Genomic DNA, 55493 nt, shown 5'->3' on the forward strand with positions numbered 1-55493 from the left:
TACATGCAGATCCTGATCATCCTCACGACGCTCGTTCTGATGGCCGGGTTCACCGCGCTGATCACGCGCACCCCGCTCGGCCGGCAGCAGCGCGCCTGCGAGCAGGACGCCAAGATGGCCTCGCTTCTCGGCGTCAACGTGGACCGCACGATCTCGCTGACCTTCGTCATGGGCGCTTCGCTGGCCGCCGTCGCGGGCACGATGTATCTTCTCTATTACGGCGTCATCGACTTCTACATCGGCTTCCTGGCCGGCGTGAAAGCCTTCACCGCAGCCGTTCTGGGCGGCATCGGCTCGCTGCCGGGCGCCATGCTCGGCGGCCTCGCGATCGGTCTCATCGAGACCTTCTGGTCCGGCTACTTCTCGGTCGAATACAAGGACGTCGCGGCCTTCTCGATCCTCGCGATCACGCTGATCTTCCTGCCCTCCGGCCTTCTCGGCCGCCCGGAAGTCGAGAAGGTCTGATCCCCATGGCATCGACACCCAACGTACCCTCCGCCTCGCCGGTCGGCGCCGAGCGCGAATTCGAAAACCAGCGGGACGCCGTCGCGGGCGAGCCGCCCTTCACGCCCGAGCCCGTGGTGCGGCTGTCCGTCGCACAAGCTTTGCGCGAGGCGGCCATCACGGCGGCCATCGTCGGTCTGCTGACGGTCTTCTTCGTCGCCGTTCGCAGCGACATCGCGCCGGGCGGCCTCGTCCTCTACACGCGCTGGGACCTCTGGCTGACCTTCGTCGCCATCGCCTTCGGTGTGCGCTTCGTCCTCAGCCTCGCCCTGTTCCAGCGCCGCACGGCGGGCGTGTCCGGCAAGAGCAAGACCGCCAAAAGCGTCAAGGCGGCCGGCGGCTTCTCGATCGGTAAGGCGCTCAGCATCGTCTTTCTCCTGATCGCGCTGGTGCTGCCCTTCCTGATCCAGGCGCTCTTCCCGTCCAGCGACCGCTATCTGATCGACCTCGCCATCCTGATCCTGACCTATGTCATGCTCGGCTGGGGGCTGAACATCGTGGTCGGCCTCGCTGGCCTTCTCGATCTTGGCTATGTCGCCTTCTATGCCGTGGGCGCCTATTCCTTCGCGCTTCTGGCGATCAATTTCGAGCTGGGCTTCTGGGTCTGCCTGCCCATGGCCGGCCTGTTCGCCGCCCTCTGGGGCATCGTGCTCGGCTTCCCCGTGCTGCGCCTACGCGGCGATTATCTCGCGATCGTGACGCTGGCTTTCGGCGAGATCATCCGCGTCGTGCTGCTCAACTGGGGCCAGTTCACCGGCGGCCCGAACGGGCTTCTGGGCATTCCGCGCCCGACCCTGTTCGGACTGGAGTTCGGACGCGGCGAAGGCTCGTTCTCGGACTATTTCGGCATTCCCTACAGCAGCATTCACCGCTTCATCTTCCTCTACTACATCATCCTGGCGCTCGCCCTTCTCACCAATTTCGTGACGCTGCGCCTGCGCAAGATGCCGGTCGGCCGCGCCTGGGAAGCCCTGCGGGAAGACGAGATCGCCTGCCGCGCGCTCGGCATCAACACGACCAATGTGAAGCTCACGGCCTTCGCCACGGGCGCGATGTTCGGCGGCTTTGCCGGCTCGTTCTTCGCCACGCGCCAGGGCTTCATCTCTCCGGAAAGCTTCACCTTCCTGGAATCGGCGATCATCCTCGCCATCGTGGTTCTGGGCGGCCTCGGCTCGCAGCTCGGTGTCGTCTTCGCCTCGCTGGTGATGATCGGCGGCATCGAGCTGATGCGAAACCTCACCTTCATCCAGGACATTCTGGGCAGCGACTTCGACCCCGGCCGTTATCGCATGGTGCTCTTCGGCGTCGCCATGGTCGCGATCATGGTCTGGAAGCCGCGCGGCCTCGTGTCGTCCCGCCAGCCCTCGGCTGTCTATAAGGAGCGCAAGGCCATCGGTGCCGACATGGTGGCGCAGGGCGAGGGACATTGACCATGAGCGATCATTCCATGACCCCTGCCCTCGCCTCGGGCGAGCCGCGCCGCTGGCTCGACGATCCCGTCCTCACCGTCGAGCATCTCACGATGCGGTTCGGCGGCCTGACGGCGATCAACGATCTCTCCTTCTCGGTCGGGCGCGGCGACATCACCGCCCTGATCGGCCCGAACGGCGCGGGCAAGACCACGGTCTTCAACTGCGTCACCGGCTTCTACAAGCCGACCGAGGGCCGCATCTCGCTTCGGCGCGGGCGCGGCATCACGGACGAGGCCGTGGCTGAGCTGACCCGTTCCGGCGCACAAAGCCGCAAGACCCCGCAGGGCGAAGTCTTCCTGCTGGAGCGCATGAGCGATTTTCGCATCACGCGCACGGCCGGCGTCGCCCGCACCTTCCAGAACATCCGCCTGTTCGGCGGCATGACGGTGTTCGAGAACCTCCTCGTCGCGCAGCACAACAAGCTGATGCGCGCGTCGGGCTTCACGATCGCCGGCCTGATCGGCCTGCCGGGCTACCGGCGCGCGCGCGAGGCCGCGCGTGACGTCGCGGTGGACTGGCTGAAGCGCACCGCGCTGATCCACCGGGCCGACGATCCGGCGGCCGATCTCTCCTATGGCGATCAGCGCCGCCTGGAGATCGCCCGCGCCATGTGCACGGACCCGTCCGTTCTCTGCCTGGACGAGCCCGCCGCCGGCCTGAATCCGCGCGAGTCGGCGGAGCTGAACGCGCTGCTGCGCTCGATCCGCACCGAATTCGGGACGTCGATCCTCCTGATCGAGCACGACATGGGCGTCGTCATGGAAATCTCCGACCACATCGTGGTGCTCGACTACGGCAAGAAGATTTCCGATGGCACCGCCTCGGAGGTCCGCAACGATCCCAAGGTGATCGCGGCCTATCTGGGCGTGGATGACGAGGAAGTGGAAGCGGTGGAGGAGAAGCTGGAACGGGGCGATGTCGATGGGGCTGTCCAAAGCGCGCACGTGAGCGGAGGAACGCCGGCATGAGCACGATCGCACCGCTGACGACGCCGACCCTTGAGGCCACCTCGCGCCCGCTTCTGAGCATTCGCGGCGTCGAGACCTTCTACGGCAAGATCCAGGCGCTCAAGGGCGTCGATCTCGATGTGCACGAGGGCGAGATCGTCACGCTGATCGGCGCCAACGGCGCCGGCAAGTCGACGCTCATGATGACGATCTGCGGCAATCCGCGGGCGCGCGCCGGGCAGATTCTCTATGACGGCGAGGACATCGCGCAGCTTCCGACCCACTCGATCATGTCGCGCCGCATCGCCCAGTCGCCGGAAGGCCGGCGTATCTTCGGGCGCATGACCGTTCTCGAAAACCTGCAGATGGGCACGACCCTCGTCGGCCAGGAGCATTTCGACAGCGACCTCAAGCGCATGTTCGAGATGTTCCCGCGCCTCAGCGAGCGCGCCTCGCAGCGCGCCGGCACCCTGTCGGGCGGCGAGCAGCAGATGCTGGCCATCGCCCGCGCGCTCATGGGCCGCCCTCGCCTTCTCCTTCTGGACGAGCCTTCGCTTGGCCTTGCGCCGATCATCGTGAAGCAGATTTTCGAGGTGATCCGCGAGTTGAACCGTACGGAAGGGCTGACGGTCTTCCTGGTGGAGCAGAACGCGTTCCACGCGCTGCGTCTGGCCCATCGCGGCTATGTCATGGTGAACGGGCGCATCACGATGAAGGGCACGGGCCGGGAGCTTCTCGCCCGCGAGGAAGTGCGCAGCGCCTATCTGGAAGGAGGGCATCACTGATGACACCCGAAATGGCGCTTCTCTGGGAAGTCTCGCTGGTGGAGTTCCTCGTCGTCACTCTGGTGATCGGCGGCGGCCTGGCCTTCGCGGTCGGCCGCTCGACGGCGCAAAGCTGGAGCGGCTGGGGCTTTCTCGTGTTCGGCATCGCGCTTCTGACGATCGCGATCCGCTTCCTCCATTTCAGCCTGTTCCACGGCACGTTCTTCCTGCCGCCCGCCACGTTCGGCACCGCCCTGCATTATGGTCTGGTGGACTTCGTGGTGCTTCTGCTCTTCGGGGCCGCCGGGCGCGCCACGATGCGCTCGGCGCAGATGGCGCGGCAGTACCGCTTTCTATCGGCCGAGCGACGCTAGGTTCGACCGGACTTTTCGCGCAAAAAAGCGTCGGGAAGGCGTTTTGCCTATTTTCGACGCCCGCACCTTGGTCTTTAATCGCCGGACCGCAACGAATTGAAAACGCTCATGAAGAGCGAATCGCTGCGGGTCAGGTTTCAATAGGGAAGTTCGACATGAAAAAAGCGTTCCTGGCCGGCGTGGCCTTCAATGTGCTGCTGTCGGGCGCTGCCTTCGCCGACATCACGATCGGCGTCGCGGGTCCGATGACAGGTCAGAACGCGGCCTTCGGCGAGCAGCTCCGCATCGGTGCCGAGCAGGCCATTGCCGACATCAACAAGGCTGGCGGTGTCAATGGCGAGCAGCTGAAGCTCTCGGTCGGCGACGACGCCTGCGACCCCAAGCAGGCCGTGGCCGTGGCCAACCAGTTCGCCTCGCAGGGCGTGCCCTTCGTGGCCGGCCATTTCTGCTCGGGCTCCTCGATCCCGGCCAGCCAGGTCTATGCCGAAGAAGGCATCATCGAAATCTCGCCGGCTTCGACCAACCCGGACTTCACCGACAAGCGCGCCGGCGACGGCATCTATCGCGTCTGCGGCCGTGACGACCAGCAGGGCGAAGTCGCCGGCAAGTACATCGCCGAAAACTACAAGGACGACGCGGTGGCCGTGCTCGACGACAAGTCGGCTTACGGCAAGGGTCTCGCCGACCAGACGATCAAGTTCATGGAAGCGGCCGGCAAGAAGCCCGCGATCGTGGAATCCTACACGGTCGGCGACAAGGACTTCTCCTCGCTCATCACCAAACTGAAGCAGGCGAACGTCAAGCTCATCTATATCGGCGGCTACCAGACCGAAGCGGGCCTGATCGCCCGTCAGGCCAAGGAGCAGGGCCTCGACACCAAGATCATGTCGGGCGACGCGATCGTGACCAACGAATACTGGGCGATCACCGGCAATGCCGGCGAAGGTACGCTCATGACCTTCTCGCCCGATCCGCGCCGCAACCCGCAGGCCGCGCCCATCGTCGCTGAGCTGGAAAAGCAGGGCAAGACGGCCGAGGGTTACGTGCTCTACACCTACGCCGCCATTCAGGCCTGGGCGGAAGCGGCCAAGAAAGCCGGCTCGACCGACTTCAAGAAGGTCACCGCCGTTCTGAATAAAGACACGCTGCCGACCGTCATCGGCGATCTGAAGTTCGACTCCAAGGGTGACGTGACCCTGCCCGGCTACGTGATCTATGAGTGGAAGGGCGGCAAGTACGACTACCTGTCGGCTTCCAAGTAAGCTCCATGGCCTTCCGGGCGCCGCTGCGGCGGCGCTCTTCGGCATCAAAAAACCCCGGCTGCGATGCGGCCGGGGTTTTTCGTTGGGGTGGATCGAGAAGGATGAAGGGGAGCCGAAGCTCCCTCCAGCTTAATGGCGGCGCGCAGCTTCTTTCAGCGTGGGATAGATCGCCTGATAGCGCTGATGCGCGGCAGCGAAGGATTCCACCAGGGAGGTCTCGGGCTCGAAGCGGGCCGAGATCGGCGGATCGACCATGACGCTGGCCGGATCGGCCCCGGTCGCGGCGCAGAGGCCAAGGCGGGCGGCACCGAAGGCTGCGCCGAAATCGCCGGCCGCCGGCAGCGCGATCGGCGTTTCCAGAACGCTTGCCATCATCTTCAGCCAAAGCTCCGAGCGCGAGCCCGCGCCGACCGCGATGAGCTGGCGCACCCATGAAGCGTTGGGGGCCGCATCGAGGCAATCGCGGATCGAGAAGGCGACGCCTTCCATCACGGCGCGCGTCATATCCTCGCGCGTCGTGTCAGCTTGCAGGCCGATGAACGCACCGCGCACGGCCGAGTCGTTGTGCGGCGTGCGCTCACCCGAGAGATAGGGCAGGAACAGAAGCCGGCCCGGCGCTTTCAGCTCGCTGCCGACGGCCGCCGTCAGATCACCGGGCTTCTCCTTCAAGACATGCGACAGCCATTCGATGGAGCCCGCGGCCGAGAGCGTGACGCCCATCTGGTGCCACAGGCCGGGAATGGCGTGGCAGAATGTGTGGAGCGCGGTATCGGGCACGGGATCGTAGCCCGCGCTCGCCGTGAACAGGACGCCCGACGTGCCGAGCGAGAGGAAGCCGGTGCCCGGCCGCGTGACGCCGACACCGCAGGCCGAGGCCGCGTTGTCGCCGCCGCCACCTGCCACCACGGTGCCCGCCTTCATGCCCCAGCGCGAAGCGAGTTCCGAGCGCAGCGTGCCGCTGACTTCCGTGCCTTCCACAAGGCGCGGCATCTGCTCGACCGTCAGCCCCGTGCGCTCCAACATCTCGGGCGACCAGTCGCGCGCACCGGTGTCGAGCCAGGACGTGCCAGCCGCATCCGACATCTCGGCCACGGCCTCGCCGGTCAGCCACAGGCGCAGATAATCCTTTGGCAGAAGAACGCGCCGCACCTTGGCGAAGATCGCGGGCTCATGCCGCGCGACCCAGAGAAGCTTGGGCGCTGTAAATCCGGGGAAGACGATATTGCCGGTGATGCCGCGCGATTCTTCGTCGTCCAGTTCGTCCGCCTCGACATGCGAACGCGTGTCGTTCCAGAGGATGCAGGGTCGCAGAACCTCGTCACCCTCGCCGATCAGCGTCGCGCCGTGCATATGACCGGACAGGCCGATACCGGTGACACCTGCGAGCAAGGAAGGATCCTTGGCGTTCAGTTCCGCGATCGCAGCCTCGCAGGCGGCGATCCAGGAGGCCGGGTCCTGCTCCGACCAGCCGAAATGCGGGCGTTCCACCGTCAGCGGCGCCGTAGCGCTCGCCAGCGGCTTCTGGTTCTCGTCGATCACCAGCGCCTTCAAGGAGGACGTGCCGAGATCGAGCCCGAGATAATGACCCATGTGAAAGCGAAGCCTCCGAAACCCCGCTCCCGAGCGGGCGAATGATCGTCCATGGGCTCGGGGAACAGCCAGCTGGCCGCATCGCGGCGCGGCGCCTCCCCTCGCCTCGCTTCATTCCATAAGGACTTTTCTTCCCCGATGCGACTCTTCGCGTTACAGGACGGGGTCGAAAACCATTGGTCTGATGTCGAGGAGTGCCCCCGTGAGCCGCATCGTCTATGTGAACGGCACCTATGTTCCCGAGGCCGAGGCCAAGCTGTCGGTCTTCGACCGGGGCCTGCTCTTCGCCGATGCGGTCTATGAGGTGACGGCCGTGATCGACGGCAAGCTGCTCGACTTTCCCGGCCATATGGCGCGCCTGCGCCGCTCGCTGGCCGAGCTGCGCCTGCCCTCGCCCGGCAGCGACCAGGAGATCCTCGCGATCCACCGCGAGCTTCTCGCGCGCAACGCCCTCACTCAGGGCCATATCTACCTCATGGTGACGCGCGGCGAAGCGGACCGTGATTTCGTCTGGCCGAAGGATGGCACGCCGCCGAGCTTCGTCCTGTTCACGCAGAAGCGGGATGCGATCGAAACGCGCGAAGCGGTCGAAGGTCTGCGCGTCATCACCGTACCGGATCTGCGCTGGGGCCGGCGCGACATCAAGACCGTGCAGCTTCTCTATCCCTCGCTTGCCAAGATGGAGGCCAAGAGCCGTGGCAAGGACGACGCCTGGATGGTAGAAGACGGCACGGTCACCGAAGGCACATCCAACAATGCCTATATCGTGACACAGGACGGCACGATCGTCACGCGTGCGCTGGGCCATGACATCCTGCACGGCATCACCCGCGCCGCCATCATGAAAGTCGCTGGGGAACTGGCGCTGCACGTGGAAGAACGCCCCTTCACGGTGGCCGAAGCGCAAGGCGCTCGCGAGGCCTTCATCACCTCGGCCGGCGCGTTCGTGACGCCGGTTGTCGAAATCGACGGGACGCCGATCGGCGACGGGCGTCCGGGCCCGATCACCCGTCGGCTGCGGGCGGCCTATCTGGAAGCGGCCCTCGCGCAAGCGATCTGACGAAGCCGTCTCGACGGCCGGTCAAGGGTTGCTTAAGAGGCTGTTCACCCTTTCCCGCGTCCCGTTTCGAGGAAGAAACGCATGAGCACTCGCGACATCGTCTTCATCGCCTTGTTCGCTGCCCTGATGGCGGTGCTCGGCACCTTTCCGGCGCTGCAGGTTCCCGTCATCAACGTGCCGATCACGGCGCAGTCGATGGGCGTCATGCTGGCGGGCGGCGTTCTGGGCGCGCGTCGCGGAACGCTCGCGGTGCTCCTATTCATGGTGATCGTGCTCGCCGGCCTGCCGCTTCTGTCGGGCGGGCGCGGCGGTCTGGCGGTCCTCGCCGGGCCGACGGTCGGCTTCTTCCTCGGCTGGCTCCCGGCCGCTTTCGTCACGGGTGCGCTGGTCGAACGCGCCAGCCCCAAGCTTCATTTCGTCTCGGCCTTCGTGGCGGCCACGGCGGGGGGTATCCTCGTTCTCTACGCCTGCGGCATCCCGGGCATCTCGCTGGTGACGGGCGCTCCGCTGCTGACGGCCGCCAAGGGCTCCCTGGCCTTCATTCCGGGTGACCTTGTTAAGGCGGGACTCGCTGCGGCGATCATGGTGACGGTGTCCAAAGCCTATCCGCTGATCGAGACGCGCGGCGTCCACCGCGCGGGATGATAGAGCTCATCAACGTCGCCCTCGATCGCAGGGGGCGGCGCGTTCTATCCGGCCTCGACCTGACATTGACCGAGCGCCGGATCGGAATTGTCGGGGCGAATGGGTCGGGCAAGTCGAGCTTCGCGCGCCTTCTCAATGGTTTGCTGAAGCCGAGCGAAGGCACCGTGCGGGTGTTCGGCACCGATACGGTCGCCGACCCCAAGGCGGCACGGCGGCATGTCGGCTTCCTGTTCCAGAACCCCGATCATCAGATCGTCTACCCTACCGTGGCCGAAGACCTCGCCTTCGGCCTCAAGAACCGCGAGCTGTCGAAAGGCGAGATCGCGCCGAGGGTGGAGGCTACCCTCACCCGCTTCGGCCTGAGTGGTTTCGGCGAGCGGCTGGTGCACGAGCTTTCGGGCGGCGAGCGGCAACTCGTGGCGCTGGCCGGCATCATGGTGTTGGAGCCGCGCCTTCTCGTGCTGGACGAGCCGACGACGCTGCTCGACCTGCGCAACACGCGCCGCGTGATGGAAGCCGTCGAGGCAGCAGAGCGGCCGGTGGTGATGGTGACGCACGACCTCTCGCTCCTGGAGCGCTTCGATCGGGTTCTCGTCTTCGAAGCGGGTCGGCTCGTCTGCGACGCCGCGCCGAGCGAAGCTCTCGCGACCTATCGCCGGATCGCGGCGCAATGATCGCCGATCTCTACCGGCCCGGTGGCTCGGTTCTGCACCGAATGCCAGCCGGGGCGAAGCTGCTGGCGCTGGCGGCGCTTGGCACCATGCTGTTCGTGCTGCCGAATATATGGCTTTCGCTGAGCGGTCTCGGCCTCGCCTTGGCGTCGATCGCACTCGCTCGGTTGGGCTGGGCCTTCGCCTTGCGATCGGTGAAAAGCATCCTGCCCGTCGTCATTCTCGTCGGTGGATTCCAAGTCTGGGCGGCGGGTTGGCACGAGGCGGCGGTGTTTTCCGCACGGCTGGCCGCTTTGCTGTTGATCGCCGGGACGGTCACGGCGACGACGCGCCCCTCCGATATGGCGGATACGATCACGACGCTCGTCACGCCGCTTCGGGTGTTCGGTGTCGATCCCGCCCGCGTCGGCCTCGCCTTCGGGCTCGCCATTCGCTTCGTGCCGGTGCTGGCGAGCGTCGCCGCCGACATCCGCGAAGCGCAGAGCGCACGGGGGCTTGATCGCTCGATCTTCGCGCTCGCGGTGCCACTGGTGGTTCGCACACTGAAAATGGCGGACGAAGTGGCGGAGGCGATCGACGCGCGAAGCTGACGCGGCGCAGCATTTTGGCCGAATGCGCCTTGACCCCAAAGCCGCCTCGGCCGACTTTCTCCTTATGACGACGATTCGATCTCTCTGTGTCTATTGCGGCTCGGCCTCCGGCCGCGATCCTTCCTATGTCAAAGCTGCCGAAGCGCTCGGCACGGCCATGGCGCATCGCGGCATCCGCCTCGTTTATGGCGGCGGCACACGCGGCATCATGGGCGCCGTGTCGGACGCCGTGATCGCCGCTGGCGGTCAGGTGACCGGCATCATCCCGCGCTTCCTCATCGATATGGAAGCCACCGAAAGCGAGCTGAAGCGGCTCGACGAACTGGTGATCACCGAGGACATGCATGAGCGCAAGCACATGATGTTCGAGCGCTCGGACGCCTTCGTCGCCCTGCCGGGCGGTATCGGTACGCTGGAAGAGCTGGTCGAGATCATGACCTGGAGCCAGCTCGGCCGGCATCGCAAGCCCATCGCCATCGCCAATGTGGACGGGTTCTGGGATCCGTTCTCGAAGCTCCTGGAGCATATGCGCGAGGCCGGCTTCATCCACACGGCCCATCAGGTCCGCCCCATCATCAAGGATCGGATCGAGGATCTGCTGCCCGCCATCGAGGCGGCGGCGCAGCCGGTCGAGCGCGGCGGCGTGGAAGCGGTGATCGAGCGTCTTTGATCGTCCTCCCCAGGTAATCCAACGCCAGGGCGGCCCATGCGCCGCCCTTTTTCGTCAGGTCATTCTGCAGCGCAGGCTTCGGTGGCTGGCCGGCGCGCCGATCGGCGGCCCGCGAACATCGACCACGTGTAAACGGCGAGAGCCGCCCAGATGAAGCCGAAGGCGACGCCCTGCCAGAGGCCGAAGGGCTCGCCGAAAACGAAGACCGCCGTCAGGGCGATGAAGGTTGGCGCAATATATTGAAGCAGGCCGACGGTGGTGAAGCGCAGGAGGCGCGCGGCGGCGGCATAGAGAATGAGCGGAATGGCCGTGACGGCTCCCGCACCGATCAGAAGCGCGGTTTCCCGCCCATTGGAGCCGAAATGGTTCTGGCCCGTCGAGGCGACCCAGACGGCGAGGCCGAGCGCGGGCAGGAAGAGAATGGCGATCTCCAGAAAGAAGCCTTCGCTGGCGCTGACCGGGACGGTCTTGCGCAGGAGGCCGTAGAGCCCGAAGGAGCCGGCGAGGATGAGCGAAATCCAGGGCAGACCACCGGCCTTCATGGTCAGGATCAACACACCGAAGGCGGCCAGCGCGATGGCGGCGGCCTGCGGGCGGTTCGGCCTCTCCCCCAAGAATACGGCAGCCAGGAGAACGTTGATCAGCGGGTTGATGTAATAGCCGAGCGCCGCCTCCACCCCATGTCCGGTGATGATGGCGACGACATAGGTGCCCCAGTTGATCGAGATCAGCGTCGCCGTCAGCGTCATCAGTCCGAGGATGCGCGGCGTGAACAGGCGTCCGACATCGCGCAGGAGCCCCGCCTTGGCCAGCACCAGCAGCGCGAAGGGCAAGGCCCAGAGAATGCGATGGGCGACGATCTCCATCGGCGAGACATGCGACAGGAGCTTCATATAGATCGGGAGCACCAGCCCCCAGATCAGATAGGCCGAAACCGCATAGACATATCCGCACGTGGACTCGGCGGGCTGGTCCGACATGGCGGCACCTCTGAGGACGGGTCGATAAGCCCGCCTTGTATCAGCCACACAGGCCCACGACACCCGTTTTCCCGTGATGGATCCATCAATGCGATGAATGGATCAGCCGGGTCGACGTTCTCAGGAGTAGAGGGAAACGAAAGGCGCAAGCGTTCGACCGCTCGCGCCTTTCGGAGCCATCACTGTCCGGCGAATTTGTCCGTCGCGCGGATCAGCCGATCCAGAATGCCGGGTTCGGAAAAGGCATGGCCGGCATCCTCGACCATATGAAACTCCGCTTTCGGCCAAGCTTCGTGCAGGTCGTAGGCGCTGACCGGCGGGGTCGCCATGTCGTAGCGCCCCTGCACGATGACGCCGGGAATGGACCGCAGACGCCCGGCGTCGCGCAGCAGCTGACCGTCCTCCATCCATCCGGCATGAACGAAGAAATGGTTTTCGATCCGCGCGAAGGCGACGGCAAACTCGTCGTCATGGAAAGGCGCGATCGTGTCGGGATCGGGCGTCAGCGTCAGCGTCTCGCCCTCCCACTGGCTCCAGGCGCGCGCCGCGCGGACCTGCTCCGCCCGGTCCTCGCCGACGAGGCGGCGGCGATAGGCCGAGATCAGATCGTCGCGCTCAGACTCTGGGATCGGCGCGATGAAGCGCTTCCACTTGTCGGGAAAGAGAAGGCTTGCGCCATACTGATAGTACCAAAGGAGTTCGAAGCGCCGCAGCAGGAAGATGCCGCGCAGCACCAGCTCGCTCACCCGCTCCGGGTGCGTTTGCGCATACGCGAGCGCCAGCGTCGAGCCCCAGGACCCGCCGAAGACCTGCCATTGCGACACGCCGATCATCTCGCGCAGGCGCTCGATATCGGCCACGAGATGCCAGGTCGTGTTGGCCTCGAGCTGCGCATGGGGCCGCGAGCGGCCACAGCCGCGCTGGTCGAACAGGAGGATGTCGTAACGCGCGGGATCGAACAGGCGGCGATGCTTCGCCGAGCAGCCGCCGCCGGGTCCTCCATGCAGGAAGACCACGGGCTTGGCGCCCGGCGTGCCGCAGCGCTCCCAATAGATTTCGTGCCCATCGCCCACAGGCAGGAGGCCGGATGCATAGGGCTCGATCGGCGGGTAGAAGCTGCGCAGCGGTTCTGACGTCATCATATCTCAGTCGTGATCGGGATGCTGGAAGGTGCGGATGGAAGCGAGAAACGGACTGACCGCCGCATCCTCCTGCGTCTGGCGCACAGGGAGTTGAGCGAGAGCGTCCACATAAGGCAGCTTGCCCTCGCAGCCGAACTGGATGTCGGGGCGGATCGCGGAAGGATCGTCGAAGGCGCCGATGCTGAGCGCGGGACCATCAGGCGCTTCATAGGTCAGCGGCGTGCCGCAGCGCGAACAGAAGCCGCGCTGCACGACATCGGACGAGCGGAACCGGTCGGGCTCACGGGTCGTCCAGCGCAGCGTCGCAGGATCGACCGACACGAGCGGCGCGAAAAAAGAGCCGAAGGCCTTCTGGCACATGCGGCAATGGCAGATGGAGGCGCGGCCAAGCGCGCCTTCGATGCGAAAGCGCACTGAGCCGCATTGGCAGCCGCCGGTGTAGATCGGCTTGTTGTCCAACGTCATCGCGCCCTCCTCGCCTGCCTCAAGACGCGAAACGATCGGTCGCCGCGAGAAGCCGGTCCAACGTGCCAGGTTCGGAGAACGCGTGGCCGGCATCCTCGACGATCTGCAATTCGGAGCCCGGCCAGGCGCGGTGGAGATCCCAGGCCGTGACCGGGGGCGTGACGACATCGTAGCGCCCCTGCACGATGACGCCGGGAATGCCCGCGAGCCGGCCGGCCTCGCGGATCAACTGGCCTTCCTCGAACCAGAGATCGTGGACGAAGAAATGATTCTCGATCCGCGCAAAGGCGATGGCGGCGTCGCTCGCCCCGAAACCGCCGACCGCGTCCCGGATCGTGCGCATGGAAACCGTGCGCGCTTCCCAGTCGGTCCAGCTTCGGGCGGCCAGAGCGCGCACGGTCCGGTCCTCGTCCAGGAGCCGCAGCCGGTAGGCCGCGATCGGATCGGCCCGTTCCGCGTCCGAGAGCGGCGCGATGAAATGCGCCCACTCGTCGGGAAACAGCCGGCTCGCCCCTTCCTTGTAGTACCAATCGAGTTCGGCCCGCCGGCCGGTGAAGATGCCGCGCAGCACCATTTCGGTGACGCGCTCAGGCCGCGTCTGCGCATAGGCCAGCGCCAGCGTCGAGCCCCAGGAGCCGCCAAACAGCATGAAGCGGTCGATGCCGAGCGCGTCCGCCACGCAGTCGATATCGGCCACCAGGTCCGGCGTCGTGTTGGCATCGAGCGAGCCCAGCGGTGTCGAGCGTCCGCAGGCGCGCTGATCGAACAGGGTCACGCAGTAGCGCGTGGGGTCGAAGAGGCGGCGGTGGGTCGGGCTGCATCCGCTGCCCGGCCCCCCATGCAGGAACAGAACCGGCTTGCCGCTCGGATTGCCGCATTGCTCCACATACAGGACATGCCCGTTTCCGACCGCCAGCCGCTCCGTGCGGAACGGCTGGATCGGAGGGTAGAGCGTGCGCGGCGCGCCGCTCAACGCTTCACTTCCCAGGTCGTGATGCGCTCGCCGGTTTCCGGATCCTTGCCGTCCTTGAGCATCACGCCCTCGGCGGCGAGTTCGGCGCGGATGCGATCGGCCTCGGCGAAGTCCTTCGCCTTCAGCCGCTCCAAGCGCAGCGCGATCCGCGCCGCGACATCGTCGCTCACGTCGGCCTCGCGAACCGGGTTGATCCCGACCAGCGCAAGACTTGCCAGAGCTTGCGCGCCCTTGCCCTCGTCGAAGAGCTGGTGAACGCGCGCAATGGCCGCCGAGCCCGAGAGATCGTCGCAAAGCGCGGCGAGGAACGCCTCGTCCGGCGCCTCGGCCGACACGACACCAGCCTCCTTGGCGAAGCGCTCCCAGCGGTCGAGCTCACGCACGGCTTCGTCCAGCCGCGCAGCGGTAAAGTCGATCGGCTCGCGGTAATGCGTCTTCAGCATCAGAAGCCTGATGGCCTCGCCCGGCCAGGAGCGACCACCGACCTTATCGCTTTCCAGAATGTCGGCGATGGTGACGAAATTGCCCTCGGACTTGGACATCTTGCGGCCGTCGACCTGCACGAAACCATTGTGCATCCAGACCTCGGCCATCTTCTCCGTGCCATGGGCGCAGCAGCTCTGGGCGATCTCGTTTTCATGATGCGGAAAGATCAGATCGAGCCCGCCGCCATGAATGTCGAAGGTGCGGCCGAGATAGGCCTCGCTCATGACCGAGCATTCGATGTGCCAGCCCGGCCGGCCCCGACCCCAGGGGCTCTCCCAGCCGGGCTCGTCCGCGGCCGAGAGCTTCCAAAGGACGAAATCGGCCGGATTGCGCTTGTGCGCTTCCACCGCGATGCGCGCGCCGGCCTGCTGGTCCTCCAGCTTGCGATGGGACAGCGCGCCATAGGTCGGCATGGAGCCGACATCGAACAGCACCTCGCCGTCAGCGACATAGGCATGGCCCCGCGCGATCAGCGTTTGAATCATCGTCACCATGTCCGGCAGCCCGTCGGCGCGCGGCGTGACGAAGCCGGTGGCGCGCGGCTCGAAGGTGGGCGGCAGCGTGCCGAGCGCGGCGACATCCTTGTGGAACTGCGCGGCCGTGCCTTCCGTCACGCGGGCGATCGCCTCGTTGAGCGGCAGGTCGGGATGGTCGCGCAGCGCGCGCGCGTTGATCTTGTCGTCCACGTCCGTGATGTTGCGAGCGTAGACGACCCGATCCGCGCCGTAGAGATGACGCAGGAGACGGAAGAGAATGTCGAAGACGATGACCGGGCGCGCATTGCCGATATGAGCGAAGTCGTAGACGGTGGGTCCGCAGACATACATGCGAACGCGACGGTCGGCCTCCGCGCAGCAATCGCACGAATGACGCCAGTCCAGCGGCAGGAAGCGCTCCTTGCGACGCGTCAAGGTGTTGGTCAGGAAAAGGCCCCGAAATCCGTCGTCCAAAACCCTAGTCTCCAGCTGAGCCCGATCCGGGCTGAGGCCGATCTGCTACAGCCAAACGACTTCGCGCACAAATGGCTTGGCGCTCCCGATCACGTGAAGCCTTTCGCCTCGAAAGCGCCGCAAAGACGCAAGGCACCGTGCAAAGTCTTGCCGCAGTGCATCATGTCACGCTCACGCAACATCACCGGACTGCAACGATATGTTAAGTATAGATTCAGGGATTTTTCAGCCAAATGCCTCTAATCTGACGCAATCAGACTGTTTCTTGCTTTCACCCCATTAGCATGTGAGCCTTCACAATGAGCCGCGCCAACATCGTCTTCAAATCCCGCAGCGAACGCGACCGGGAGCGTGAAAACGATCTTCTCAAGAATTATCGCGAGATCGGCATTGCCGCGATCGCCGCAGCCGCGCACAAGTCCTGCCGCGGCGACGGCATGAGCGAGGCCAAGCCTCAGGCGGCCAACTCTCAGAAGGCGAAGTGATCGGCGCATTGCCGACCGACACATTCGATCAAAGGCCTTCAGGTCATGCGCGGGTCATCAAGGCCCGCGTTTTTGTTTCGAACGGTCGGTGAATCGATCGTCCGCGCCTGTCGTCGAAAATTGAACTGACCTAGCGTCAACCGCCGAGCAGCGCGAACAGTGCTCCAAACAGCGTGACCCCCGCGATCGGAGCCACGAAGAGCAGCAGAAGATTGGCGGCCATGATCCACATGAGAAGCGACTCCTGCTTCTCGGTCAGGCGGCGCTCCGGCTTCTCGGGCCATTCGGGCGGCAGCCATTCCCGCTTTTCGTCGAGATACATGAAACCCTCCGCCTGACCTGATCGGGCTCGGACGGTGACGCGGTGCCGGCGCAAGCGCGCGCAAATCAGCCGTTCGGCGCATCATCCGTTGGGGGAGAGATAGGCAAGCGAAACAGCTCGGCCAGCGCGGCGACCCCTTGGACGGTGGGACGCGTCCAAAGGTCGCCGCGAAACGGCGAGCGGAGACCGAGCCGCGCCCGCCGAGGAGCATCAGTGCGAGGCGAGGAAGGCTGCCAGAAGATCGCGCGCGGCGATAGCGTCGCGCTTATCGATCATCTCGCCGACCGTGTGGATGTAGCGGGTGCCGACGACGATGCCGATGGCGCGCGCGCCGCTCGCGGCCTGTTGCAGCGACGCGCCGTCCATGCCGCCGCCGGCGAGGATCGTGCGCTGCACGGGGATCGACCCGGCTTCGGCCACCGTCTCGAACTCCTCCACCAGCGCCATATCGGAAATGAAGGAGCCGTCCTTCATGTGCAGGCCGACGCCCTTGCCGAGTTCGGTCGTCTTGTCCTTTTCCGGCACGCCAGGGGTGTCGCAGGCGAGCGTCGTGTCGACGCCGATGCCGATATGCGGACGCTTGGCGAAGGCAACGGTCTTGGCGCCGCGCAGGCCCACTTCCTCCTGCACGGTGAAGGCGACCGTCAGCTCGCAGCGATGAGAATGGCCGTCCTTCAGGAGCTTGCGGACCGCTTCCAGACCCAGCCAACAGGCGATGCGATTGTCGATCGCCTTGGAAACGATGCGCTCGGAGCCGAGTTCCAAGAAGGGCTCGTCCATCACCACGAAATCGCCGATGCGGATCTTGTTCTTGGTCTCCGCGCCGAGTCCGAGATCGACGAAGAACTCCGTGGGTTCCGGCACTTTCTTGCGGTCTTCGGGTGCCGAGATATGCACCGGCTTGCCCTCGGCCATCATGACGCCCTTGTAGTCTCCCTTGGAGGTACAGACGAGGACGCGGCGCGAGAACAGATTGCGCGGGTCGAAGCCGCCGACCGGCGAGACGTTGAGGAATCCCTTGTCGCTGATATGGCTGACGAGAAAACCGATCTCGTCCATATGGCAGGCCAGCATGATGCGCTCGGGATCATCCCCCTGGCCCTTCCGGGTGCAGATCAGATTGCCCATCACATCGGTCTCGATCGTGTCGAACAGATCCTGCGCTTCGGCGGCGATGAGATCGCGCACACGGTGCTCATGGCCGGGCACGCCCGGCATCTCGCACAAGCGCTTGAGAAGATCGATGTTCATGCGGGGAAGCTCCGTTTGGATGGCATCGGGCACGGGTCTCGCGCCGCGATCCAGGCGGGATGAATGGGATCGGCTATTTCATCGAAAGGCCGCATCGCGCAACAGGTTCAGAACAACGAACCTTGCGCGGGCGGCGGCTCGTTGCCCGGCTGATCGGCGCGCTCCTGCACCTCCGGCCCCATATTGGCAACGGTGTTCACGCGGTCGGACACCGGCACGGGCTCGAAAAAACCCTCCGGCGCGGGGCTCAAGAGATCAGCGACATCGCGCGGCTCGCTGTCGCGGCAGTCGAGCCAGCGTTCGGCCTCCTCGGGCGTGATCACGATCGGCATCCGCTCGTGAATGCAGCGAAGGTCCGCATTGGCGGCTGTGGTCAGGATCGTCGCCGTATCGATCTCGCTGCCATCGGGCGCGAGATAGGTCTCGCACAATCCGGCAAAGGCGATCGGGCCGGACTCAGTGGGGCGAACGAAGAACGGCGTTCCGCGCCGACCGCCATCGCGCCGCCATTCGTAGAAGCCGCTGGCGGGAACGAGGCAGCGGCGATGGCGAAACGCGGCCTTGAAGCTGTTGCGCTCATGCGCGGTCTCGGAGCGCGCGTTGAACAGAAGCGGGATGGCGGACGGGTCTTTCGTCCAGGAGGGAATGAGGCCCCAGCGCGCGAGATGGCCAATCCGGCGCACCGCGCCCTTTTCGCCGCGCCGGTGCTCGTCGGCACGCAGCACCAGAACGGGCTGCGTCGGCGCGATATTGTAGCGCGGTGGAAACGGCTCCAACGCATCCACGAGGAAGCGCTCGGAAATCGCGCGCGGAGGATCGGTCAAGGTGAAGCGGCCACACATGGAGCGCAAGGTGGCGCGCCCTTGCGCGACGCGCAAGGGCTGGCCGGACGCGGTGGCAGGCAGTAGAACTTCCCCCATGAACGCCCCCCGCCCCGTCGTCGCCGTTTCCATCTGCATCTTTCGCGGCGAGGAGGTGCTGCTCGTCCTGCGCGGCCGAGCCCCCTTCGCCGGCCTCTGGAGCCTTCCGGGCGGGCGGGTGGAGTTCGGCGAGCGGCTGGAGGATGCGGTGCGGCGCGAGGCGCTGGAGGAAACCGGCCTTCCCGTCGCGGAAGTGGCGTTCGTCCAGATTCACGAGGCGATCGATGCGCCGAACGGCGCTCACGCCGTGATCGCGGTGTTTCGCGCGCTCGCGGCGGCTTCGCCGGACACGCCCCCGCAAGCGGCCGACGATGCGGCCGACGCGCGCTTCGTGTCGCCGGCGGAGTTGGAGATACTCTCCCAAACCGGCTCGACGACGGATGGCTTGCTCGACGTCATCGCGGCGGCCCGAAAGCGTCACGGGACCGCCCCGCGATAACCTTAATGCGGGGATATTGCGGACCTGTCCCGGTGCGTCTTGCAATCTCCTTAATCCACCGGCAAACCTCGCCTCATGAGTTTCAGGCGTTCTTTGCCGTCCCTAGTTTGCGCTTTCAGTCTTCTGCTCGGCCTCGTGCCGGCCGGCGTGGCAGCGGCGCAGGACAAGAAGGCCAAGCCGGACGAGACCAAACCCGCGGCCGAGGACATCGTGAAGCCGACCAACGCCGCCTATATGAAGCCGCTCGGGCGGCTGGCGACGATTCTCGGCTCGATGCATTTCCTACGCGGGCTTTGCGGCGATGCCGATGCCGGCGTCTGGCGCGAAAAGATGGACGACATCCTGAAGGCGCAGGCGCCCAACGAGGCAGACAAGCGACTTCTGGTGGCCAGTTTCAACCAGGGCTACCGCTCCTTCGCCTCGACCTATCGAAACTGTACCCCGGCTGCGACGGTGGCCATGGAAAGATACCTCGAAGAAGGTGCGAACCTTTCGCGAGAGATCAGCGCAAGGTACGGGAATTAAGATTGCATTAAGAACGGAGCTTTGCCGCTCCGTTTCGACCCGCGCATGAGGCGCGGGGCTGAACTTGAAAGATGGAGACATCGGCATGATCGACCTGCACGGTTCCGAACTCGACGAGATGATCATCGCCGAAAAGAAACAGGTCGCCATCGAGTATCATAACGAGGCCTGGGCGGACGGAATCTCCGACGGGATCGAGACCGAGATCCTGGCCGAAACGGCGATCTCGACCGCCGTCACCGAACTCGTGCGCCGCTACGGCGAGACCGAGGTGCTCGACATGATCGATTCGCTGCGCAAGCGCATCGAATTCGGCGAGTTCCGCCACGACCGCTCCCTTCAGTAGGCCTTCCCAAGGATCTTTCCATGCGACCCCCCTCATTCCGCGTGTTTGGGCTGATGGGGGCGCTGGCCATGGCGGTCGGCGTCTCCTCCTCCGCCCTCGCCTTTTCGCAGATCACCGATCAGGACGGCGGCGCCGCCACACGGCAGGGCGGCATCGTTTCCGTGCCGCTGCCTCCGGTTCCCGGCACCGAGCCCGCGCCGCCGGCCGCACCGCCCGCGACACCGCCGGCCGAGGCTCCGCCCGCCGCCGCGCAGCCCGCGCCCAACAGCCCGCCTGCAACCGAGCGCCCGCCGGAAGCCGCTCCGCCCGCCCCGGCACAGGCCGCCCCCACAGCACCAGCCAGCGGACCTGACGCCGGCAAGGTGGCAGACCCGGACAAGGCCGCGAGCGCCCCCCCCGTCAGCGACGTTCCGCCGGCCGAGATCCTCTATGGCGAAGACAAGCTGCCCGCCCCTGTGCGCGATCTCAGGCGCAAGCTGATCGAAGCCGCCAAGACCGGCGAGATCGAAAAGCTTCGCCCGCTTCTGGAAACCGGCTCGGAAGCCACGGCCGTTTCCACCAGCGACGACGGGCAGGACCCGATCGAAATTCTCAAGAACGCCTCGGGCGACGGCCAAGGCGTCGAGCTTCTGGCGATCCTGCTCGAAACGCTTCAGGCGGGCTATGTCCGGCTCGATCCGGGCGGCGAGAACGAGCTGTATATGTGGCCCTATTTCACGCAGGTGAATCTGGAAAAGCTGACCAAGCCGCAGCTCGTGGAACTCTTCGAACTCGTGACCGCCGGCGATTACGAGCGCATGGTCGGCAACGGCTCCTATGATTTCTACCGCGTCGGCATCTCGCCCGAAGGCCGGTTCGAGTTCTTCATCGCCGGCGACTGAGCGTCGCCGGCTTTTCTGTCTCAGGTTTGCGCCTCAGGCGCGCGGCGCGAGGGTTTCCACGAAGCGCGCCGCCTCGCCCTGTGCGGTCTCGACCAGCGCCCCGTCCCACATCACGCGCCGTCCGCGCACGATCGTGCCGACCGGCCAGCCCGTGACCTCGCGCCCGTCATGCGGCGTCCATTGCGACTTGGAGCCGATCCACTCGTTGCGGATCGTCTCGCGGCGCTTGAGATCGACAATGGTGAAATCGGCGTCCCATCCGACCGCGATCCGCCCCTTGCCCGAAAGGCCGAAAATGCGCTGCGGGCCGGCCGAGGTCAGGTCCACGAAGCGCTCCAGCGACAGACGCCCCTTGGCCACATGGTCCAGCATGACCGGCACGAGCGTCTGCACGCCCGTCATGCCCGAGGGCGAGGCGGGATAGGGCTTGGCTTTTTCCTCCAGCGTATGGGGCGCATGGTCGGAGCCGAGAACATCCACGATCCCCTGCTCGATGCCGAACCAGATGCCGTCGCGATGCTTCGCGTCCCGCACGGGCGGGTTCATCTGAAGCTTGGTGCCGAGCCTGAGATAGTCGTCCGCCGTCAGCGTCAGATGATGGGGGGTCGCCTCGCAGGTCGCGTTGGTCTTGTGCTCCGCAAGGAAGAGAATCTCCTCGGCGGTCGAGATATGAAGCACATGGATGCGCGCGCCGGTCTCCTCGGCAATACGCACCAGACGCTCCGTGCATTGCAGCGCCGCCACTTCGTCGCGCCAGATCGGATGCGAAGACGGATCGTTCTCGACACGCAGGCCAAGACGCTCGCGCAGGCGGAATTCGTCTTCCGAATGGAAGGCCGCGCGGCGACGGGTGCGCTTGAGAATTTCGCGCACGCCCTCGTCGTCTTCCACAAGCAGTGAGCCCGTGGACGAGCCCATGAAGACCTTGATGCCGGCCGCACCCGGCAGGCGCTCCAGCTCGGCCACATCGGGCGCGTTCTCCCGCGTGCCGCCGACCCAGAAGGCAAAATCGCTGTGCATCCGGTGATGGCCGCGCTTCACCTTGTCGGCCAGCGCGGCCTCGCTGGTGGTGAGCGGGTCGGTATTGGGCATTTCGAAGACGCAGGTGACGCCGCCGAGAACCGCCGCGCGCGAGCCCGATTCGAGGTCTTCCTTATGCGTCGGGCCGGGCTCGCGAAAATGCACCTGGCTGTCGATCACGCCAGGCAGGATGTGCAGGCCCGTGCAGTCGATCTCCTCCCCGCCGCTGCCAGCGGGAATCGAGCCGATAAAGGCGATGCGCCCGTCGCGGATGCCGATGTCGCGGGGACCGGTCCCGTCCTGATTGACGACGGTTCCGCCTCGCAAAACCCGCTCGAACCCTTTGCTCATCATCCACTCCTTGCTTCTTGGCGCCGTTCCGTCAGATACGATCCCCACGCCTTCTAAAGGCAGTTGGGAAGCATGGACAGGCCTGTCAGGTCCGGCCTCCCAACTGTCGGGGCCGGAGCTTTCGGACGTCGAAGCTTCGATCGCCAAACGCCGCAATGGGACGCAAGCTTATGCCCTCCGCTCGCCTGACCGACCGCGCCGTGCTTATTCTGTCGGGTGCCGACGCGCAGGATTTCCTGCAAAATCTCGTGACCGCCGATCTGGGCAAGCTGACGCCGGGCGAAGTCCGCCCCGCCGCGCTGTTGATGCCTCAGGGCAAAATCCTGTTCGATTTTCTCGTGAGCCAAACGAGCGAGGCGCTGCGGCTGGACGTGGCAGCGGGCGCGCGCGGCGATCTCGCCAAGCGGCTGACGCTCTACAAGCTGCGCGCCAAGGTCGAGATCAAACCGTCGGACGAAGCCGTCGCAGCGCTTTGGGGCGAGGATTCACTCGGTCCAGAGGCTTTGATCGATCGCCGGTTTCCGGACGGCGTATTCCGACTCTATGGCGCAGCGGCCGAGGCGGCCGGAGAGGACGCAGCCGGGTTCGAGCGCCTGCGCCTGTCGCTCGGCATCGCGGAAGCCGAGCGTGACTTTCCCGCCTCCGATGTTTTCCCGCATGACGTGCTGCTTGATCAGAACGAGGGCGTTTCCTTCAAGAAGGGATGCTATGTCGGGCAGGAGGTCGTCTCCCGGATGCAGCATCGCGGCACGGCCCGCCGCCGCATCATGGTGCTGCGGGCCGAGCGGCATCTGACGCCGGGCGCGTCCATCGAAGCAGGTGGCAAATCGCTCGGCACGGTTCTCTCCGCAAGCGAATCTCTGGGCATCGGCATGATCCGGATCGACCGTCTGGCGGACGCGCTCAGGGCCGGACAGACGCTCTCGGCAGACGGCGTTCCCATCGAGGCCGAGGTGCCGGCCTGGGCGGGCTATACGCTGCCCGATGCCGGCGAAGCGGGCGACGGAGAAGCATGAGACGTCAGCCTGCGCCCCCGCGAAAAACCACGCCGCCTCGCGTTTGGCAGCGGATGTTGTCGGGCCGCCGGCTCGATCTGCTCGATCCCTCGCCGCTCGATGTCGAAATCAGCGATATCGCCCATGGGCTCGCACGCGTTGCACGCTGGAACGGCCAGACCACGGGCGATCATGCTTTCTCCGTCGCCCAGCATTCGCTGATCGTGGAAGAGATCGTGGCGAGCCACGAGCCCGATCCGCGCTGGCGCCTCGCAGCGCTCCTTCATGACGGGCCGGAATATGTGATTGGAGACATGATATCCCCGTTCAAGGCGGTGCTCGGCGGCGATTACAAGGGGATCGAAGCGCGTCTTCAGGCCGCGATCCACCGCCGCTTCGGCCTGCCCGAGCGCCTGCCCGCGCCCATCCTGCGACTGATCAAATCGGCCGATCGGCAATCGGCGCATTTCGAGGCCAAGCTTCTGGCGGGCTTCACGCCCGAAGAGGCGACCCATCTATTCGGGCAGCCCGGTTCGGGCGCGATCGATGAGGCCCGCTTTCTTCCCCTGCCCGCCTCCGACGTCGGCGCGCTCTTTCTGCGCCGCTTCGACCAGCTCGACGCCGCGCTTCGCCTCTCCTCCTCGCCGCCCGCAAAGGTGCCGTCATGACCTATCTCGTCGTCTCCTCCCTCGCCGATCTGCCCGGCACTGTCGCCACCCACGGCGCGCTCGATGTCGTCACGCTGATCAATGCCGACACGCCCGTGGAGCGCCCGAGCGGCATCGCGCCCGAGCGGCATCTGTTTCTGGGCATGAACGATATCTCCGCTCCGTCCGAAGGTCTGACCCAGCCCGGCGAAGACCATCTCGACCAGCTCTTGGAATTCGGCCTGCGATGGGACCGTCACCAACCGCTCGCCATCCATTGCTGGGCCGGCATCAGCCGCTCCACGGCGGCGGCCTATATTCTCGCGTGCGCGATCAATCCAGAGTTGGACGAGATGAAACTCGCGCAGGAACTGCGCCGCCGCGCGCCCTCGGCGACGCCCAATGCCCTTCTGGTTTCGCTGGCCGACAGCCGGCTCGGGCGGCAGGGTCGCATGATCGAGGCGATCCGATCCATCGGGCGCGGCGAGAACGCCTTCAGCGGAACGCCCTTCATCCTGCCTTTGGAAGTCTGAGACCTATCGAGCTGATAAGCCGCGCTCGATCGCGCCCAACGTGCCGTTTCGCGCCACGGGCTCATCGATCGCGCGCGGCTCCCAGACATGGCGCGCCAGAAAGAAGCGCGTCATGCGGAACCCCTCGATCAGACCGTCGCCGTCCAGCGTCTCGTCCGCGCCGACCAGAAAGCCGGGCAGCGGTAGGAGCCTGTCCTTCCAGGGCTCACCAGCCTCGCGGCTGACGGCGCGGCCGGATTTCGGCGAGACATAGACGAGATCGTCGCGCCGCCCGGATGCGGCGCATTGCTCGAGATCGAGCCCGAACCCCAGATCCTCCAGCAGCATGACCTCGAAGCGCAGCATGAGAGCGCCAGCCAGAAGCGGTGTGCCCAGATGCGAGACGATCGTCTGAATGGCGTCATAGAGGCGCGGATGCGGGTCGCGCTCGGGCAAAAGCCGGATATGGGCGGCCAGCAGCTGAATGCCGTGAAGGCCGATGGCGCTTTCCATGAGATGCGCAGCTCGGAGTTGCACGGGCTCCACCGTCATGAAGCCCAGATGCTCGTCCAGCCGCGCGCGCCATGTCGCCTCGACCTGATTGCCCGGCTGGAGAACCGGCTGAAGCTTGCGCGAGCGCCCGCCCCGCACGAGGCCGAGATGCCGGCCGCGATCGCGCGTCATGATCTCCGCAACGGCGCTGGTCTCGCCCTGGCGGCGCACGCCGAGCACGATGCCTTCCTCACGCCATTCCATGGATCAGCCTTCGAATCGAACGAGCCGCGAAACAGGAGGTTTCGCGGCTCGTCATTCGTAGAATTTAAGGTCTTGCGAACCCGGCTTCAACGTCGCGTCAGGACGAGTAGTCGAGCCCCATTTCGCGATAGCGCTCGGGATCGTCGCCCCAGTTCTCGCGCACTTTGACGAACAGAAAGAGATGCACCTTCTGCTCGGCGGCTTCGGCAATTTCCTTGCGCGCGGCCTGCCCGATCGCCTTCACCGTCTCGCCCTTGTGGCCGAGCACGATGGCCTTCTGCGAGTCGCGCTCGACATAGATCGTCTGCTCGATGCGAACCGAACCGTCCGGCCGGTTTTCCCAAAGCTCGGTCTCGACCGTCGAGGCGTAGGGCAGTTCCTGATGCAGGCGCAGGAAAAGCTTTTCGCGTGTGATCTCGGCGGCGAGCTGGCGCAGCGGCAGATCGGAAATCTGATCCTCGGGATAGTACCAAGGCCCTTCCGGGAGGCGCTGGGCGAGATAGGCCATCAGATCGTCGCAGCCCGAGCCGTTCAGAGCCGAGATCATGAAGACGCGCTCGAACTCGCCCTTGGCCGAGATTTCCTGCGTCAGGCCCAGAAGCTTCTCGCGCTTGATCTGATCCACTTTGTTCAGAAGCAGGATCTTCGGCTGCTTGACGTCCTTCAAGCGCTGAAGAATGGCCTCGACCTCTTCGCTGACGCCGCGCTGGGCATCCACGATCGGCAGGACGAGATCGGCATCCTTGGCCCCGCCCCAGGCCGTCTTGACCATGGCGCGGTCCAAGCGGCGCTTGGGGCTGAAGACGCCCGGCGTATCCACGAAGACGATCTGCGTGCGGTCGCGGATCGCAATGCCGCGCACCAGCGCGCGTGTCGTCTGCACCTTGTGCGTGACGATGGAAACCTTGGTGCCGACGAGCTGGTTGACGAGCGTCGACTTGCCGGCATTGGGCGCGCCGAGAAGCGCCACGAAGCCCGAATGGGTCGGGCCGGTCGCCGTGTCAGTGCCTTCGGTGGCAGGTTGGTCGTTCGGCAGGTCGTCGGTCAATAGGATCTCCTTGTTTCGGCCGATGCTTGACGGCCCTTTTAGCATGTCGGACGCTGCTCGGCTTCTGGCCGCAGGCGTCACTTACGATTGGGTCTTGCCGGGCTCAGACTGCCAGACGCCCTCGCGCAGGAGAATGACCTCCGCCGCGTTTTGTTCGGCGATCCGCTTGGACCGCCCGCGCCCTTCAGCCGGCTCGTAATTCGGCACGCTCGCGCGCACGGTGAAGACCGGCTCATGATCCGGCCCGCTGCGCTCGATCTGTTCATAGACGGGCGGAACGCCCGCCTGCTTGTGCGCCCATTCTTGGAGCTCGGTCTTGGGATCTCGCCGGGCTTCGGCGACTTGGCCGAAGCGCTCTTCCCAATGAGTCAGGATGAAGCTGCGCGCGACCTCCAACCCATGGTCGAGATAGATGGCGGCGATCAGCGCTTCCACGACATCGGCGCGGATATTGCGGTTGCGCCCTGCGGCCGCGCGCTTCAAATCGGCGCCGTGACGGATGAATTCCGGTAGGCCGAGATCGTCGGCCACGGCCGCGCAGGTCTCCGCGCTCACCAGCGCGTTCAGCCGCAGCGAGAGATCGCCCTCGTCCGACTGGGGAAAAAGCTGGAACAGCTTCTCGGCGATGGTGAGTCCGAGCACCCGGTCGCCCAGGAACTCCAGCCGCTCGTAGCTCGAACTCGACCCGGATTTGACGAGGCTGGAATGGGTCAGGGCGCGCTCGAGGCGCGCCCTGTCCTTGAAGGTGATACCGAGGCGCTCCTCGAGCCGGTCGAGCGCGGGGCCGGACCCTCTCACCCGAGCCATGTGAGAATCCGGCTCGGCCGCAGGCTTGTCGGCCAGCGCCAGAATTCCAGCGGCGAGGCGTCATTCTCCATCGAGAAGAAGATGACCTGCGCCTTGCCGACGAAATTCTCGAAGGGCACGTAGCCGACGTCGAAGCGGCTATCGAGCGAGTTGTCCCTGTTGTCGCCCATCATGAAATAATGATCGGGAGGCACGAGGAATTCACGCGTGTTGTCGCCGATGGAATCGGGATCGGCGTCGAGGGTCAGATAGGTCACGCCGTTCGGCAGCGTCTCGCGGAACTGCGGAATCTGCGTGCCGCCGCTGGTGACGAAGAAGCCGGCCGGGTCTTTCGGAACCGCCTGACCGTTCAGATACAGAACGCCGTCGCGCATCTGTACGCGGTCACCGGGAAGGCCGATCAGACGCTTGATATAGTCGGTCTGCGGCTCGCTCGGCTTGCGGAACACCACGACATCGCCGCGATGCGGATCGGAGGCGAGAATGCGCCCTTCGAACAGATCCGGCGAGAAGGGCAGCGAAAATTTCGAGAAGCCGTAGCTCCATTTGGAAACGAAGAGATAGTCGCCGATCAGAAGCGTCGGCATCATCGAGCCCGACGGGATCGAGAAGGGCTGAAACAGGACGGTGCGGATGACGAGCGCCAGAAGAAGCGCCTGGACGATGACCTTGATCGTCTCGCCCCAACCTTCCTTCTTCTTCTTGCCAACGGTCCGGTCGACCATGCGGAGTCCTTCCTGTTCGCCGCCCTGCCCGCGCGCCATCGGCTCGTGCCGGATGGTCTCATGCGGGAAAGGGATTCGGCCGCGGCCCCTCTCGAGGCCGCCCTATGCAACGGGCTCTGTAAAGCCTCGCCGGCCCACAGGCAATCGTTAGAGAAGCGTTAAGCGCACTCTTGCGGCAGTGCTTCGATGATGACGAAAGCCTGCGCGAGCGGAAAATCGTCCGTGATCGTCACATGGATCACGGGCCGATGGCCGGCCGGCATCAAGGCCGCCAGACGCTCGGCCGCCCCTTGCGTCAACGCCATGGTCGGCTTGCCGCCCGGCAGGTTGACGACGCCCATGTCACGCCAGAAGACGCCTTGCGACAAGCCGGTTCCCAGCGCCTTGGCGCAGGCTTCCTTGGCGGCGAAGCGCTTGGCGTAGGAGGCCGCGCGCTGAGCCCGGCGTTCGGATTTGGCCTGTTCGATCGGCGTGAAGACACGGGCGATGAAACGCTCGCCGTGCCGCTCCAGCGTTTTCTCGATGCGCCGGATATCGATCAGGTCGCTGCCGATTCCCACGATCATCAGGCGGCATCCTGCCGAATGGACGTCATCATGGCGGGACGCGGGCGCGCGGCGGCCTTTTCCTGAGCACGCCTGGCGCGGGCGGCCTGAAACGAACTCGCGCCCCAGCGAACCAGGACATAACTCACCAAGCCGAAGCCGAGCCCAAGCGGCACCGAGCCGACCAGCATGGGCTTGAGATAGGGCTCCCAGATGGCGGAAATGTTGAACTGCGCCAAGGCCGCCTGCAAACCGGGAGGCGCCTCACCGTTCGGCACCTCGGCCCGCAGCACCCAGCGCCCGACCTCGTAGGTGGAGGCCCAGATGAAGGGAAAGGTCAGCGGATTGCCGGCAAGGCACCCGAGCGCGGCGGCCGCCATGTTGCCGGCGATGCAATAGGCAAGGGCGAAGGCGAGCAGGAAGTGAAACCCGATAAGGGGCGTGAAGGTCGCGAAGACGCCCGCCGCAACACCCGCCGCGATGGCATGGGGCGTGGCGCGCAGGCGCAGAACGCGCTTCTGCATGTAGCGCAGCGAACGGCGCCAGGAGCGGCGCGGCCACAGGGCCGAGCGCACGCGCTGCAATCGAGTTTCTGGCTGGCGCCGCCGAAACAGCATCGGAATCCTAAACGTTCAGAGGAAGCGTCACAACGACCGGCTACCCGGCTTGATCGGCGCAATTGCGGCAAGCTCCGGCGGCAGATCGTCGGGATGATAGGCCGGAACCTCATATTGAGCGAGGGAAATCAGGGGGATGCCGATATCGGCCTTGCCTGCCGAACGGTCCACCACGCAGCCGGCCGCCAGAACCTCGCCACCCAGATCGCGCAGGCAGGTGATCGTTTCACGGATCGACAGGCCCGTGGTCACGATGTCTTCCACGATCACGACCCGCGCGCCTGCGGGAATTTCGAAGCGGCGCAGGCGGAACGCGCCGTTCTCACGCTCCACATAGATCGACGGAGCGCCCAGATGCCGAGAGGTCTCATAGGCCGGGATAAGGCCGCCGACCGCCGGGCCGACGATATAGTCGATCTCGCCATCCACGCTGGCGCGCAGCTTCTCGGCCAGCGCCTTACAAAGGGTCTCGGTGTAGTGCGGGTGCATGAAGACCCGCGCCTTCTGCAGGAAGATCGGGCTGCGCAGGCCCGATGTCAGAATGAAGTGCCCTTCCAGAAAGGCACCCGCCTTGCGGAAAATGTCGATGACGTCGTTCGTGTCCATATAACCCGGCCTGCCCCAGCGATTCCCTGCCGGGTTCAGCCGTTCACACGAACCACGTCGGTCACGCAAGCCTTTCCGCGCAACTGATTGATCGTTCGGGTCAGATGCTGGAGATCCCAGACCTCCAGATCCATCACCATGCTGGACACGTCGGGCGCGATCGCCGTCAGCGAGAGGCTGTGAATATTGGCGTCGTTGAGGGCGATCGTCTCGGCGATTTCGGCGAGCGCCCCCGGCTCGTTCAAGGCGCAAAGCTTGATGCGCGCGGGATAGCGCTGCGTCATCTGAGCGTCCAAATCCCAGCGCGCGTCGATCCAGCGATCGGGTACGTCGTCATAGGCCGTCAGCGCGGAAGACTGGATCGGGAAGATCGTGATCCCCTGCCCCGGCTCCAGAATACCGATGATGCGATCGCCCGGCACCGCCCCGTCCGGGTTGAAGCGCACCGGCAGGTCGCCATGCGTGAAGCCGTTGGAGCCACCTTCCAGATGGTTCGGCAGACGGAACACCATGCCGGTGCCCGACTTCAATGTGAACCAGCCGTCGCCATCCGGCTTGGCGGAGGTCTTCGTGACTCGCGTGTCCTGAAAATCCGGATGGACGGCGCGGAACACGTCGTTGGACGCCAACTCGCCGCGCCCGACGGCGGCCAGAGCATCCTCGACATCGCGATGCCCGACCTTGGACAAATAGGGTTTCAGCCCGTCGCGCGTGAAGGTCTTGCCCGCGCGCTGGAAGGTGCGCTCCAGGATCTGCTGACCCAAGCCGCAATATTGCTTACGGATGGCTAGGCGCGTCGCGCGCCGGATCGCGGCCTTGGCCTTGCCGGTTACCGCCACCGTTTCCCAAGCCGGGGGCGGTGTCGCGGCCTTGGAACGGATGATCTCGACTTCGTCGCCATTGGTGAGTTCGGTGACGACCGGCATGATGCGCCCGTCGATCTTGCAGCCGACGCAGGTGTCGCCAACGTCGGTATGAACGGCATAGGCGAAGTCGATCGGCGTCGCGCCACGCGGCAGAGCGATGAGGCGGCCTTTCGGCGTGAAGCAAAAGACCTGATCCTGAAACAGCTCCAGCCGCGTGTTCTCGAGAAACTCTTCCGGCTGATCGCCTTCGGCCAGCATCTCGACGGTGCGGCGCAGCCAGGCATAGGCCGAGGATTCGGTGGAAAGCGCGTGCTCGCCATCCTTGTAAAGTTCATGCGCCGCGATGCCGTATTCGGCGATGTGGTGCATGGCCTGCGTGCGGATCTGAAGCTCGACGCGCTGGCGCGAAGGGCCGACGATCGTCGTGTGGATCGAGCGATAGTCGTTCTGCTTCGGGATCGAGATGTAGTCCTTGAAGCGGCCGGGTACGAGCGGCCACGTCCGGTGGACGATACCGAGCGTGCGGTAGCAATCCTCTTCCGTGCCGACGAGAACGCGGAAGCCAAAAATATCGGAAAGCTGCTCCAGCGAAAGCGCCTTGCGCTGCATCTTGGAGAAGACCGAATAGGGCTTCTTCTGCCGACCGGAGACCTGCGCCTCGATCCCGTTTTCCTTCAGCTTCTCGGTCAGCGTGCGCTCGATCTCGTTGATCGTCAGCGCGTGGCGATCCATGAGTTCGGCGAGCCGGGTCGAGATGGTCTCGAAAGCCTCCGGGTTGAGATGCTTGAAGGAGAGCGTTTCCAGCTCCTCGCGCATGTCCTGCATTCCCATGCGCCCGGCGAGCGGGGCATAGATATCCATCGTCTCCTGGGCGATGCGGGCGCGCTTCTCGATCTTCATGTGATGAAGCGTGCGCATATTGTGCAGGCGATCGGCGAGCTTCACCAGAAGCACGCGGATATCGTCGGCGATGGCGAGCAGAAGCTTGCGCAGGTTCTCGGCCTGAGCGGCCTTTTTCGACACGAGGTCGAGCCGCTTCAGCTTGGTGAGCCCTTCCACCAGCTGGCCGATCTTGGCGCCGAAGAGCTGGTCGATCTCCTTGCGGGTGGCGTCCGTGTCTTCGATCGTGTCGTGCAGAAGGGCGACGGCGATGGTCGCTTCGTCGAGATGCAGCTTTGTGAGGATTGCGGCCACTTCCAGCGGATGCGAGAAGTAGGGATCGCCGTTCACGCGCATCTGTGCACCATGCTTCTGCATGGCATAGACATAGGCCCTGTTCAGAAGAGCCTCGTCGAGGTTTGGCTTGTAGGCCGCCACGCGCTCGACAAGCTCATACTGACGCATCATGACCGGACGCCGTCTCCATCTGAACCGAAAAGGGGGCGCCGACCCTGAAGTCGGCACCCCCTCTATATAGGTTGCATTGCGAAAGCCGAGAAAGGCCCAATCGCGTCGCAGATTAGAAATCTTCGTTCTTTTCCGGCGGGATGAGGCCTTCGATGCCGGCGAGAAGCTCGTCTTCCGACATGCGGTCGAAGGCGACATTGTCGTCGTCGTCCTCGGACGCGGTGATGACGCCTTCGCTCGGGCCTTCGAGCAGGGCGCTCGAGGTCGGCGCGGCGGGCTCGGGCTCGTCCACCTCGACATGCTTCTGCAGCGAGTGGATAAGGTCTTCCTTCAGATCGTCGGGCGAAAGCGTTTCGTCCGCAATCTCGCGCAGCGCGACAACCGGGTTCTTATCGTTGTCGCGATCGACCGTGATCGGCTGGCCCTGGGCGATCTGGCGCGCACGGTGGCTGGCGAGCAGGACGAGCTCAAAACGATTCTCGACCTTATCGACGCAATCTTCTACGGTGACGCGGGCCATGGCCTGTCTCCTCGGGAACGGGGGCAAGAAGCTGAACCGCCCGTGTAGTCCCTTGACAAATGAATCTCAAGGGGCAGCCATCTTTTTATGGCATTCGCATTATATTGTGCCCCATTGGCGCCATACGACTTCCGCCCTATTTTGCGTCGTATATAACGCCTTCGTGTCCCGTCCGCGGAACGGGTTTCAGGCTCCTTCGCTTCCCATCGCATTTCCGAAAGCCCCTCCATGTTCGATCCCCGCGAAAAGATCGCCCTCTTCATTGATGGAGCCAATCTCTACGCCACGTCCCGCGCGCTGGGATTCGACATCGACTACAAGAAGCTGCTGACGGCCTTCCAGAAACGCGGCTATCTTCTGCGGGCCTATTACTACACGGCGATGATCGAGGATCAGGAATACTCTTCCATCCGCCCCTTGATCGACTGGTTGGACTATAACGGTTACACCGTCGTCACCAAGCCGGCCAAGGAATTCACGGATGCCATGGGCCGGCGCAAGATCAAGGGCAATATGGACATCGAACTGGCGGTCGATGCCATGGAGCTGGCCGAGACGGTGGATCATTTCGTGCTCTTCTCGGGCGACGGCGATTTCCGCTCGCTGGTCGAGGCGCTGCAGCGCAAGGGGCGCAAGGTCTCGGTCGTCTCCACCTTGTCTTCGCAGACGCCGATGATCGCGGACGATCTGCGCCGGCAGGCCGATCATTTCATCGACCTGCGCTCGCTTCAGACCGAGATCGGGCGCAATCCGGCCGAGCGCGAGGCCCGGCTGGCCCGCCGGCTGGAAGCGGACGAGACGCTGCCCGTCGAAGACAACGATTGATCACGGGCGGTTTTCTCCTCGTGCATCCGACAGAACCCGACCAGGCCGCCCCGCCGTACGACTGCCCGATCTGTTCGCGCCTTGCGGCCTTTCGGCAGGAATGGCGCGAGCGCGAGCCGAGTTGGCACAACGGCCCCGTTCGCTCCTTCCTGCCACCAGAAGGCCAGGACAGCGTTCGGCTTCTCGTGGTGGGCCTCGCGCCGGGCGTGCGAGGGGCGAACCGCACGGGCCGGCCGTTCACGGGCGATTATGCCGGCGATCTTCTCTATGCCACGCTGAAGCGCTTCGGTTTCGCATCGGGCGAGTTCGAAGCGCGCCCCGATGACAGTCTGCGGCTCGTGGGCGCGGCGATCACCAATGCCGTGCGTTGCGTGCCGCCCGAAAACAAGCCGAACGGCCAGGAAATCAACGATTGCCGGCGCTTTCTCGTGCCGACGATCGAAAGCTTCCCGCGTCTCTCCGCGATCGTGACGCTGGGCCGCATCGCGCATGACTCGACCCTTCGCGCGCTGGGCGCGAAACCGAAGGACGCACCCTTCAGCCATGGCGGCGCGCACGAGGTCTCCGGCCGCTTCGTCGTGTCGAGCTATCATTGCTCACGCTACAACACCAATACAGGTCGGCTGACGGAAGCCATGTTCGCGGACGTCTTCGAGACCGTCGCCCGGCATCTCGGCCAGGATAGCTGAGCCCTAAGACCCGGGGACAGAACCCTGCGGCGGAGAGCCGGCAAGGGATTTTCGTTCCCGGCGAGGCGCCGAGCGAAGACGATGCAGCGCATCGGCGAGCATCGGCAACGATGATCGGGGACGGAAAGACCCGGCGGATCGACCCGAAGGGTTTTGGTCCTGGCTCTAAAGCGGGCGCGCGCGATGCGCCTCTCGCTCTTCGCTCAGCCAGTCCAGAACCTCTTCCGCGTTCTTGTCCGGCGGGAAGATCGGGTAGAAGACTTTCACGATCTCGCCGTCCCGCGCGATCATCGTCAGACGCTTGAACAGCGCGTCGCCGTCCACGTCGAAGACCGGGACATCCAGCATGTCGACCAGTTCGAGCGTGGCGTCCGACAGAAGCGGAAACGGCAGATGCAGCCGCTCCACCGCCTCGCGCTGGTAGGCCGTGGTCTGCGTGGAAATGCCGAAGACATGCGTGACATCCAGCGAGCGCAACGCCGCGAAATGATCTCGAAAACCGCAGGCCTGCGGGGTGCAGCCGCGCGCGCCGGGAATCTCGTTCCAGCCGCCGGGCAGCGGCAGGCCGGGCCGACCGGTCATGGGATAAAGATACAAAACGGCCAGCCCATTCAGCCGTGCCAGATCGACCGTGCCGCCCGACGTGGACGAGAGAGAAAGGGACGGCAGACGCCGCCCCACCAGATGCGACGCTCCGCCGTCGTCTCTCGGAGCCTCCAGCCCTTCGGGCAGAATGGTGAAGTCCGTCATCTCGCAGCCTCCCAGATGCGCCGGGGCCATGCTGAGCCGAGACGCTTCGCCGCGCAAGCGGAATATGCGTGAAGGCTGGGAGGCTGCTTGGAAACTCGGCGCGTCAGTCGCGCCCGCCCTCTTTCAGCACGCGCTGCTTCTGGCGGTTCCAGTCGCGCTCCTTCATGGTCTCGCGCTTGTCGGGCGCATTCTTGCCGCGCGCCACAGCCAGTTCGAGCTTCGCCCGTCCCTTCTCGTTGAAGTAAATCTTCAGCGGCACGAGCGTCATGCCATCGCGCTGCACCGCGCCGGCCAGCCGGTTGCGCTGGGCGGCGTGAACGAGGATCTTGCGACGGCGCTTGGGCTCGTGGTTGAAGCGATTGGCCTGGAGATATTCCGGTACGTTGGAATTGATCAGCCAGATCTCGCCGCCTTCCTCGGTCGCATAGGATTCGGCGATGGTCGCCCGCCCCTCGCGCAGCGACTTCACCTCCGTGCCTGTCAGAACGAGGCCGGCCTCAAGCGTGTCGATGATCTCGTAGTGAAAGCGCGCCTTGCGGTTTTCGGCGGCGACATTGTTTCGTGCCGGCTTCTTGGCCATGGGGTCCGTCCGGTTGCGAAACGGGGCGCCGTCAGCGCCCCGATCGTCATGAATGTGATCTCGCCTCTAGATGAGGCTGGAGAGGCCGCTCGTCAATTCAGAAGCCCGGCATGGCGCAGCGCGGCGTCGATCGCAGCCTCGGTCGAAGCCTCGATCGGAACCAGCGGAAGGCGCACCACAGCGCGGCCCTTGCCAAGGCGCGACAGGGCATATTTCGTGCCGCACAGGCCCGGCTCCATGAAGATCGCCTTGTGCAGGGGCATCAGACGATCCTGATACTCCAACGCCTTCGCAAAATCGCCGCTGAGGCAGGCGTTCTGGAACTCGGCGCACAGGCGCGGCGCGACATTGGCCGTCACCGAAATGCAGCCATGGCCGCCATGCGCGATATGGCCGAGGGCGGTGGCGTCCTCGCCCGACAGCTGGATGAAATCCGGGCCGCAGGTGATGCGCTGTTCGGACACGCGGTCGAGCTTGGCGGTCGCATCCTTGACGCCGACGATGTTGGGGAAGTCCGCCGCCAGACGGCCCATCGTCTCGGGCGTCATGTCGATCACCGAGCGGGGCGGAATGTTGTAGATGATGATGGGCTTGGTCACCGCGCGCGCCACGGCGGCATAGTGCTCGTAGAGCCCGCGCTGGGTCGGCTTGTTGTAGTAGGGCGTGACCACCAGAATGCCGTCCGCCCCCGCCTGCTCGGCCGAGCGGGCGAGGTCGATCGCCTCGATCGTATTGTTGGAGCCCGCCCCCGCGATCACGGGAACGCGGCCGGCCGCCGTCTCGATGCAAAGCTCGACCACGCGCTTGTGCTCGTCATGGGTCAGCGTCGGGCTTTCGCCGGTCGTTCCCACGGGAACGAGACCGTGCGTGCCCTCCGCGATCTGCCATTCCACGAGTTCGCGAAACGCCGCTTCGTCCACGCTGCCGTCCGTGGCAAAGGGTGTCACTAGAGCCGTCATCGAGCCCTTGAAGGTCATGTCGTCACTCCCGGCGACTGAAATAGTGAGGGGATGGTCCGCCACGCGAAGCGCGAGAATGCCGGCAGCTATCGACCATCCGCGCCGCGGCGGAGCGGCTTTTCAGCGCTCTCGCCCCCGCGCGGACGCGGCACCATAATAAAGCCGCCGAGTGGAGACAAGCGACAAGCCGTATGGCGGAAGCGCCGTCCCCCGGTCTGTGGCGTTGGGCCGACGTGCGAACCGGCATGGTTTACGAGTTCTTCATAGCGATGGTGGAAAGTTCGTTGATCTTACGCCTTTCGAGGCGTCCATGTGATGGCATTCTGACGGGATTCACCATGAGACACGCGACCCGCGCCAAGGTCCTTCTTCTGCCAGCCGTTCTGGCAGCGCTGATGGCCGGTTCAGCGAATGCGGAGTCTCTTCTCGACCGCATCCCCATGCCGAGCTTCAAGATGCCCTCGCTCGGCCTTGGCCTCGGGCGCGGGTCATCCGAGCCGGAGCCGAGCCAGGAACGCTTCGGCGCGCCGGCTCCCTCCGGCAATCCGCTGCTGCGCCAGCCCGGCGCGCCGAGCCCCGCGCCGGCTGCCGACACGATGGCCTTCACCTCCTCCATCGCGGCCATGGGCTCGCGCGTGTCCGGCATCGCGCCCATGCGCGGTGATCTGAAGGACGGGCTCGACGCAACCTGGCGCGACATTCCGCGCGCACTGGCCATTCGCGAGGGCATGGCGCCCGGCTCGCTCGACCGGCACATTCTCTCCTGGGCCATCGCCCTGCGCGGCACGACCGATGTTCCGGCCGCCGAAATCGCTCACACGGCGATGGAGCTGCGCAGCTGGCCCGGCATGAAGGTGATCCGCGCCAATCTGGAGCGCGCGCTGAACCGCGAGCGGATGCCCGCGCGCGACGTCGTGGCCGCCTTCGGGCAGGACGCGCCGCGCACGCCCGAAGGCGCGATGGCGCTTGCCCGGGCCTTTATCGAGCTGGGTCAGGCCGGCAAGGCGAAGGGCCTGATCGTGCGCTTCTGGCGTCACGAGAAGTTCGACAAGGCGACCGAAACGCAGATGCTGTCGAACTTCGGCGCGCTTCTGACGCGGGCCGATCACAAGTTCCGCATGGACATGCTGCTTTACGCCGACCGCGTGTCGGATGCGCAGCGTCTCGCGAGCCTCGCCAACGCGGAATCGCTCTTCCGCGCCCGCGCCGCCTCCATTCGCGGCGACGGCAATGCCGACGCGCTCCTGGCCAAGGTGCCGGCCAATCTGCGCTCGGACCCGAGCTACCTCTTCACCGCCGCCGAGAACCTGCGCAAGAAGGACCGGATCGAAGAGGCGGCGGCCCTGATCGAGCGCGCCCCGCGCGACCGCGACAGTCTGGTCGATGCCGACGCATGGTGGAACGAGCGGCGCATCATCTCGCGGATGCTTCTGGAGAAGGGCGACCGCAAGGCCGCCTATCGCCTCGTCGCCAACCATTCCGCCGAAGGGCAGACGGAGGCCGTCGAGGCCGAGTTCCATTCCGGCTGGTATGCGCTTCGCTATCTCAACGATCCGGCGACCGCCGCCAAGCATTTCAGCCGCATTCAGTCGATCTCCTCGCGTCCCCTGTCGCAGTCGCGCGCCCTCTATTGGCTCGGCCGTGCGGCGGAAGCGGGCGGCCCCGGCAATGCGCGCACCTATTACGAGCAGGCCGCGCGACACGGTGCGACCTTCTATGGGCAGCTGGCGGCGGCCAAGCTCGGGCGCAATCCCGGCCCGATCGCCTATCCCCGCCCATCGGACGCCGAGCGCCGCAATTTCGAGAACCGCGAGGCCGTTCGCGCCATCAAGCGTCTGGAACAGATCGGATCGGAAAGCCGGGCCGACGCGCTCTACAAGGCGCTGGCGGAAGACCTCGACAGCCCCGGCGAACTCGCCATCCTCTCCTCCATGGCGGAGCGGCGCGGCGACCATGCGCTGGCGCTCACCGTCGGAAAGACCGCCTACGGGCGCGGCGTCAACGCGCCGGCCCTGGCCTTCCCGGTCGGCGTCATTCCCGAGAGCGCCAATATCTCGGCCAGTGGCAAGGCGCTGGCCTATGCCATCGCCCGGCAGGAAAGCGCCTTCAACCCGCGCGCCAAGTCGCCGGTCGGCGCGCTCGGCCTGCTTCAGGTCATGCCGGCGACGGCCAAGGGCCTCGCCAAGAATGCCGGCCTTCCCTATTCGGACACCCGTCTCCTGAACGACACGTCCTACAACGCCCTGCTCGGCAGCCAGTATCTCGGCCAGCAGATCTCGAACTTCTCGGGCTCCTACATCCTGACCTTCGCGGCCTACAATGCCGGCCCGCGCCGGGCAAAGGAATGGATCGACCGGTTCGGCGACCCGCGCGGCCAGAGCATCGACAAGGTCGTGGATTGGATCGAGCTGATCCCCTTCACCGAGACGCGCAATTACGTTCAGCGCGTGATGGAGAATTATCAGGTCTACAAGATGCGCCTGGGCGCGGGCTTCGACATCGAGCGTGACCTGACTCAAGGCCGGCGCGGCTGATCGCCGGCAAGGCGAAAACCGATCGGGATAGCGTGGGGACAATCCTCGCGCCAAGGGCCGCGGCACCGAAGCTGCGGCTGAAAACCGTCCGATTGAGGGCAGGATTATGGCAGGGCCGGTTCCCATGACCGGATCGTCCACTAAGTCTTGATGACCAAGCTCTCGATGATCGGTCGAGGGCTTTTCGTCATGAACAAGGGACCACCTGCCTTTTGTCCGCATCCACGATCAACAAGCCGGTTTTCTTCACGGCCAGTGCCATCATCTTTTTGCTGGCGCTTTTCGGCGTCGCCGACCCGTCGGACGCCAACCGGATTTTCTCGGCTACGCAATCCTTTATTCTCGGTAGTTTCGGCTGGTTCTATCTGCTCGCCGTCGGCATTCTCGTTTTCACCGTCCTGTTTCTGGCGGTCAGCCGCTACGGCAATCTGAAGCTCGGGCCGGACGATTCCGAGCCGGAATATCGCTACGTTTCCTGGCTGGCCATGCTGTTCGCCGCCGGCATGGGCATCGGCTTGATGTTCTACGCGGTGGCCGAGCCGATCCTGCATTACTCCGTGCCACCGGAAGAAGCGCCCGGAAGCTTCGCCGCCGCGCGGCAGGCGATGTCGATCACCTTTTTTCATTGGGGCATTCACGCCTGGTCGATCTACGCGATCGTCGGTCTGTCGCTCGCCTATTTCTCGTTTCGATACAATCTGCCGCTGACGATCCGCGCCGGCTTCTACCCACTGATCCGCGAGCGCATCAGCGGGCCGATCGGCCACGCTGCCGACATCTTCGCGATCTGCGGCACAATGTTCGGCATCGCGACCTCGCTCGGCCTCGGCGTTCTCCAGATCAATGCCGGCCTCGGCTATCTCTTCGGCGTGCCGCAGACCGCGCTCGTGCAGGTGGGACTGATCGCCCTCGTCACGGCGCTCGCCACGCTGTCCGTCGTCTCCGGCCTCGACAAGGGCATCCGCCGCCTGTCGGAAGGCAATCTTCTGGTCGCCATCGTCCTGATGCTCTTCGTGCTGGCGGTCGGGCCGACGGAATTTCTGTTCCGCGCCTTTGTTCAGAACATCGGCACCTATCTCAACGACTTCGTCTCTCGGACCTTCAAGCTCTACGCCTATGAGCCGAAGAGCTGGATCAGCGACTGGACGCTCTTCTACTGGGCGTGGTGGATCTCCTGGTCGCCCTTCGTGGGAATGTTCATCGCCCGCATTTCGCGTGGGCGCACGGTGCGCGAATTCGTGATCGGCGTCCTGTTCGTGCCGTCGGCCTTCACCTTCTTCTGGATGACGGTCTTCGGCAACACGGCCATTTCGCTGGACATGGGGCCGGCTGCAGGCGCCATCTCGCGCGCGGTCGGCGCGGATATTTCCGTCTCGCTATTCCAGTTCTTCGAATATCTGCCCTGGTCTGGCGTCGCGTCGGTTCTGAGCTGCCTTCTGGTCGCAATCTTCTTCGTCACCTCGGCCGATTCCGGTTCCATGGTGATCGATACGATCGCGGCGGGCGGAAACTCCGACACGCCGACCTGGCAGCGCATCTACTGGTGCAGTCTGGAAGGGGCCGTCGCAGCAGCCCTGCTTCTGGCCGGCGGCCTCAGCGCGCTTCAGACCATGACCCTGATCAGTGCCCTGCCCTTCGCGGTGATCCTGCTTCTGCTGGCCTTCGGTCTTTTGCGGGGCATGAGAGCGGATATGGCACGGCTGGACGAGCATCGGCAGGCCCAGCCCGCCATTCGCACCCGCTCCGTCAGTTGGCAGGCCCGGCTCGCGACCATCCTCAACCACCCGACCAAAGCGAGCGTTCGGGCCTTCGTGGAGAAAACCGTTCAGCCGGCGTTGGAAGAGGTTCGACGCGAGCTGGATCGTCGCGGTCTGCAAGCTGCCGTGGAATCCGGAGAGGACGACGGCATTTCCCTGACGGTTCAAGCGGAAGGGACGCGCAACTTCGTTTACGCCGTCGCCCCGGCGGCGCGCCCGGCCATGATGTTCTCGGCCGCCGAAGCCTCGCGGCCGGAAGCGCGCCGCGAGCAGGTCTGGACCGCGCGCACCAGCTTCTCGGACGGCTCGCGCGGCTATGACGTTCTTGGCTTCAGCCGGGACGATCTGATCGCGGACGTGCTCGCGCAGTTCGAGCGCTATCGACGCCTGACTCAGGCGCCCAGCACCGCGCTCTACACGACCTCGCCCGACCCGATGCCAAGCTGATCGTTTCGCCGCCGGCCGGAGCAGACCCGGCCGGCGGCGACGATTAAAGGGTGACGCCGTGATAGGTCACAAGGCTTTCAGCGGTCTGCGTCAGCTCGCGCTCCCGGCGCGCCGGGTCCCAGCCGAGAACCTCGGCGGCATGGTCCGCCAGCCGCTCCAGCACCGGCCGCGTTACCTCGCCGCGAACGGCGAGCGTCGTGCGACGCAGCACGAGATCGCCGAGATGACGAACGGATTCGTGCCGCAGGATGAAGTCAAGTTCCGACAGGCTGTAATGCGCCGCGCCCGGCAGCCGGTCGGCATCCGTCCAGCGTCCGCGATGCCCCGCGATCGCGCGAGCGGTCGTACCGTAGCGCGACAGGAGTTCGCCGACCCGATCGGCCGCAAAGCCGGATTCGCTCGCGACACGCGCGATCCAGGCGGCACGAGCCACCTCGTCCGCCGGAAAATCTCGCCCACCGCCGATCGGTAGATGCTGCGTCGAGACTTTGCGCGCCCTGCCCAGCCGGGACAGGACGGTATCGGCCACCTCTTCGGCAAAGCCCCGGAAGGTCGTCCACTTGCCACCGACCAGCGAGATGATCGGAAACGATCGTCCCGCGCCGGGTTCCGTGACCGGAGCGGAATGATCGCGGCTGATGAGGCCGGGATTGCTGGCATCGGAGGCCGGCAGCGGGCGAATGCCGCTATAGGTATAGACGATCTGGTTGCGATCGAAGGACAGGCCCGGCAGGAGGCTGCGCAGGCTCGCCAGGAAATAGTCGATCTCGTCGTCCTCGCAGCGCACCGAGTCGGGATTGTTCGCCTTGATGTCGGTGGAGCCCACCAGCGCGCGGCCGAGATAGTCAAAGACAAGACAGATGCGCCCGTCATCCGCTTCGAAATAGATCATCCGCCCGTTCAACTGGCGCAGCAATTCCGGATGGTCGAGCAGAATATGCGAGCCTTTGGTGCCGCCGATCAGCTTGGTCTCTGCGCCCAGCCGGGCGTTCACATGGTCGATCCATGGGCCGGCCGCGTTGATCGTGATGCGCGGGCGAACCGAACGGCTCGCGCCATCGGCAAGGCGAAAGGCCACAGCGCCCTCGTCCAGCCCGAGAAGCTCGGCGGAATTGGCGGCGGCGGAGCGGGGCGAAGCGCGCAAGCCATCCTGCACGAGTTCGAGCACCAGACGCTCGGGCCGCGCGATCTTGGCGTCGTAATAGAGGCCGGTCGCCTTGATGGACGGCGTCAGCATGGGCATGTCGCGCAAGGACTTGGCACGCCCCGACAGGCGGTGGCGCGGCATGACGCGATGGCGCGAGCCGTAGAAATCGTAGAGCGCGAGGCCGATCTTGATGAGCACGCCGCCTCGGCTGCGCGGCGCGGTGGTGGAGCCCATCAGCGTGCGCAGCGCCGCGCCGATGCCCTTCGTCCAGGAAAAGGCAGGGATGATCGTCGGCAGGGGCTCGACGCAATGCGGCGCGTTGCGCAGGAGGAGGTTTCGCTCCAGCGTCGATTGCGCGACCAGACCGAACTCGCCGGTTTCCAGATATTTGAGCCCGCCATGGATGAGGCGCGAGGGGGCAGCGCTGGTGCCCGAGCCGAAATCGCCCTTGTCGAGAATCAGGCAGGTCAGGCCCTGTTCGCAGAGATCGCGAAACAGGCCCGCGCCATTGACGCCCGCGCCCAGAATCAAAACATCGATCTCGCCGCCATCCAGGGCATGTAGGCGCGCGTCGGCGAAAAGCGAAGGGGTTTCAGGGAACGAGGTCATCAATCTGTCTCCACGAGACGAAGGGGTACGCCGGCCGCCTCCAGCGCGCGTCGCGGCTCGTCGCCCATGTGGCGAGGCACGAGAACCGCGTCGAAGTCGGACAGGTCGGCGAAGTGATGCAGGGCGGATTTGCCGAATTTGGTCGTATCGAGCAGGAGCAGGCGAGAGGCGCAGACGGCCATCATGGCCTGCTTGGCGCGCACGACCTGCCCGTCCTGAATAAAGGCGCTGGTGCCCGAGACGGCGGAAGCGGAACACACGAGGATATCGGCTCGCAGCCGCGCGATGGCGCTTTCGCAGACATGGCCGATCAGAGCGTCATAGGTGCGATGATACTGCCCGCCGAGGCCGATCAGATCGATCCCGTCGATCTGCTTCAGATGCTGGGCGGCCGAAAGGCTGTTGGTGATGACGGTCAACGGCGCGCGCTCGCTCAAGTGCGGCGCGAGCGCCCCCGCCGTCGAGGAATCGTCCAGCATGACGACCTGCCCCGGTTCGATCAGAGCCAGCGCAGCTTGCGCCAGCGCGCGCTTCTCGGAGGTCGCGACCGTCTCGCGATAGCGATACAGGCTCTCGTAGATGCCGGTCGGCTGCGCCGACACGGCGCCGTGCAGCTTGCGCAAGACGCCTTGCGCAGCCAACTGGTCGATATGGCGATGGATCGTCATGCGCGAGACACCGAAATGCTCGGCCATATCGTCGATCCGCACCTGACCGCGCGCGATGACATAGGTCGCGATCTCCTCGCGCCGATCGTCGCCCTTGCCCATCAGGCGTGGCCGGGACGGTCTGCGCCCATGGCTTCCAATTCCAGCCAGTAGGGCTTCAGCGCTTCGGCGAGACGCGTGAAGAGGCCGAAGCGCTCGTTCATCTCGGCCGTGCGCCGCGTATCCGGCTCGAAGCTGCGCGTGACCGCGCTCAGATCGCGCGGATCGGCCAGCGGCGACGCGTAGAGCCCGACGCTCGCCCCGGCGCACAGGGCCGCGCCAAAGGCGGCCGCCTCCTCCGTGCCCGGCACCTCCACCGGCATTCCCAGAACATCGGCGAAGAGCTGCGCGAAGGCCGGGTTGCGCGAGCCGCCGCCCGTCAGCATGGCGCGCTCGAACGGGAAGCCGTCGCGCAGTGCATCGACATGGGTGCGATGGTTGAAGGCGATCCCTTCCAGCACGGCGCGCAGCATGTCGCCTCGTTCGTGCCAGCCGTGAAGGCCGAGGAAGCTCGCGCTCGCCGTGTCGCCATGCGGCGAGCCGAAGAGATAGGGATGGAAGAACAGGGTCGAAGGCCGGCGGAAGGCTCCGTCCATCTCAGCGGCCAGAATCTCGTGGATGGACTGCCCCGCTTCAATCGCTGCGCGCTGGTCGCGCTCGCAGAGCCGGTCGAGAAACCAGTCGTAATTGGCGGTCGAGGCCGGCGAAATGGACATGTTGTTCCACTGGCCGGGCTCGATCGCGTTGCGGCAGAACCAGCGCGGGTCGGTGCGTGGGCGGGTGCTGACGACCTCGTTGATCGAATAGGTGCCGGCGACGATGCCGACCACATCCGGCCTGTGCGCGCCGATGCCGAGCGCCGAAGCCGTGACGTCATGCAGCCCGCAGGCAACGGGCGTGCCCTCTCGAAGACCCGTCACCGCCGCCGCCGCGCGCGTCACCGTGCCGACGCACTCGCCCGAGCCGAAGATGGGCGGCAGGGCGGCGGTGAGATCGTCCAGCCCGAAAAGCGTCATCGCGCCCGGCGAATAGGCTTGCGTGTTCACATCGGTGAAGGACGTGCTGGCCTCGGTGCGGTCGGTGCCGACTTCGCCCGTCAGGCAGAAGCGCAGCCAGTCCTTGCAGGCGAGGATATGGCCGATACCAGAGAAATTCTCGGGCTCTTCCGCCTTCACCCACGCGAGGAGCGCGGACGGCGCGGAAACATGCGGCGTCTGCCCGGTCAGCGAAAGGGCGTCCGAGAAGAGAGCGCTGTCGCGCCAGCGAGCAACGACATCCAGCGCGCGACTGTCGAGCGAGAGGATGCCGGCTCGCAAGGGCCGCTTGTCCCGGTCGAGGAGATAGACGCCGTCGCCATGCGCCGTCGCGGCCACCGCCTTGATGTCTTCGGCCGGCCGGCCGGACAGAGCGATGGCTTCCGCGATGGCCTCGGCGGTCGCCTTCCAGAGGCCGACGGGGTCGCGTTCCACCCAGCGCGGGCGCGGCATGGACTGCGGCACACGCCGCCGCGCAACGGACAATTGCGTCCCGTCCACGTCGAAAACAACCGCCTTGGTGACGGTCAAACCATTGTCGATTCCCAGAAGGCTGGCCATGGGCATTCTCGCGTCGAACACGGCCTCCCCGGCCGCCCATGCGCATTTCTATCACTTAATAATGTGAAGATAACAGTCTTATGCGAGATTTCAGGCACTATTTTTGATGGTCAGATGCGCGCCGTTCTACAAAAAACCGGCTGCGAATGTATCGCAGCCGGCCCTCGAAAAGCGGATCGGTTCGGGCCGGAGAGCCCGAGCGCCTTACTCCTTCATGACGAAGGGCGAAGCGTACTGATCCACATTGTCCTTGTTGACGATGATGCAGTCGAAGAGCTGCTTCTCGCTGGCCGCGCCCGTCTTGCCGTTCTTGATGAAGTTGTCGGCCTGACGGACCGCTTCCTTCGAGAAGATCGCGACCGGCTGGAGCACCGTGTAGGCGAGTTCGCCGGCCTTGATGGCGGCGACCGCATCGGGCGAGCCGTCGAAGCCGCCGACCGTGATGCCGGAGAGCTTGCCGGCTTCCTTCAGCGCGGCGATCGCGCCGAGCGCCATTTCGTCATTGCCGGAGATGACGCCGATGATGCCGGGATTGGCCTGAAGCAGGCTCTGCATCTTGGCGTAGCCCTGACGGCGATCCCAGTTGGCGACATCCGAGCCGACGAGCTTCAGGTCTGGATATTGGCTGAGAACGGTCTTGTAGCCGTTGGAGCGCGTGGCGGCGTTGTTGTCCGACGGCGCGCCGAGAAGCTCGACATAATTGCCCTTGTCGCCGACGGTCTCGACCCACTGCTGCGCACCGAGCGCGGCGCCCTGCGCGTTGTTCGAGACGAGCTGCGCCTTGGCGAGACCTTCCTGGTTGATCTCGGCGTTGACGAGGAAGACCGGGATGCCGGCCGCAACGGCCTTCTTCACAGCGCCGACCGAACCGTCCGCATTGGCGGGATCGAGGATGATCGCCTTGGAGCGGTTGGTGATCGCCGTGTCGATCAGGTTGCTCTCGGTGTTGGTGTCGCCCTTGTGGGAGGAGACGACCGTCTCGTAGCCGAGATCCTTGGCGGTCTTGGAGGCGATCTCGCCTTCCGTGAACCAGTAGGGGTTGGACGGATCGTTGACGATGATCGTCACCAGGCCGTCGGCGAAGGCCGAGCCGGCGAAGGTAACGGCCATGATACCCGCGAGCAGGAGGCTCTTGCCCGATTTCAACATGCTTTCTCTCCCTTGGTGGTCTGTGGCTGGTAACGCGCCGGGCGGCGAGGCCCGGCGTTTTCCGCGCGTCGGTTCAGGCCCTCAGGCCTTGGCACCCTGCTGCGGGGAAGGCGTGGCGGCGCGCTTGGGGCGGCGGCCATATTGGATGCTGTTGAGCAGAACGGCGAGCACGATCACCGCGCCGGTGAAGACCGTCTGCCAATAGGACGAAACGCCGATGATGACGAGACCGTCCGACAGGAAGCCGATGACGAAGGCGCCGAGCAGCGTGCCGCGAACCGTGCCGCGACCGCCCGTCAGCGCCGCGCCGCCCACGACCACGGCGGCGATCGCCGTCAGCTCGTAGGTCGAGCCCGCCGTCGGGCCGGCCGAGGTCAGCTGCGAGGACAGAACGAGGCCGGCAATCGCCGCGCAGACGCCCGACAGGACATAGACGAGGATCTGCGTGCGCGGCACCGGAACGCCCGACAGTTCGGCCGCGCGCGCATTGCCGCCCGTGGCGTAGACCCAACGGCCGAAGGCCGTGCGCGACAGGAGAACGCTGCCGATAAGGGCGACGACGGCGAGGATCAACACGCCGATCGGCACACCGAAGAGACGGTTGAAGCCGAGCCAGTCGAAGCCCGTATTGCCGAGATCCGCGCGGCCGCCGAGATTGTTGTAGGTCAGGCCGTTGGTCATCAGAAGCGCCACGCCGCGCGCGACATAGAGGACGCCGAGCGTCGCAACGAAGGCCGGCACCTTCAGATAGGCGATCAGCGCCCCGTTCAGGAGGCCGATCAGCGCGCCGAGCGCGCAGGTCAGCACCACGACGGCCCAGACCGGCGGATACAGCACGACGCCGAACGCTGGCAGGGTAACGCCCTGCATCAGGAAGCCGGCGATGACGCCGGCAAGGCCCAGGGTCGAGCCGACCGAGAGATCGATGCCGCCGGTCAGGATGACCAGCAACATGCCGATCGCCAGAAGGCCGAAAATGGCGACGTGCGAGGCCATGATCAGGAAATTGTTCACCGTGAAATAGAACGGCGACAGGATCGAGAAGACGACGATGATCGCGATAAGCGCGAAGAAGGCGCGACCCTCCAGAAGAAGGCGGGCGAGGTCGAAGCCCTCGGAGCCTGCCTTTCTGGGTGCGCTAGCGGTGCTGGTGGTCATGATCGGGATTCCGCTCTCTTTCTGGTTCACGCGACCACGGCCTCGCCCGAAGCGGCCATGATTTTTTCCTTGGTGACGCCCGCCGGGAATTCCGCCGAAATGCGGCCCTTGCTCATCACGATGATTCGATGTGCGACGCCGAGGCACTCGCTGACCTCGGAGGTGGAAAAGACGACCGCCAGGCCTTCACGGGCGCGCTCGGCCAGAAGCTTGAAGACTTCCGATTTCGCGCCGATGTCGATGCCACGGCTCGGCTCGTCGAGCAGCACGACCTTGGGGTGCGTGGCCAGCATCTTGCCGATCACCACCTTCTGCTGGTTGCCGCCCGACAGGGAGCCGATGGGCGCCGCGCCGCCTGCCGTCTTCACATGGACGCGGCGGATCGAATCGGCGACGATGTCCTTCTCCACACGGGTCGAGGTGAAGAGCCGGCGGGTGAAGGCCTTGATGCTGGCCAGCGACAGATTCTCGCCGACCGACATGGTCTGGACCAGGCCATCGCGCTGGCGATCCTCGGGCACGAGCACAAGCCCGGCCTGGATGCGCTCGGCGATGGAAAGGTCGGAAATGTCTTCGCCGCGCAGCAGGACGTGGCCGCCGCTGACGGAGGTGCGCCCGGCGACCGCTTCCAGAAGCTCTGTGCGCCCTGCCCCCATCAGCCCGTAGATGCAGACGATCTCCCCGGCCCGCACGTCGAGCGAAAGCCGCTCCACCGCGTCCGCGCCGGTCGGCAGCGTCACGGAGACATCGCGCACCGAAAGCGCAACATCACCGAAGGCATAGCCCGAAGGCGGCGAGCCGAGATCGTAGTTCTCGCCCACCATGTGACGCACGATCCATTCCAGATCGATCTCGCGGCGCTCGGCATAGGCCGTCATCGCCCCGTCGCGCAGCACGACCGCGTGGTCGGTGATCTGCAGCGCTTCTTCGAGGTGATGAGAGATATAGACGATGGCAACGCCGCGGTTGGTGAGATCGCGGATCACCTTGAACAGAACCTCGACCTCCGAGGCGCTGAGCGCTGAGGTCGGCTCGTCCATGATGAGAATGCGCGACTTCATCGACAGGGCGCGCGCGATCTCCACGATCTGCTGCTGGCCGAGGCGAAGCTCCTCGACCGGCGTCAGCGGGTCGATATCCTCTTCCAGCTCTGTCAGAAGCGCGCGGGCGATCTCGGCTTCCTTCTCGAAATCGACGCCGGTCGCGGTCTGGATCTCGCGGCCCATGAAGATATTGTCGCGCACGCTGAGGTTCGGCGCGAGGCTGAGTTCCTGGTGGATGATCGAGATGCCGCGATCGCGCGCGTCGTTGGCCGAGGCAAAGACGACGGGCTCGCCGTCCAGCACGATCTCGCCCGATGTCGGCGGCGTGACGCCCGACAGGATGCGCATGAGCGTCGACTTGCCGGCGCCGTTTTCGCCGAACAGCGTGGTGACCTGCCCGCGATGAATGTCGAAGTTCACGCCCTTCAGCGCATGGACGCTGCCATAGGACTTGGCGACGTTGCGGGCGGAGAGGACGACCTCGCCCTTGCGCGCTTCAGCGGAGGATGCGGACGCGGCCATCACTGCACCGTCAGCTTGACGGGCGTGACGAGCCAGTTCTTGGCGTTCACGAGGCGGAAAGCGCCGGTGACGGAGATCGTCTTGCCGGCAAGGCTCTTGGTGTCGATCGGCGCGAGAACCTCGGCCTTCATGGCATTGTTCAGCGCGGACCCTGCGTCCTGATATTCGATCTGGTTGGTGAACTGGCCGAACTCGATCGTCCCCGTCGCGTCGCGCAGCTCGGTGCCGTTGATGGCCGGTCCGGTCTGAACCCGCAGGGTCACGCCATCAGGCATGTTCGGGACGGTGACCGTATAGATGCCGGCCTTCGGCTCGCCCGCGACGCCCGTGAAAGAGACCGGCAGAACCGAGGTTCCGCCCGAAGCCACGCCGTATTTCTCGGCGGCGGCGGTCTTGTTCTCGGCAATCGCGGCGGCCAGCACCGGCGCATCCACCGCCTTGGCAGCGATCGCGTCCCGCACCTTGGGGAATTCTGCCGGGCCATAGGTCTCGGCAGAGAAGCGTTCAGGCCCGCTGGCTGCCTCGGACCCGATCCGCACAACCTTGGTGTCGAAGGCAATCCCGACCAGAAGCGCGAGGCCAATGAGCGAGGTGACGATCGTGCCTGGGCCGACGACGCGGCGCTTGGCCTTGGGGACGGAAAGAGTGGATGCGGTCATGACAGGCGACCTCCCATTGATGTTGAGCCGGCGCGGGCAGCGGACAATCGCGCGCCGCACCGGAAAGGATCGGCGATGCGTTCAGTGCGAGCGGGGAAGCGTGCGGCGAGCGCGGCCAGAAAGCTGCCGCGCGGCATGATCCAGCCGAGATGCCATCGTCAAGCGCATAAGACTGCCTCCCCTGCGAAGCCGAACCGACCCGATCCTCCACGTCGGCCGACCTCGTCACCCACCGCCACGGGCTCAGCCCGTGTTACATATTCTGTGATCTTGAACACAAGAACTGTTAGAAATCCAACAGCCTGTCAATCGTCGACAAGGGTTCAAGATACGACATATCGAAGGGATGGTTTCAAAACTGCGAGCGAGCGCGTCACAGTCGCTGCCTCAATCCCGGCAGCGTCCATCGCCTCACTAGAAATCCGCCATCTCCCACCGCCCTGCGCGCCAACGCCGTGATTTCGTTGACAAGCGCGAGGCTGCGTGAAAGACTTTGCACCAATTGAAAAATAATTCAATACGCAAACCTCTGGGATCGAACATGGCGCGGATCGCGACCAAGCGGGCGGATGACGACAGCCTTGCCATTCGCGCCGCCTGGCTTCACTTCGCCGCCGGCCTGACGCAGGCTGAGGTGGCCGAGCGGCTCGGCGTGTCCAATGTGAAAGCGCATCGACTCGTCTCCTGGGCCAGCCAGTCGGGTGCGGTGAAGGTCACGATCGACGGCGACGTGACAGAATGCCTGCTTCTGGAAGAGCGCCTGTGCCAGCGTTTCGGCTTGGCCTATGCGCAGGTCGTTCCCAATCTCTATGAGGACGGGTTGCCCCTACGCGCGCTCGGCATCGCAGGCGCAGGCTATCTGAAGCGCGAGATCGAGGGCACGGAAGGCCGCGTCATCGGGATCGGCCATGGACGCACGCTTGCCGCAGTTATTTCCGCCAGCCCCCGCATCGATTGCGGCTCGACCCGCTTCGTCTCGCTGATGGGCGGGCTGACACGCAATTACGCCGCCAATCCGCATGACGTGATGCATCGCCTCGCCGAACGCACGGGCAGCGCCGCCTATGTCCTGCCGGTTCCGTTCGTTGCGAATTCGGCGGCGGATCGCGAAGTGCTCCTGTCTCAGCGCGGTGTTGCGGATGTCTTTGCGCTGGCGACCACCGCCGATCTGATGATTGTCGGGATCGGCACGACGCAGCCCGATGCGCAACTCGTCGGCGCCGGCATGATCGATCTCGACGAGATTCGCGAAGTGCAGAACGGTGGTGGTGTCGGCGAGATCCTCGGCCACTTCTTCGATCGGGCCGGCCAGCCGATCGACACCTCGCTCGCCGCGCGCACCCTTTCGCCCGATCTAGCGGCCCTCCAGGAGCGCCGCATCGTGGCGATCGCCGGCGGGCCGGCCAAGATCGAGGGGATCGGCGCCATTCTCCGCAGCGGCCTGCTAAGCGGTCTCCTCACCGACGAGCGCACCGCGACGGCGCTGATGGAACGCGCCGAAAACTGACACTCAGGGGCACGGCATTTCACCGCCAACCGTTCGATATGACGACAAGCCGGCTTCGCGCTTCGGACCCAACCGACCGGCCGGCATCAAAGGGAGGAATCTTCATGCAAGGCTTCAGCGCCTCTTGTTTCCCGGCCGCGCCTGTCTCGAGCGACGAGGCCTGACATGTCGCACATGCAGGATCTTCTGATCGGCATCGACGCCGGAACCTCGGTGATCAAGGCCGTGGCCTTCGATCTCGGCGGCCGGCAGATCGCGGTCGCATCGGTTCTCAACCATTATGCGCTCGGCCGCGACGGCTCCGCCCGGCAATCTCTCAGCCAGACCTGGGACGACTGCGCCCGCGCGCTGCGCGATCTCGGGACGAAGGTGGAAAACCTCGCCCGCCGCACCGCCGGCGTCGCGGTCACCGCTCAGGGCGACGGGACATGGCTTGTCGGCGCGCGTAACCGGCCGGTGACGGATGCCTGGCTCTGGCTGGACGCCCGCGCCGCGCCGAGCGTGCGCCGTCTCGTGCAATCGCCGCTGGAGCGCCAGCGCTTCGAGCGCACCGGCACAGGGCTGAACACCTGCCAGCAGGGCGCGCAGCTGGCGCATATGGACGCCACCTCGCCTGAATTGCTCGACGGCGCGGAAGTCGCACTCCACTGCAAGGACTGGCTCTATCTCAACCTGACGGGCGTCCGCGCGACCGACCCGTCCGAGGCGAGCTTCACCTTCGGCGATTTCCGCACGCGGCGCTATGATGACACGGTGATCGAATCGCTGGGTCTGACCCATCGTCGCTCGCTCCTGCCCGAGATCGTGGACGGGACTGAGACCACCCATCCGCTGTCCGCCGAGGCCGCACAGGCGACCGGGCTGCTCGCCGGAACGCCGGTCAGTCTGGGCTATGTCGACATGGTGATGACGGCGCTCGGCGCGGGCGTCCATGCCGGTGGCGCGCCGGCCGCCTGCTCCACGGTCGGCTCGACCGGCGTTCACACGCGCGCGGTTTCCGCCTCCGACGTCGTGCTGAACGCCGAGGGCACGGGCTATGTGATCGCGCTGCCGATTCCCGGCATCGTGACGCAGGTCCAGACCAACATGGCAGCGACGCTCAATATCGATTGGGCGCTGCGCATGGCGGGCGACCTTCTGGCCGAGATGGGCTGCGAGACAAGCCATGCCGATCTCGTGCAGCGCATCGAAGGCTGGATGCAGAAGAGCCAGCCGGGCGCGCTTCTCTACCACCCCTATATTTCGGACACCGGCGAGCGCGGCCCCTTCGTCAATGCCGATGCGCGGGCCGACTTCATCGGTCTGTCCGCCAACCACCGCTTTCCGGACCTGCTTCGCGCCGTCGTGGAAGGCCTCGGCCTTGCCGCGCGCGACTGCTACTCGGCCATCGGCGAATTGCCGGCCGAACTTCGGCTCACCGGCGGCGCGGCACGCTCCAAGGCGCTGCGCGCGGTTCTCTCGGCCTGCGTCGAGGCGCCCGTTCGCGTCTCCGCTCGCGAAGAAGCGGGCGCAGCGGGCGCGGCCATGATGGCCGCCGTCGCCATTGGCGCCTATCCCACGATGGACGCCTGCATCGCCGAATGGGTGACGCCGCTTCTGGGCGAAGCCGAAGCGCCGAATGCCGATCTCGTGCGCACCTATCGCGGCCTCTTCCCGGCCTATGCGCAGGCGCGGCGGGCTCTCGTTCCGGTCTGGAGCCAGTTGGCGGATCAGCGCAACGCGCCCGCCAGCGCGCCCGATCTCGAACCCGAACATACCGAACAGACCCTACTCGCGGCCCAGTCGGCCGAAAGGAGCGCATGATGACGGATATTCCGATGGTCGATCTCTTCGTGATCGGCGGCGGCATCAACGGCGCGGGCATCGCGCGCGATGCGGCCGGACGCGGGCTCAAAGTCATTCTCTGCGAGAAGGACGATCTGGCGCAGGGGACGTCCTCGCGCTCGGGCAAGCTCGTCCATGGCGGGCTTCGCTATCTCGAATATTACGAGTTCCGGCTGGTGCGCGAAGCGCTGATCGAGCGCGAAGTGCTCTTGAACTCGGCGAGTCACATCATCTGGCCCATGCGATTCGTCCTGCCGCACAGCCCGCAGGATCGCCCGGCCTGGCTCGTGCGCCTCGGTCTCTTCCTGTACGATCATCTGGGTGGCCGCAAGAAGCTGCCGGGCACGCGCTCGCTGGATCTGCGCCGCGACCCCGAAGGCGCGCCGATCCTCGACCAATACACCAGGGGCTTCGAGTATTCGGACTGCTGGGTGGACGATGCGCGCCTCGTGGTGCTGAACGCCGTCGGTGCAGCGGAGAAGGGCGCCGAAATCCTGACCCGCACCGCCTGCACCAGCGCGCGCCGCGAGAACGGCCAGTGGCGCGTCGAGATGCGCGACGAGCGCACGGGCGCGACGCGCACGGTTCTCGCTCGCTGCCTGATCAATGCCGGCGGCCCCTGGGTCAACGATATCGTTGGACGCGTGGCCGGCAGCAATTCGCGCCGCAATGTGCGCCTCGTGAAAGGCAGCCACATCATCGTTCCCAAGTTCTGGGACGGCGACCACGCCTATCTCGTCCAGAATCACGACAAGCGCGTCATCTTCATCAACCCCTATGAGGGCGACAAGGCGCTGATCGGCACGACGGACATTCCCTATGAGGGCCGGCCGGAAGAGGTGAAGGCCGACGAGTCGGAAGTCGAATATCTGCTGGCGGCCGTGAACCGCTACTTCAAGGAAAAGCTGCGCCGCAGCGACGTGATCGAGACCTTCTCGGGCGTGCGTCCGCTGTTCGACGACGGCCAGGGCAACCCTTCGGCCGTCACGCGCGACTATACGTTCGATCTCGATGAGACGGGCGGTGCGCCATTGCTCAACATCTTCGGCGGCAAGATCACCACCTTCCGCAAGCTCGCCGAACATGCCGTGCAGAAGGTCGGCAAGTTTTTCCCGAACATGGGGCCGGACTGGACGGCCGGGTCCAAGCTGCCGGGCGGCGAGATCGAGAATGCCGATTTCGTCGCCTTCACCGAAAAGATGCGCGAGGCCTATCCGTGGCTGCCGCGTGGGCTCCTGCATCATTACGGCCATCTCTACGGCGCGCGGATGACCAAACTCCTCGCGGGCGCGACCTCGATGGACGGGCTCGGCCGCCATTTCGGCGCCAAGCTCTACGAAGCGGAAGTTCGCCACGTCGTGAACAACGAATGGGCGCTCAGCGCCGAGGACGTCTTGTTCCGGCGCACCAAGCAGGGGCTTCACATGAGCCCGGCCGAGCGCGAGACCTTCGCGCAATGGTTCGACGGCGAATTGCTGCGCGCCGCCTGACGGTCGCAGCGCGGCCGGGCTCGCCCCCGGTCGCGCGCTTCCCCGCCTCTCCCCTATCCTGAGACGAGCCCCATGGCCCTGACCCTATCTCTCAACACCAATCCGCTGGTGAACCGCTTCGCCGATCCAGACGATCTGATCGAGACGGTAGCGCGGGACTTACGCATCCGCGATCTCCAACTGACGCACGAGTTCATCAACCCGTCCTGGCCCGCGCCCGTCATCCGCCGCCTGACGCGGCAGATGGGCGCCGCGCTTCAGCGCACGGGCGTCCGCGTGACATCGGGCATGACCGGCCCCTATGGGCGGCTCAATCATTTCGGCCACCCCGACCGGAACGTGCGCCGCTACTACGTCGACTGGTTCAAGACCTTCGCCGACATCACCGCCGATCTCGGCGGCCTCTCCGTCGGCACGCAGTTCGCGATCTTCACCTTCCAGGACTATGACGACTTGGGCCGGCGCGAAGAGCTGATCCAGATCGCGATCGACTGCTGGGCCGAGGTCGCCGACCACGCCAAATCAGCGGGCCTGTCCTATGTCTACTGGGAGCCCATGTCGGTGGGCCGCGAGTTCGGCCATACGATCGCCGAGACCATGGCGCTGCAGAACCGGCTGACGGAGGCCAACATGGCCGTACCCATGTGGATGATGGCCGATATCGACCATGGCGACATCACCTCACCCAACCCGGACGACACCGATCCTTACGCCTGGGCGCGCGCGGTGCCGAAGGTCTCGCCAATCATCCACATCAAGCAATCCACGATGGATAAGAGCGGCCACAGGCCCTTCACGGCCGAGCACAACGCCAAGGGCCGCATCCAGCCCGAGCCGCTGCTGAAGGCTTTCGCGGAGGGCGGCGCGGTGGACAACGAAATCTGCCTCGAACTCTCTTTCAAGGAGCGCGAGCCGAACGACCGGGCGGTGATTCCGGCGATTGCCGAAAGCATCGCCTTCTGGGCGCCGCATATCGACACGGGCGCCAGCGATCTGAACATCTGAACCAAGAGGCCGGCCATTGCGCCGGCCTTTTCTTTGCGGCCGATCGGACGAGGGGCAGACCAAACGCAAAAAACGCCGCAGGCGAGAGCCATGCAGCGATCATCAGATACATCAGGAAAATAATGGTGCGGTCGAGAAGACTCGAACTTCCACGGGTTGCCCCACAGCGACCTCAACGCTGCGCGTCTACCAATTCCGCCACGACCGCACGTCGTGTCCGAACTCTCGTTCGGAATGGCCTTTCGGCCGATCTGCCTAGAGATCAGTGGTAGTCTGATCTCATCCCCCAAAATCTGAAGGAGAATGGTGCGGTCGAGAAGACTCGAACTTCCACGGGTTGCCCCACAGCGACCTCAACGCTGCGCGTCTACCAATTCCGCCACGACCGCACGTCGTGTCCGAACTTTCGTTCGGTCCGAACTCGCGTTCGGCACCGGCCTCTCGACCGGTGAGCGGCGTTT

The 55493-nt window shown here is 65.3% G+C and carries 56 protein-coding genes and 2 tRNA genes (1 of these 58 only partly in view); 27 read left to right on the plus strand and 31 right to left on the minus strand.

Translation table 11 applies throughout. The annotated features are described in order from the left end of the window. The 6 genes from NS365_RS08355 to NS365_RS08380 form a co-directional block, all read left to right on the plus strand. Positions 1-465, plus strand: the 3' portion of a protein-coding gene (locus NS365_RS08355) for an ABC transporter permease subunit (protein ID WP_058599827.1). The gene continues 438 nt to the left of window position 1, outside the view; only the last 465 of its 903 coding nucleotides appear in the window; the start codon falls outside the window, past its left edge; the stop codon is at positions 463-465. Positions 466-470: 5 nt separating this feature from the next. Beyond that, complete coding sequence (gene livM, locus NS365_RS08360; RefSeq protein WP_193753415.1) at positions 471-1934, plus strand: high-affinity branched-chain amino acid ABC transporter permease LivM; 1464 nt, start codon at positions 471-473, stop codon at positions 1932-1934. Positions 1935-1936: 2 nt separating this feature from the next. Then, complete coding sequence (locus tag NS365_RS08365; RefSeq protein WP_244498404.1) at positions 1937-2944, plus strand: ABC transporter ATP-binding protein; 1008 nt, start codon at positions 1937-1939, stop codon at positions 2942-2944. Then, a complete protein-coding gene (locus NS365_RS08370) occupies positions 2941-3708 on the plus strand; it encodes an ABC transporter ATP-binding protein (protein ID WP_058599828.1) in 768 nt (255 codons plus the stop codon). The genes NS365_RS08365 and NS365_RS08370 overlap by 4 nt, the downstream gene beginning before the upstream one ends. Further along, complete coding sequence (locus NS365_RS08375) at positions 3708-4061, plus strand: DUF6867 family protein (RefSeq protein ID WP_058599829.1); 354 nt, start codon at positions 3708-3710, stop codon at positions 4059-4061. The genes NS365_RS08370 and NS365_RS08375 overlap by 1 nt, the downstream gene beginning before the upstream one ends. A gap of 155 nt (positions 4062-4216) precedes the next feature. Continuing rightward, positions 4217-5323: a branched-chain amino acid ABC transporter substrate-binding protein gene (locus NS365_RS08380; protein ID WP_058599830.1), complete on the plus strand. Its 1107-nt coding sequence runs from the start codon at positions 4217-4219 to the stop codon at positions 5321-5323. A gap of 129 nt (positions 5324-5452) precedes the next feature. Here NS365_RS08380 and xylB read toward each other — a convergent pair whose 3' ends face one another. Then, entirely contained in the window at positions 5453-6913 is a 1461-nt protein-coding gene (gene xylB, locus NS365_RS08385; protein ID WP_058599831.1) for a xylulokinase, read from the minus strand. A gap of 202 nt (positions 6914-7115) precedes the next feature. Here xylB and NS365_RS08390 point away from each other — a divergent pair, with 202 nt between their 5' ends. From NS365_RS08390 to NS365_RS08410, 5 genes are all read left to right on the plus strand, one after another. Beyond that, positions 7116-7973 (plus strand): D-amino-acid transaminase, encoded by an 858-nt coding sequence (locus NS365_RS08390; protein WP_058599832.1) that lies wholly within the window; start codon positions 7116-7118, stop codon positions 7971-7973. A gap of 81 nt (positions 7974-8054) precedes the next feature. Next, on the plus strand, positions 8055-8618 hold the full coding sequence (locus NS365_RS08395; protein WP_058599833.1) for a biotin transporter BioY: 564 nt from the start codon (positions 8055-8057) through the stop codon (positions 8616-8618). Beyond that, positions 8615-9292 carry an energy-coupling factor ABC transporter ATP-binding protein gene (locus NS365_RS08400; RefSeq protein WP_058599834.1) on the plus strand — a complete coding sequence of 226 codons (678 nt, stop codon included), beginning with the start codon at positions 8615-8617 and terminating at the stop codon, positions 9290-9292. Before NS365_RS08395 ends, NS365_RS08400 begins: the two co-directional genes overlap by 4 nt. Further along, entirely contained in the window at positions 9289-9879 is a 591-nt protein-coding gene (locus tag NS365_RS08405) for an energy-coupling factor transporter transmembrane component T family protein (protein WP_058599835.1), read from the plus strand. Before NS365_RS08400 ends, NS365_RS08405 begins: the two co-directional genes overlap by 4 nt. Before the next feature lie 64 nt (positions 9880-9943). Continuing rightward, the gene (locus NS365_RS08410; protein WP_058599911.1) at positions 9944-10549 is read left to right on the plus strand and encodes a TIGR00730 family Rossman fold protein; all 606 of its coding nucleotides are present in this window, start codon (positions 9944-9946) and stop codon (positions 10547-10549) included. A 59-nt stretch (positions 10550-10608) separates the two neighbouring features. Here NS365_RS08410 and rarD read toward each other — a convergent pair whose 3' ends face one another. From rarD to cysS, 5 genes are all read right to left on the minus strand, one after another. Beyond that, a complete protein-coding gene (gene rarD / locus NS365_RS08415) occupies positions 10609-11529 on the minus strand; it encodes an EamA family transporter RarD (RefSeq protein WP_058599836.1) in 921 nt (306 codons plus the stop codon). Positions 11530-11708: 179 nt separating this feature from the next. Then, positions 11709-12668 (minus strand): prolyl aminopeptidase, encoded by a 960-nt coding sequence (gene pip / locus NS365_RS08420; RefSeq protein WP_058599912.1) that lies wholly within the window; start codon positions 12666-12668, stop codon positions 11709-11711. 6 nt (positions 12669-12674) lie between these two features. After that, positions 12675-13136, minus strand: a complete 462-nt coding sequence (locus NS365_RS08425) for a GFA family protein (protein WP_058599837.1) — start codon at positions 13134-13136, stop codon at positions 12675-12677. Positions 13137-13155: 19 nt separating this feature from the next. Then, on the minus strand, positions 13156-14109 hold the full coding sequence (pip, locus tag NS365_RS08430; protein ID WP_082684506.1) for a prolyl aminopeptidase: 954 nt from the start codon (positions 14107-14109) through the stop codon (positions 13156-13158). Further along, positions 14106-15545: a cysteine--tRNA ligase gene (gene cysS, locus NS365_RS08435; RefSeq protein WP_058599838.1), complete on the minus strand. Its 1440-nt coding sequence runs from the start codon at positions 15543-15545 to the stop codon at positions 14106-14108. The genes pip (NS365_RS08430) and cysS overlap by 4 nt, the downstream gene beginning before the upstream one ends. Positions 15546-15844: 299 nt before the next feature. Here cysS and NS365_RS08440 point away from each other — a divergent pair, with 299 nt between their 5' ends. Beyond that, the gene (locus NS365_RS08440) at positions 15845-16030 is read left to right on the plus strand and encodes a hypothetical protein (RefSeq protein WP_058599839.1); all 186 of its coding nucleotides are present in this window, start codon (positions 15845-15847) and stop codon (positions 16028-16030) included. A gap of 136 nt (positions 16031-16166) precedes the next feature. On the opposite strand, the gene NS365_RS08445 is transcribed toward NS365_RS08440, so the two are convergent. From NS365_RS08445 to NS365_RS08455, 3 genes are all read right to left on the minus strand, one after another. After that, on the minus strand, positions 16167-16352 hold the full coding sequence (locus NS365_RS08445) for a hypothetical protein (protein WP_058599840.1): 186 nt from the start codon (positions 16350-16352) through the stop codon (positions 16167-16169). A 210-nt stretch (positions 16353-16562) separates the two neighbouring features. After that, a complete protein-coding gene (locus NS365_RS08450) occupies positions 16563-17603 on the minus strand; it encodes a M42 family metallopeptidase (RefSeq protein WP_058599914.1) in 1041 nt (346 codons plus the stop codon). Between the two features lie 107 nt (positions 17604-17710). Further along, on the minus strand, positions 17711-18445 hold the full coding sequence (locus NS365_RS08455) for an SOS response-associated peptidase (protein WP_058599915.1): 735 nt from the start codon (positions 18443-18445) through the stop codon (positions 17711-17713). Positions 18446-18521: 76 nt separating this feature from the next. Here NS365_RS08455 and NS365_RS08460 point away from each other — a divergent pair, with 76 nt between their 5' ends. From NS365_RS08460 to NS365_RS08475, 4 genes are all read left to right on the plus strand, one after another. After that, complete coding sequence (locus tag NS365_RS08460; RefSeq protein WP_058599841.1) at positions 18522-18962, plus strand: NUDIX domain-containing protein; 441 nt, start codon at positions 18522-18524, stop codon at positions 18960-18962. Between the two features lie 93 nt (positions 18963-19055). Continuing rightward, positions 19056-19487 (plus strand): TIGR02301 family protein, encoded by a 432-nt coding sequence (locus tag NS365_RS08465; protein ID WP_058599842.1) that lies wholly within the window; start codon positions 19056-19058, stop codon positions 19485-19487. Between the two features lie 85 nt (positions 19488-19572). Further along, positions 19573-19833 (plus strand): hypothetical protein, encoded by a 261-nt coding sequence (locus tag NS365_RS08470; protein ID WP_058599843.1) that lies wholly within the window; start codon positions 19573-19575, stop codon positions 19831-19833. 20 nt (positions 19834-19853) lie between these two features. Continuing rightward, the gene (locus tag NS365_RS08475) at positions 19854-20714 is read left to right on the plus strand and encodes a hypothetical protein (protein WP_153003706.1); all 861 of its coding nucleotides are present in this window, start codon (positions 19854-19856) and stop codon (positions 20712-20714) included. A 33-nt stretch (positions 20715-20747) separates the two neighbouring features. On the opposite strand, the gene NS365_RS08480 is transcribed toward NS365_RS08475, so the two are convergent. Then, positions 20748-22088 (minus strand): dihydroorotase, encoded by a 1341-nt coding sequence (locus NS365_RS08480; protein WP_430515416.1) that lies wholly within the window; start codon positions 22086-22088, stop codon positions 20748-20750. 167 nt (positions 22089-22255) lie between these two features. Here NS365_RS08480 and NS365_RS08485 point away from each other — a divergent pair, with 167 nt between their 5' ends. Genes NS365_RS08485 through NS365_RS08495 form a run of 3 tightly spaced genes read left to right on the plus strand, consistent with a single transcriptional unit; the run spans position 22256 to position 24260 of the window. Then, positions 22256-23101: a YgfZ/GcvT domain-containing protein gene (locus NS365_RS08485; protein WP_058599917.1), complete on the plus strand. Its 846-nt coding sequence runs from the start codon at positions 22256-22258 to the stop codon at positions 23099-23101. Beyond that, the gene (locus tag NS365_RS08490; RefSeq protein ID WP_082684509.1) at positions 23098-23748 is read left to right on the plus strand and encodes an HD family hydrolase; all 651 of its coding nucleotides are present in this window, start codon (positions 23098-23100) and stop codon (positions 23746-23748) included. The genes NS365_RS08485 and NS365_RS08490 overlap by 4 nt, the downstream gene beginning before the upstream one ends. After that, the gene (locus NS365_RS08495; RefSeq protein ID WP_058599846.1) at positions 23745-24260 is read left to right on the plus strand and encodes a tyrosine phosphatase family protein; all 516 of its coding nucleotides are present in this window, start codon (positions 23745-23747) and stop codon (positions 24258-24260) included. Before NS365_RS08490 ends, NS365_RS08495 begins: the two co-directional genes overlap by 4 nt. 3 nt (positions 24261-24263) lie before the next feature. Here the strand turns inward: NS365_RS08495 and recO are convergent, their stop codons facing one another. From recO to rpoZ, 9 genes are all read right to left on the minus strand, one after another. Then, positions 24264-24995 carry a DNA repair protein RecO gene (gene recO / locus NS365_RS08500; RefSeq protein ID WP_058599847.1) on the minus strand — a complete coding sequence of 244 codons (732 nt, stop codon included), beginning with the start codon at positions 24993-24995 and terminating at the stop codon, positions 24264-24266. A gap of 97 nt (positions 24996-25092) precedes the next feature. After that, on the minus strand, positions 25093-26043 hold the full coding sequence (gene era / locus NS365_RS08505; protein ID WP_244493545.1) for a GTPase Era: 951 nt from the start codon (positions 26041-26043) through the stop codon (positions 25093-25095). 81 nt (positions 26044-26124) lie between these two features. Then, positions 26125-26850, minus strand: a complete 726-nt coding sequence (gene rnc, locus NS365_RS08510) for a ribonuclease III (RefSeq protein ID WP_058599848.1) — start codon at positions 26848-26850, stop codon at positions 26125-26127. Further along, positions 26838-27575, minus strand: coding sequence for a signal peptidase I (gene lepB / locus NS365_RS08515; protein ID WP_058599919.1), 738 nt, complete (start codon positions 27573-27575; stop codon positions 26838-26840). Before lepB ends, rnc begins: the two co-directional genes overlap by 13 nt. A gap of 158 nt (positions 27576-27733) precedes the next feature. Then, entirely contained in the window at positions 27734-28141 is a 408-nt protein-coding gene (gene acpS, locus NS365_RS08520) for a holo-ACP synthase (protein WP_058599849.1), read from the minus strand. Continuing rightward, on the minus strand, positions 28141-28737 hold the full coding sequence (locus tag NS365_RS08525) for a DUF2062 domain-containing protein (protein WP_058599850.1): 597 nt from the start codon (positions 28735-28737) through the stop codon (positions 28141-28143). The genes acpS and NS365_RS08525 overlap by 1 nt, the downstream gene beginning before the upstream one ends. 27 nt (positions 28738-28764) lie before the next feature. Then, positions 28765-29343 (minus strand): orotate phosphoribosyltransferase, encoded by a 579-nt coding sequence (gene pyrE / locus NS365_RS08530; protein WP_058599851.1) that lies wholly within the window; start codon positions 29341-29343, stop codon positions 28765-28767. Between the two features lie 35 nt (positions 29344-29378). Next, on the minus strand, positions 29379-31556 hold the full coding sequence (locus NS365_RS08535; protein ID WP_058599852.1) for a RelA/SpoT family protein: 2178 nt from the start codon (positions 31554-31556) through the stop codon (positions 29379-29381). A gap of 112 nt (positions 31557-31668) precedes the next feature. Then, complete coding sequence (gene rpoZ, locus NS365_RS08540; RefSeq protein ID WP_058599853.1) at positions 31669-32076, minus strand: DNA-directed RNA polymerase subunit omega; 408 nt, start codon at positions 32074-32076, stop codon at positions 31669-31671. Between the two features lie 228 nt (positions 32077-32304). On the opposite strand from rpoZ, the gene NS365_RS08545 reads away from it, so the two are divergent. Both NS365_RS08545 and NS365_RS08550 read left to right on the plus strand, forming a co-directional pair. Next, positions 32305-32901 (plus strand): NYN domain-containing protein, encoded by a 597-nt coding sequence (locus NS365_RS08545; RefSeq protein ID WP_058599854.1) that lies wholly within the window; start codon positions 32305-32307, stop codon positions 32899-32901. Continuing rightward, positions 32898-33590, plus strand: coding sequence for a uracil-DNA glycosylase (locus tag NS365_RS08550; protein WP_082684510.1), 693 nt, complete (start codon positions 32898-32900; stop codon positions 33588-33590). The genes NS365_RS08545 and NS365_RS08550 overlap by 4 nt, the downstream gene beginning before the upstream one ends. Before the next feature lie 165 nt (positions 33591-33755). Here NS365_RS08550 and NS365_RS08555 read toward each other — a convergent pair whose 3' ends face one another. The 3 genes from NS365_RS08555 to dapA all read right to left on the minus strand — a co-directional run bounded on the left by NS365_RS08555 (position 33756) and on the right by dapA (position 35897). Then, positions 33756-34340 (minus strand): peroxiredoxin, encoded by a 585-nt coding sequence (locus tag NS365_RS08555; RefSeq protein ID WP_058599921.1) that lies wholly within the window; start codon positions 34338-34340, stop codon positions 33756-33758. A gap of 103 nt (positions 34341-34443) precedes the next feature. Next, positions 34444-34920 carry an SsrA-binding protein SmpB gene (gene smpB / locus NS365_RS08560; protein ID WP_058599855.1) on the minus strand — a complete coding sequence of 159 codons (477 nt, stop codon included), beginning with the start codon at positions 34918-34920 and terminating at the stop codon, positions 34444-34446. 92 nt (positions 34921-35012) lie between these two features. After that, entirely contained in the window at positions 35013-35897 is an 885-nt protein-coding gene (gene dapA / locus NS365_RS08565) for a 4-hydroxy-tetrahydrodipicolinate synthase (RefSeq protein WP_058599856.1), read from the minus strand. A gap of 320 nt (positions 35898-36217) precedes the next feature. On the opposite strand from dapA, the gene NS365_RS08570 reads away from it, so the two are divergent. After that, on the plus strand, positions 36218-38413 hold the full coding sequence (locus tag NS365_RS08570) for a lytic transglycosylase domain-containing protein (RefSeq protein ID WP_058599922.1): 2196 nt from the start codon (positions 36218-36220) through the stop codon (positions 38411-38413). A gap of 212 nt (positions 38414-38625) precedes the next feature. Continuing rightward, positions 38626-40617 (plus strand): BCCT family transporter, encoded by a 1992-nt coding sequence (locus NS365_RS08575; protein ID WP_058599857.1) that lies wholly within the window; start codon positions 38626-38628, stop codon positions 40615-40617. A gap of 43 nt (positions 40618-40660) precedes the next feature. Here NS365_RS08575 and NS365_RS08580 read toward each other — a convergent pair whose 3' ends face one another. From NS365_RS08580 to NS365_RS08610, 7 genes are all read right to left on the minus strand, one after another. After that, the gene (locus tag NS365_RS08580) at positions 40661-42373 is read right to left on the minus strand and encodes a glycerol-3-phosphate dehydrogenase/oxidase (RefSeq protein WP_058599858.1); all 1713 of its coding nucleotides are present in this window, start codon (positions 42371-42373) and stop codon (positions 40661-40663) included. After that, positions 42373-43143: a DeoR/GlpR family DNA-binding transcription regulator gene (locus tag NS365_RS08585; protein ID WP_058599859.1), complete on the minus strand. Its 771-nt coding sequence runs from the start codon at positions 43141-43143 to the stop codon at positions 42373-42375. Before NS365_RS08585 ends, NS365_RS08580 begins: the two co-directional genes overlap by 1 nt. Beyond that, positions 43143-44675, minus strand: coding sequence for an FGGY-family carbohydrate kinase (locus tag NS365_RS08590; protein ID WP_058599860.1), 1533 nt, complete (start codon positions 44673-44675; stop codon positions 43143-43145). Before NS365_RS08590 ends, NS365_RS08585 begins: the two co-directional genes overlap by 1 nt. A 204-nt stretch (positions 44676-44879) precedes the next feature. Further along, positions 44880-45824 (minus strand): D-ribose ABC transporter substrate-binding protein, encoded by a 945-nt coding sequence (locus tag NS365_RS08595; RefSeq protein ID WP_058599861.1) that lies wholly within the window; start codon positions 45822-45824, stop codon positions 44880-44882. Between the two features lie 81 nt (positions 45825-45905). Beyond that, the gene (locus NS365_RS08600) at positions 45906-46982 is read right to left on the minus strand and encodes an ABC transporter permease (protein ID WP_058599923.1); all 1077 of its coding nucleotides are present in this window, start codon (positions 46980-46982) and stop codon (positions 45906-45908) included. A gap of 26 nt (positions 46983-47008) precedes the next feature. Further along, positions 47009-48547: a sugar ABC transporter ATP-binding protein gene (locus NS365_RS08605; RefSeq protein WP_058599862.1), complete on the minus strand. Its 1539-nt coding sequence runs from the start codon at positions 48545-48547 to the stop codon at positions 47009-47011. Then, the gene (locus tag NS365_RS08610) at positions 48547-49206 is read right to left on the minus strand and encodes a DUF2291 family protein (RefSeq protein ID WP_058599863.1); all 660 of its coding nucleotides are present in this window, start codon (positions 49204-49206) and stop codon (positions 48547-48549) included. Before NS365_RS08610 ends, NS365_RS08605 begins: the two co-directional genes overlap by 1 nt. Before the next feature lie 541 nt (positions 49207-49747). Here NS365_RS08610 and NS365_RS08615 point away from each other — a divergent pair. The 4 genes from NS365_RS08615 (at position 49748) to NS365_RS08630 (ending at position 55032) form a co-directional block, all read left to right on the plus strand. Next, complete coding sequence (locus NS365_RS08615; RefSeq protein ID WP_058599864.1) at positions 49748-50713, plus strand: sugar-binding transcriptional regulator; 966 nt, start codon at positions 49748-49750, stop codon at positions 50711-50713. Between the two features lie 165 nt (positions 50714-50878). Beyond that, positions 50879-52516, plus strand: coding sequence for an FGGY-family carbohydrate kinase (locus NS365_RS08620; RefSeq protein WP_058599865.1), 1638 nt, complete (start codon positions 50879-50881; stop codon positions 52514-52516). Then, positions 52516-54027 (plus strand): glycerol-3-phosphate dehydrogenase, encoded by a 1512-nt coding sequence (locus tag NS365_RS08625; protein ID WP_058599924.1) that lies wholly within the window; start codon positions 52516-52518, stop codon positions 54025-54027. Before NS365_RS08620 ends, NS365_RS08625 begins: the two co-directional genes overlap by 1 nt. Positions 54028-54099: 72 nt before the next feature. Beyond that, positions 54100-55032, plus strand: a complete 933-nt coding sequence (locus NS365_RS08630) for a sugar phosphate isomerase/epimerase family protein (RefSeq protein WP_058599866.1) — start codon at positions 54100-54102, stop codon at positions 55030-55032. Between the two features lie 123 nt (positions 55033-55155). Here NS365_RS08630 and NS365_RS08635 read toward each other — a convergent pair. Together NS365_RS08635 and NS365_RS08640 are read right to left on the minus strand one after the other, a co-directional pair. Then, positions 55156-55240 (minus strand) — tRNA-Leu (locus NS365_RS08635). Positions 55241-55336: 96 nt separating this feature from the next. Continuing rightward, positions 55337-55421, minus strand: a tRNA-Leu gene (locus NS365_RS08640). Positions 55422-55493 lie beyond the last annotated feature (72 nt).

Origin of the sequence: Aureimonas ureilytica (assembly GCF_001475935.1) — a bacterium.
GTDB classification, from domain to species: Bacteria; Pseudomonadota; Alphaproteobacteria; order Rhizobiales; family Rhizobiaceae; genus Aureimonas; species Aureimonas ureilytica_A.

Coding starts and splice junctions, on each gene's coding strand:
- livM (WP_193753415.1), top strand. CDS start 471: ATGGCATCGACACCCAACGTACCCTCCGCCTCGCCGGTCGGCGCCGAG.
- recO (WP_058599847.1), bottom strand. CDS start 24,995: ATGGAATGGCGTGAGGAAGGCATCGTGCTCGGCGTGCGCCGCCAGGGC.
- NS365_RS08475 (WP_153003706.1), top strand. CDS start 19,854: ATGCGACCCCCCTCATTCCGCGTGTTTGGGCTGATGGGGGCGCTGGCC.
- NS365_RS08410 (WP_058599911.1), top strand. CDS start 9,944: ATGACGACGATTCGATCTCTCTGTGTCTATTGCGGCTCGGCCTCCGGC.
- NS365_RS08490 (WP_082684509.1), top strand. CDS start 23,098: ATGAGACGTCAGCCTGCGCCCCCGCGAAAAACCACGCCGCCTCGCGTT.
- smpB (WP_058599855.1), bottom strand. CDS start 34,920: ATGGCCAAGAAGCCGGCACGAAACAATGTCGCCGCCGAAAACCGCAAG.
- NS365_RS08615 (WP_058599864.1), top strand. CDS start 49,748: ATGGCGCGGATCGCGACCAAGCGGGCGGATGACGACAGCCTTGCCATT.
- NS365_RS08590 (WP_058599860.1), bottom strand. CDS start 44,675: ATGGCCAGCCTTCTGGGAATCGACAATGGTTTGACCGTCACCAAGGCG.
- rnc (WP_058599848.1), bottom strand. CDS start 26,850: ATGGCTCGGGTGAGAGGGTCCGGCCCCGCGCTCGACCGGCTCGAGGAG.
- NS365_RS08595 (WP_058599861.1), bottom strand. CDS start 45,824: ATGTTGAAATCGGGCAAGAGCCTCCTGCTCGCGGGTATCATGGCCGTT.
- NS365_RS08525 (WP_058599850.1), bottom strand. CDS start 28,737: ATGCTGTTTCGGCGGCGCCAGCCAGAAACTCGATTGCAGCGCGTGCGC.
- NS365_RS08405 (WP_058599835.1), top strand. CDS start 9,289: ATGATCGCCGATCTCTACCGGCCCGGTGGCTCGGTTCTGCACCGAATG.
- pip (WP_058599912.1), bottom strand. CDS start 12,668: ATGACGTCAGAACCGCTGCGCAGCTTCTACCCGCCGATCGAGCCCTAT.
- NS365_RS08400 (WP_058599834.1), top strand. CDS start 8,615: ATGATAGAGCTCATCAACGTCGCCCTCGATCGCAGGGGGCGGCGCGTT.
- NS365_RS08555 (WP_058599921.1), bottom strand. CDS start 34,340: ATGACGGACTTCACCATTCTGCCCGAAGGGCTGGAGGCTCCGAGAGAC.
- NS365_RS08445 (WP_058599840.1), bottom strand. CDS start 16,352: ATGTATCTCGACGAAAAGCGGGAATGGCTGCCGCCCGAATGGCCCGAG.
- NS365_RS08460 (WP_058599841.1), top strand. CDS start 18,522: ATGAACGCCCCCCGCCCCGTCGTCGCCGTTTCCATCTGCATCTTTCGC.
- NS365_RS08395 (WP_058599833.1), top strand. CDS start 8,055: ATGAGCACTCGCGACATCGTCTTCATCGCCTTGTTCGCTGCCCTGATG.
- lepB (WP_058599919.1), bottom strand. CDS start 27,575: ATGGTCGACCGGACCGTTGGCAAGAAGAAGAAGGAAGGTTGGGGCGAG.
- NS365_RS08375 (WP_058599829.1), top strand. CDS start 3,708: ATGACACCCGAAATGGCGCTTCTCTGGGAAGTCTCGCTGGTGGAGTTC.
- rarD (WP_058599836.1), bottom strand. CDS start 11,529: ATGTCGGACCAGCCCGCCGAGTCCACGTGCGGATATGTCTATGCGGTT.
- NS365_RS08485 (WP_058599917.1), top strand. CDS start 22,256: ATGCCCTCCGCTCGCCTGACCGACCGCGCCGTGCTTATTCTGTCGGGT.
- NS365_RS08455 (WP_058599915.1), bottom strand. CDS start 18,445: ATGTGTGGCCGCTTCACCTTGACCGATCCTCCGCGCGCGATTTCCGAG.
- NS365_RS08600 (WP_058599923.1), bottom strand. CDS start 46,982: ATGACCACCAGCACCGCTAGCGCACCCAGAAAGGCAGGCTCCGAGGGC.
- NS365_RS08370 (WP_058599828.1), top strand. CDS start 2,941: ATGAGCACGATCGCACCGCTGACGACGCCGACCCTTGAGGCCACCTCG.
- NS365_RS08585 (WP_058599859.1), bottom strand. CDS start 43,143: ATGGGCAAGGGCGACGATCGGCGCGAGGAGATCGCGACCTATGTCATC.
- NS365_RS08610 (WP_058599863.1), bottom strand. CDS start 49,206: ATGACCGCATCCACTCTTTCCGTCCCCAAGGCCAAGCGCCGCGTCGTC.
- NS365_RS08470 (WP_058599843.1), top strand. CDS start 19,573: ATGATCGACCTGCACGGTTCCGAACTCGACGAGATGATCATCGCCGAA.
- NS365_RS08365 (WP_244498404.1), top strand. CDS start 1,937: ATGAGCGATCATTCCATGACCCCTGCCCTCGCCTCGGGCGAGCCGCGC.
- pyrE (WP_058599851.1), bottom strand. CDS start 29,343: ATGGACACGAACGACGTCATCGACATTTTCCGCAAGGCGGGTGCCTTT.
- acpS (WP_058599849.1), bottom strand. CDS start 28,141: ATGATCGTGGGAATCGGCAGCGACCTGATCGATATCCGGCGCATCGAG.
- NS365_RS08425 (WP_058599837.1), bottom strand. CDS start 13,136: ATGACGTTGGACAACAAGCCGATCTACACCGGCGGCTGCCAATGCGGC.
- NS365_RS08620 (WP_058599865.1), top strand. CDS start 50,879: ATGTCGCACATGCAGGATCTTCTGATCGGCATCGACGCCGGAACCTCG.
- NS365_RS08440 (WP_058599839.1), top strand. CDS start 15,845: ATGAGCCGCGCCAACATCGTCTTCAAATCCCGCAGCGAACGCGACCGG.
- NS365_RS08605 (WP_058599862.1), bottom strand. CDS start 48,547: ATGGCCGCGTCCGCATCCTCCGCTGAAGCGCGCAAGGGCGAGGTCGTC.
- NS365_RS08625 (WP_058599924.1), top strand. CDS start 52,516: ATGACGGATATTCCGATGGTCGATCTCTTCGTGATCGGCGGCGGCATC.
- NS365_RS08580 (WP_058599858.1), bottom strand. CDS start 42,373: ATGACCTCGTTCCCTGAAACCCCTTCGCTTTTCGCCGACGCGCGCCTA.
- NS365_RS08480 (WP_430515416.1), bottom strand. CDS start 22,088: ATGATGAGCAAAGGGTTCGAGCGGGTTTTGCGAGGCGGAACCGTCGTC.
- NS365_RS08535 (WP_058599852.1), bottom strand. CDS start 31,556: ATGATGCGTCAGTATGAGCTTGTCGAGCGCGTGGCGGCCTACAAGCCA.
- NS365_RS08545 (WP_058599854.1), top strand. CDS start 32,305: ATGTTCGATCCCCGCGAAAAGATCGCCCTCTTCATTGATGGAGCCAAT.
- NS365_RS08495 (WP_058599846.1), top strand. CDS start 23,745: ATGACCTATCTCGTCGTCTCCTCCCTCGCCGATCTGCCCGGCACTGTC.
- NS365_RS08450 (WP_058599914.1), bottom strand. CDS start 17,603: ATGAACATCGATCTTCTCAAGCGCTTGTGCGAGATGCCGGGCGTGCCC.
- xylB (WP_058599831.1), bottom strand. CDS start 6,913: ATGGGTCATTATCTCGGGCTCGATCTCGGCACGTCCTCCTTGAAGGCG.
- NS365_RS08380 (WP_058599830.1), top strand. CDS start 4,217: ATGAAAAAAGCGTTCCTGGCCGGCGTGGCCTTCAATGTGCTGCTGTCG.
- NS365_RS08630 (WP_058599866.1), top strand. CDS start 54,100: ATGGCCCTGACCCTATCTCTCAACACCAATCCGCTGGTGAACCGCTTC.
- rpoZ (WP_058599853.1), bottom strand. CDS start 32,076: ATGGCCCGCGTCACCGTAGAAGATTGCGTCGATAAGGTCGAGAATCGT.
- dapA (WP_058599856.1), bottom strand. CDS start 35,897: ATGACCTTCAAGGGCTCGATGACGGCTCTAGTGACACCCTTTGCCACG.
- NS365_RS08570 (WP_058599922.1), top strand. CDS start 36,218: ATGAGACACGCGACCCGCGCCAAGGTCCTTCTTCTGCCAGCCGTTCTG.